Source organism: Pseudomonas sp. FYR_7 (assembly GCF_043106155.1).
In the GTDB taxonomy this organism is placed as follows: Bacteria; Pseudomonadota; Gammaproteobacteria; order Pseudomonadales; family Pseudomonadaceae; genus Aquipseudomonas; species Aquipseudomonas parafulva_B.
In genome coordinates, this window is the sequence record NZ_JBICMI010000017.1 from 1 (window position 1) to 56481 (window position 56481).

Genomic DNA, 56481 nt, shown 5'->3' on the forward strand with positions numbered 1-56481 from the left:
ATCAAGATCAAGATCAAGAGCAAGATCAAGATCAAGAGCAAGAGCAAGAGCAAGAGCAAGAGCAAGATCAAGAGCAAGAGCAAGATCAAGATCAAGAGATGAGTAGGGTCGAGAGCTGAGAGTTGCTAACCTAATCGGGCTGCTTGACTCAATCCTATCCCTCGCCGCGCGCGTTGCTCCAGATACTCCCGCACATGCACAGCATCCCCAACAAACTCGATCCGCTCGGCCTTCGCCTCACGCTGATAGGCATACATCGGGTCGTAGTACTCGTTGAGCAACCCCTCGATCCAGCCTCGGTGCAGGTCCACGCAGCCACTACGCAATTGCTCTCCCAAGGCCTGCTCAAGCAGCGCCGTGAGCCGCTGATGGCGCTCACCGCCCAGGCGCTTGCGGATGTTGGCCATGCTCTGCAACATGCGCTGCGCGAACAATTGCTGCCCGGCTTGCTCGCCATGCAGGGCGATGAATTCGGCACTGAGGTCGATGACATAGTCACGCAGGATGCGCTCGACCCGGCCATCGAAACTGTCCTCCAGCCACACCAGCGGGTAGTGCTGCATGCCCTGATACAAAGACAAAGGCACCGTGCAGCTGCCAACGATGCGGCCTTCATCCTCTAGCACGAACTGGCCAATGCCTTGCGCGCGCTTTTTAAGCACATCGATGGCCAGCTGGTTCTCGAAGTCGATCTGAGCCGGTTGCCCGGTGGCGCGTTTGCCAAAGCTCGACCCGCGATGATTGGCATGGCCTTCAAGGTCCAGTACGTTGCCCAGCTGTTGCAGCACATCGGTCTTGCCAGTACCGGTCAAGCCGCCAACCAACACGAAATCGCACTCGCTTACGGCCTGCTCCGTGGTCTCGAGCAGGTAGTTGCGCATCGCTTTGTAGCCCCCGGTGATACGCGGGTAGCGAATACCGGCTTCATCGCGCAACCACCCTTGGACGATCTGCGAGCGCAGGCCGCCACGAAAGCAATACAGATAGCCGTCCGGATGAGCCTGAGTGAATGCCACCCACGCCTCCAGACGAGCCTGCTTGGTGGCGCCGCCCACCAGTTGATGACCCAGGGCGATGGCGGCAGCCTGCCCCTGCTGCTTGTAACAGGTGCCAACCTTCTGCCGTTCCACATCGTTCATCAGGGGCAGATTGACCACGCCGGGAAAGGCGCCCTTGGCAAACTCGACGGGCGCACGCATGTCCATCATCGGCACGTCGTCGAGGAACAACTGGCGGAAATCAGTGCAGTCGGGCCGCATCAGACGACCTCGACTGCGTGGCGCTGTCGCTCCGCCAGGTAGCCGATAGGCGACAGCTGCAAGCCCAGGTCAGCAGCTGCCGCGAGAAATGCGTCCTCACCTTCCGGGGTTACGGCCACCAGCAGCCCGCCGCTGGTCTGCGGGTCGCACAGCAAGTGCTTCTGATCGTCACTGAGCGCGCCTAGCTTGTGCCCGTAGCTCTCGAAGTTGCGCAGCGTCCCCCCTGGAATGCAGCCGGCGGCGAGGTAGTGCTCGACACTCGGCAGGCGGGGCACCTTGGCGTAGTCCAGGTGTGCGGTCAGGCCGCTGCCTTCTGCAAGCTCAACCAGATGGCCTAGCAGGCCGAACCCGGTGACGTCCGTCATGGCCTTGACCCCGTCGAGCTTGCCAAAGCGGCTGCCTGGTGTGTTCAGGGTACACATCCAGTCGCGCGCCACGTCTCGATCCTGCTCGCGCAGCACGGCTTTCTTCTCGGCGGTGGTGAGGATGCCGATGCCCAGGGGCTTGGTCAGATACAGGCGGCAGCCCGCCGTGGCGGTGTCGTTACGCTTGAGATGACGCTTGCTGACAACGCCAGTCACCGCCAGGCCGAAAATCGGCTCGGGTGCATCGATGGAATGACCACCGGCAAGCGGGATACCGGCTTCGGCGCATACCGCCCGGCCACCGCGGATCACCTCACGGGCAACCTCTGGTGCCAGGACGTTGACGGGCCAGCCCAGGATGGCAATGGCCATCAGGGGATCACCGCCCATGGCGTAGATATCGCTGATGGCGTTGGTTGCCGCGATGCGGCCGAAATCGTAGGGGTCATCGACGATGGGCATGAAGAAGTCGGTGGTCGACACCACACCGCGCTCCTCGTCCAGGGCATACACGGCGGCATCGTCGCGCGACGCATTGCCGACCCAGAGCTTCGGATCCAGGGCCTGGGCACCGCTTTCGGCCAGGATGACGTCCAGCACCTTGGGGGATATCTTGCAGCCACAGCCGGCACCGTGGCTGTACTGGGTCAGGCGAATCGGATCGCTCATGTGTACCTCGGCAGGTCAATTTATCGCGCGATTGTAGCAAAGCTGGTCATTGGGACTGCGGCTCTTATAATCGTCGGGTCAATGACTCGCATCGAGCTGCAAACTGCACGTCGGCAAGGCAGCCCACCTGCACTGCCTGTTATTGCGCGCAGCCTCGAACTCACCCCATTCCCCGCTATTGAACCGGAGAAACCCATGCTCAAACGTCCCTTGGCGCTCGCCGCCAGCCTCGTGCTGTCCTGCTGTGCCCTGGCCGTCCAGGCCGCAGAGACACTGCGTGTCAGCGCCATTCCCGACGAAGCGCCCACCGAACTGCAACGCAAGTTCAAACCCTTGGGCGAATACTTGTCCAAGCAGTTGGGCATGCAGGTGAAGTTCGTGCCGGTGGCTGACTACCCGGCCGTGGTCGAGTCGCTGGCCTCCGACCGGCTGGACCTGGCGTGGCTGGGCGGGTTCACGTTCGTGCAGGTGCACCTGAAGGATCCGACTGCCACGCCGCTGGTGCAACGCGAGCAGGACGCCCAATTCACCTCCAAGTTCATCACTGCCAACCCTGCAGTAAAAAGCCTGGCGGACCTCAAGGGCAAGTCCTTCGCCTTCGGGTCCATTTCTTCCACGTCCGGTAGCTTGATGCCACGCTATTTCATGCTCAAGCAGGACAACATCAAACCTGAAGGGTACTTCAGCCGCGTAGCCTATTCCGGTGCCCACGACGCCACCGTGGCCTGGGTACAGGCTGGCAAGGTCGATGCCGGTGTGCTCAACGCCAGCGTTTGGCAGAAACTGGTGGACGCCGGCAAGGTCGATACCGCCAAGGTGCGCGTGTTCGCCACGACCCCGACCTATTTCGACTACAACTGGACGGTGCGTGGCAACATGGACCCGGCCCTCAAGGAGAAGATCAAACAGGCCTTCCTGAACCTTGACCCCGCCGATCCAGAGCAGAAAGCCATTCTCGACCTGCAGGCAGCCAGCCGCTTCATCGAAACCAAGCCGGAAAACTACGCGGGCACCGAGCAAGCCGCCCGCGAGGCTGGCTTGCTCAAGTGACGTCTGCCGTGCCTTCTGAAGCAGTCATCGCGCTGCAAGGCGCAAGCTTGCGGCATGGCGCGGTGCGCGCCCTGGAGGGCGTGACCTTGCGCATCGCGCAGGCTGAGCGCGTCGCCATCATCGGCCCGTCGGGGGCGGGCAAGTCCAGCTTGCTGCACCTGATGGCCACGGCGACCAGGCCGAGCAGCGGCCGTCTGGAGGTGCTCGGGCAGCAACCATGGGCGTTGTCGGCAGGGGCCCGGCAGCGCCTGCGGGCCCAGGTAGGTCTGGTTCACCAGGCGCCGCCACTGCCGCCGCGCCAGCGGGTGGTCACTGCCGTGCTGGCGGGCCGTCTGGGCCAGTGGGGGCTTGGTCGCAGCCTGCTCAACCTGTTGTATCCCTGCGATGTGCCTGGTGCGCGCCAGGTCTTGGCCGAACTGGGGCTAGCAGACAAGCTGTTCGTGCAGTGCGGTCAACTGTCAGGCGGCCAGCTTCAGCGGGTGGGTATTGCGCGGGTGCTGTATCAGCAGCCTCGTATCATGCTCGCCGACGAGCCGGTGTCGGCGATGGACCCGGTATTGGCCGATCACAGCCTGGCGCTGCTCAACCGGCATGCCCAGGCCACTGGCGTGGCGCTGGTAGCCAGCCTGCATGCGGTCGAATTGGCTCTGGCCCACTTTCCCCGGGTGATCGGCATACGCGAAGGGCAGGTGCTGTTTGATTGCCCAGCCGAGGCTGTGACCGATGAGCTGCTGCAAGCGCTGTACGCCAACGAGCAGCTGGTGGCCAAGCACGGCCTTAATGCGAGCCCCCACGTGCAGTTGCCCAGATGCTGAACGCCAGTCAACGTGATCCGGCAATGGCGCCAAGAATACTGATCGGGTTGCTGGCCATCGCGGTCCTGTGGCCGGGTATCCAGTTGAGCGAGTTGAACCCGGCCGTGCTTTTACAGGCCGAAAACCGCGAGCAGATGGCGAGTTTCACGGGGGCATTCTGGCCACCTGCACATGAGCGCGACTTTCTCGAGCTATTACTTGAGGCCACCCTGCAGACCTTGGCTGTGGCCACCGCCGGTATGGCGCTAGCCTGGCTGCTGGCCGTGCCGGCAGGGTTGCTGGCCAGCCGCGCCTTGTCCCTGAACGCTGCCTCGCGTGGCGGGCGCCCGGGTGCCTGGTCGCGCCTGGTGCGGCTGCCCGTACGGGGCGTGCTGATCTTCCTGCGCAGCGTGCCTGAGATCGTCTGGGCACTGTTGTTCGTGCGCGCTGTAGGCCTCGGGCCCACGGCCGGGGTGCTGGCAATCGCCATTACCTACAGCGGCATGCTGGGCAAGGTGTATGCGGAAATCTTCGAATCGGTGGACCAGCGGCCCGCCCACGCCTTGTTGCAGGCGGGCAGTGGACGGCTGGCCGCCTTTTTCTACGGCATCTTGCCCAATGCCGTCAGCGAAGCGGTGTCCTACACAGTATACCGGTGGGAATGTGCAGTACGGGCATCGGTGGTGATGGGGTTCGTGGGGGCCGGCGGGCTGGGTCAGCAGATCGACCTGTCCATGCGCATGTTCGCTGGCGCCGAGGTAGCCAGCATGTTGTTGACGTTCCTGGCCCTGGTGATGCTTGCCGATGGGCTCAGCCGCCTATTGCGCGGGAGGCTGGCATGAATCGGCTGATCAACTTGGCCCTGTTGGCCGCGCTGCTGGCAGCCATCGTCGGTTCGTTCGCCTATTTGGGGTTGGATTTCGGGGCGTTGATCGGCAATGGTGGGCTGGCCCAAATGGGTGAGTATGCCGGACGGTTCCTGACCCCGGACCTGTCCAGCGAGCATCTGCGTGCGGTGGCGCATGGCGCATTGGAAACCCTGGCCATGTCCGGTATCGGCACGTTGCTGGCCGTCGTCATGGGCCTGTTGCTGGCGCTGCCGGCGGCGGGCCGGTTTGGCTGGCCGTTGCAGGGGCTGGCCCGGTTGCTGCTCAATGCGCTGCGCGCCATTCCGGAGCTGGTGTGGGCCGCGCTGACCGTGCTGGCAGCTGGACTTGGGCCAAACGCTGGCACCCTGGCGTTGGCGCTGCACACCGCCGGCGTACTGGGGCGTCTGTTTGCCGAGGCGCTGGAAAACGCCTCGCCTGAGCCTGCCGCAGCCATTCGCCTGCAAGGGGCGGGGCAGGTAGCAGCCTTCTGGTACGGCACCTTGCCTAACCTGTGGCCGCAGTTGCTGGCCTACAGCTTGTACCGTTGGGAAAACAATATACGCATGGCCAGTGTGCTGGGCTTTGTGGGTGCTGGAGGCTTGGGGCAGATGCTCTACACCACCTTGAGTCTGTTTCAGGAAGCCCAGGCCAGTACGGTGATCATCGGGATGCTGGTGCTGGTGTTCCTGGTCGATGCGCTCAGTGATGTACTGCGCCAGCGTTTCGTAAGGGCCTGATCAGGCCAGCGGCCCTGCGGCCGCTGCCTGTTCTCAAGCGCTCACGGCCTCGGCCGATTGCGCCCCGCGCTGCATCGATTCCAGGTTGCGCTCGATCGTCTCGCAGATGGTATCCATCTGGATCTGGTGTTCGCTGAAGCGGAATGGGCTCTGCAAGTCGGTACCGATGCGCTCGATCGCCAGCAGCATGAAGCCTACAACCGTGGAGGCCAGGGGCGTGAACCACTCCAGCGACTCCACCAGGCCGACCGGTACGATCAAGCAGAACAGCGTGATGAACAACCGGGGGAAATAAACATAAGGGTAGGGCAGTGGCGTATTGGCGATTCGCTCCATGCCCCCTTGTGCATTGGACAAGTCCACCAGCGTGGACTCAAGGCGAGCCAAGCGGATGCTGTCCAGCCGGCCCTCCTGATATTCCCTGGCCAGTAACGCGGCCGAACCACTCAAGATGTCATTGGCAAAATTGTTGGAGCCGTGGTGCCGCTCGAATTCTGCCTCAGGGATAAACGCCACCAGCTCCTGCGGGCATTTCTCCCCTTTCAGGTGCGCTGCCAGGCAGTTGATGTAGGCGATGTGCCGACGCAGCAGGGTCGCCTTGACCGGATTGAGCCCCTCGTCGGGGTCATCGATCAGGGTCAGCGTCTGGCGGGCAAAGCTGCGGGAACTGTTGACCAGGGCACCCCACAAAGTACGTGCCTCCCACCAGCGGTTGTAGGCGCTGCTGTTACGAAAGCTTACCAGCACAACCAGCGCCGAACCCATCAGCGAAAGCGGTATCAGGGGCAGAGTGAACTTGCTGTTGAGAAAGAGCATGAAATCAATAGTGACCAGTACGTCCCAGATCAGCAGCCAGAACAGTGACCAACCGATGTAGCCGAAGGTTTTCACGACCAAGCGGTATTTGCGGATGATGACGTCTTTCAAATGGCGCACCTTAAAGGGTTCAGGACCTTGGATGGGACGTCGGCTCGCGCCGAAGGTTCTGCAGGAGGTTGTTGCAACGCATGTGGGGCTGACAGGTGCTGGCGTGACATCCGAATGGGGAGTGCATTTCATCCAGACGCGTTTGCCGGCCTGATTTGGATGGTGGCACAATGCCTTGCCTCAGCATGCACATGCTTCGCAGTTGTACCGTGCACCTTCAGCCTTATCTTCTCGGTATCCCACCATGATCGAGCGCACCGGCACGGGCCTTTCCTTCGCCAAACGCATGTATGCCCCACGCGCCATCGGAACTGGCCTAGGCTTCTTTTGTGTGATGATCGGAATCGCGCCATTGCAGCCAGGGGGATGGGTGTGGGCGCTGTTACTGGCACACGGTTTTGTCTGGCCGCACCTGGCGTTTCAGATTGCTCGGGTATCCGCCCAGCCCTACAAGGCCGAGCAGCGCAACTTGGTGGTCGATGGCTTCGCCGGGGGTTGCTGGGCGGGTGTCATGGGGCTCAACCCACTGCCCAGCGTGATCATCCTGTCGATGATCGCCATGGACAAGATTGCGGCCGGTGGCTGGCCCCTATTCATGAAAACGGTACTTGCCCAGGGTGTCGGCATCGCCCTGGGCCTATGGCTGTTCGCGCCGCCGCTTTTTCCGGCCACCACGCAGGCGCAGATGCTGGCGTGCCTGCCGATCCTGCTGATCTACCCCATGGCCATCGGCATGATCTGCTATCAGGTGACCGTCCAGTTGGGCCAGCATAAACGTGCACTGGCCCGCCTGAGCCAGACCGACAGCCTCACGGGCTTGCGCAATCACGGGGCGTGGCAGGAACTGCTGCTGCGCGAATTTGCACGTTGCCGAGCTAGCACAGGGAGCAGTTGCCTTGCCCTGATCGACGTCGACCACTTCAAGCAGATCAATGACCGTCATGGCCATCAGGTGGGTGACAATATCCTGCGGGTGATCAGTGCCACGCTTTCCTTGCACTTGCGCAAGCATGACCCTGCGGCGCGCTATGGCGGGGACGAATTCTGCGTGATGCTGCCTGACACGACGCCAGGGCAGGCAAGGGAAGTGCTTGAGCGGCTGCGCCTGGCCGTGGAGGCGTTCCGCGACCCAGCGCTGCCGCACCTTAACTTGAGCCTGAGCATCGGTATCGCCCCTTACCATGCAGGTATTACCGATGCCCAAGCCTGGCTGCATGCCGCCGATATGGCGTTGTATGCCGCCAAGCGCGCCGGGCGAAATTGCATCGTCCTGGCGCCCCAGGCCTCTGAACCCGCCTGATCAGGGTTTTGCAGCCACAGCCACAAAGCCTTTGACCGACGTTGGGGCCTGAGGCTTGGACTTGCGCGCCAGCATGTACTGGTAGCGCCGCCACTCCTTGTCGATCTCGCTGAAGGACATGAACACACTGACCCGGTCCTTGCCCACCAGATCCGGTCGCCTGACGGCATCAATGCCGCTGGTGGGGATGATGGCGATGTTGATGCCTACCACGTTACCGTCATCGGCGAATACCGGGCCGCCAGACATCCCCTTGGTGATCGGCCCGTCGTGCACCGAATAGAACACGCTGCCAGGGGTGCCATCGAGCCGGACCAGTGACGAGAGCGCGTGGCCCTTGCCCTGCACGGGCATCATCAAGCTGTTGTAACCCACCGCCGTCACCGCTTCTCCAGGCACATATTGACGCCAACGCGGTATTTCACTGGCCTTGTGCTTGAAGAACACCACATCGCCCAGGCCTTCATGGACCACGTTGCGCAGGAAAGGGGTGTGTTTGGCGGTGACTGCATAATCCGCATTCCACTGGATGGCGCTTGCCATCAGCAGCATGGGCAGCGGCGCTCCGGACGTCACCACGAAAGCTTGACTGTAGACCGGGTCTGAAACGTAGGACGTTGGCACTCCATTGCACCCACTCAGCAGCATCATTGCCGCCATACAGGGCGCGGTTGTTTTCATTGATCACACAAGAGGAGGGGGTTGAGGGGAGCCGCACTATGGCTAAATGCCATCAGTTAGGCAATGCGTTCGGCTTTTATCCGACGAAGTGAGGGTAGGCGGCGGGTATGGCCACTGGCCAATAGCATTGCTGCATGGTCAGGCACCAGCGAATCAATGGGCTGACGCCAGGCAAATGTGATGCACTGAGCGGTTTTCACGGCGCAAAAAAAAGCCGACCATTTAAGGTCGGCTTTTCGGATTTGGTGCCCCGAGGGAGACTCGAACTCCCACTCCTTTCGAAAACGGATTTTGAATCCGCCGCGTCTACCAATTCCGCCATCAGGGCGTGGCGCGCAGTATAGAGAGGTGCCGTCGGTCGGTCAATCGTCTTTCATGGTCAATTTTCATTCCTTGGGCTAAACTTCCCAGCCCTGCCGAACCGAACATCATCATGCGCGTTGCCGATTTCTCCTTCGAACTTCCCGATTCCCTGATCGCCCGCCATCCATTGGCCGAGCGCCATGGCAGCCGCCTGCTGGTGCTCGATGGGCCAAGCGGTGCACTCGAGCACCGACAATTCCCCGATCTGCTCGGCTACCTGCGCCCTGGCGACCTGATGGTGTTCAACAACACCCGGGTCATTCCGGCACGGCTGTTCGGCCAGAAGGCGTCCGGGGGCAAGCTTGAAATGCTGGTCGAGCGCGTGCTCGACAGCCATCGCGTGCTGGCTCACGTGCGGGCGAGCAAGGCGCCCAAAGTGGGCGCGGTCATTCTGGTGGACGGCGGTGGTGAAGCTGAAATGGTCGCGCGCCATGACACCTTGTTCGAGCTGCGTTTTACCGAAGAGGTGTTGCCGCTGCTCGACCGGGTTGGTCACATGCCGCTGCCGCCCTACATCGATCGCCCTGACGAAGGCGCCGACCGGGAGCGCTACCAGACGGTCTACGCCGAAAAGGCAGGTGCTGTCGCCGCCCCCACGGCGGGCCTGCATTTCGACGAAGCACTGCTCGAGCAGATCGCCGCCAAGGGGGTAGAGCAGGCGTTCGTTACCCTCCACGTGGGGGCCGGCACATTCCAGCCAGTGCGGGTCGACAAGATCGAAGACCACCACATGCATAAGGAATGGCTCGAAGTGAGCCAGGCTGTGGTCGATGCCATCGAGGCCTGCCGCGCCCGTGGCGGGCGTGTGATCGCCGTGGGCACCACCAGTGTGCGGTCGCTCGAAAGCGCCGCCCGTGATGGCCAGCTCAAGCCCTTCAGCGGTGACACCGATATCTTCATCTACCCCGGTCGCCCGTTCCACGTGGTCGATGCGCTGGTCACCAACTTCCACCTGCCCGAGTCCACGCTGCTGATGCTGGTCTCGGCCTTCGCCGGTTACCCCGAGACCATGGCTGCCTACGCGGCGGCGGTCGAGCAGGGGTACCGCTTCTTCAGTTACGGTGATGCCATGTTCATCACCCGCAATCCGGCGCCTCGCGGCCCCGAGGAGCAAGCATGAGTCGCACCTGCCGAATGTCCTTCGAACTGCTGGCCACCGACGGCAAGGCCCGTCGTGGCCGCATCACCTTCCCCCGTGGCACGGTCGAAACCCCGGCGTTCATGCCGGTGGGCACCTATGGCACGGTCAAGGGCATGCTGCCCCGTGACATCGAGGCCATTGGCGCCGAGATGATCCTGGGCAATACCTTCCACCTGTGGCTGCGCCCAGGCACCGAGGTAATCAAGAAGCACAACGGCCTGCACGATTTCATGCAGTGGAAAGGCCCGATTCTTACCGATTCCGGTGGCTTCCAGGTCTTCAGCCTGGGCGCCATGCGCAAGATCAAGGAAGAAGGCGTGACCTTCGCCTCTCCCGTGGACGGCTCCAAGGTGTTCATGGGCCCGGAGGAATCCATGCAGGTGCAACGCGACCTGGGCTCGGACGTGGTGATGATCTTCGACGAGTGCACCCCGTACCCTGCCGAGCACGACATCGCTCGTACCTCCATGGAGCTGTCGCTGCGCTGGGCCCAGCGCTCGAAGAACGCCCATGCCGACAACACCGCCGCGCTGTTCGGCATCGTTCAGGGCGGCATGTACCAGGACCTGCGCATGCGCTCGCTGGAGGGGCTCGAGAACATCGGCTTCGACGGCCTGGCCATTGGCGGCCTGTCGGTGGGTGAGCCCAAGCACGAGATGATCAAGGTGCTGGACTACTTGCCAGGGCAAATGCCGGCTGACAAACCTCGTTACCTTATGGGGGTAGGCAAACCGGAGGATCTCGTTGAGGGTGTGCGCCGCGGCGTCGACATGTTCGACTGCGTGATGCCTACGCGCAATGCGCGCAACGGCCACCTGTTCGTCGACACGGGGGTGATCAAGATCCGCAACGCGTTCCATCGCCATGATGAATCGCCACTGGATCCGACCTGTGACTGCTACACCTGCAGCAACTTCTCCCGCGCCTATCTGCATCACCTGGACAAGTGCGGCGAAATGCTCAGCAGCATGTTGAATACCATCCATAACTTGCGCCATTACCAGCGCTTGATGGCCGGTTTACGCGAGGCTATTCAACAAGGTAAATTGGCCGCCTTCGTCGACGCCTTCTACGCCAAGCGCGGGCTTGTTGTACCGCCCTTGGACTGACTGTCTGCATCCATTATTAAAATATTTGCATTAGGAGTGCACCCATGAGCTTCTTGATCCCCGCCGCATACGCGGACGCTGCAGCCCCTGCCGCCGGCCCCGCCGGTACTGGTTTCGAGTGGATTTTCCTGGTTGGTTTCCTGGTCATCTTCTACCTGATGATCTGGCGTCCACAGGCCAAGCGCGCCAAAGAGCAGAAGAACCTGCTGGGCAACTTGCAAAAAGGTGACGAAGTTGTCACCAACGGCGGTATCGCCGGCAAGATCGTCAAAGTGGCCGATGATTTCGTGGTGCTGGAAGTGTCCGACACTGTCGAGCTGAAGTTCCAGAAGGGCGCCATTGCCGCGACCCTGCCAAAAGGTACGCTCAAGGCTATCTGAGTTACCGGTTTCATTTTTCCAGTCGGGGCGCGCAACGCGCCCCGCGTCTTGAACGGGCGGCGTGATGCTGAACAAATACCCTCTGTGGAAATACGCACTGATCCTGCTGGTGCTGGCGATCGGTTTCATTTATTCCGCTCCCAACCTCTACCCGGATGACCCGGCCGTGCAGATCAGCGGTGCCAGCTCGGCGCTGCAGGTCAACCAGGCCGATCTCGATCGCGTCAGCAAGGCGCTGGTCGAGGCGAACATCGCAGTCAAAGGCGTGAGCCTGGGTGAGAAGGGCAGTGGCCTGATTCGTCTGACCAATCAGGAAGACCAGCTGCCCGCCAAGGATGTGGTGCGCAAGGCGCTGGGCGATGACTATGTCGTGGCGCTGAACCTGGCACAAACCACCCCGCAGTGGTTGCGCAACCTGGGTGCCAGCCCCATGAAGCTGGGCCTGGACCTGTCCGGTGGCGTGCACTTCCTGCTTGAAGTGGACATGGACAAGGCCATGAGCGCCCGCATGAAAGTCTACGAAGGCGAGGTCAAGACCTTGCTGCGCAAGGAGCGGGTCCGCTACCGCAGCCTGCCGCAGCAGGACGGCGGCATCATGCTCGGCTTTGCTGACAATGCTACACGCGAACAGGCACGCGCCCTGATCCGCAAGAATTTCAACGATTTCGACCTGACCACCACCGAGCGCAACGACCTCGCCGTGCTGCGTCTGGCGCTGTCTCAGGCGAAAGTGGCCGAGATTCGCGAATACTCGATCAAGCAGAACCTCACCACCGTGCGCAACCGTGTCAACGAGCTGGGCGTCGCCGAGCCACTGGTGCAGCGCCAGGGCGCCAACCGCATCGTGGTCGAGCTGCCGGGTGTGCAGGACACTGCCGAAGCCAAGCGTATCCTGGGCAAGACGGCGAACCTGGAGTTCCGTTTCGGTGCCGAGCCGGGCGCGTCCAAAGCCACCACCGAAGTGTTCGAGTTCCGTGAAGGGGGGCGTTCGGCGCCCGTCGAGCGTGGCCTGATCATCACCGGTGACCAGGTGACCGACGCCCAGGCCAGCTTCGATGAGCATGGCCGCCCGCAGGTGAACATTCGTTTGGACGGGCATGGCGGCGAACTGATGAGCCGCGCTACCCGCAGCAACGTCGGTCGCAGCATGGCGGTGATCTTCATCGAGCAGAAGCCTGTCACGCGCTACGTGAAGCAGACGGTCGACGGTGTCGAGAAGGACGTTGCGGTCCAGAGCTTCCAGGAAGAGAAGAAGATCATCAGCCTGGCGACCATCCAGTCGCCGCTGGGTAGCCAGTTCCGTATCACGGGGCTGAACGGCCAGGGCGAATCGTCCGAGCTGGCTTTGCTGCTGCGTGCTGGTGGCCTGGCCGCACCGATGTACTTTGCCGAAGAGCGTACCATCGGCCCAAGCCTGGGTGCCGACAACATCACCAAGGGCATCGACGCCTCGCTGTGGGGTATGCTGTTCGTCTCGTTGTTCATCATTGCCATCTACCGCGGCTTCGGTGTCATAGCCACCATCGCCCTGGCGGGTAACATGGTGCTGCTGCTGGCCCTGATGTCGTTGCTTGGCGCCACCCTTACCCTGCCGGGTATTGCCGGTATCGTGCTGACCATGGGTATGGCGGTGGACGCCAACGTACTGATCTTCTCGCGTATCCGCGAAGAGCTCAAAGCCGGCATGTCGGTGCAGCGCGCCATCCATGAAGGTTTCAACCGCGCCTATACCGCGATCATCGACGCCAACCTGACCAGCCTGCTGGTCGGCGGTATCCTGTTCGCCATGGGTACCGGCCCGGTCAAGGGCTTTGCGGTCACCATGTCCCTCGGGATTTTCACCTCGATGTTCACCGCCGTCATGGTGACCCGCGCAATGGTCAACCTGACCTGTGGCGGGCGTGACATCAAGAAGCTGTGGGTTTGAGGGAGCTGCGATGAAAACCATCAATTTCATGGGCGTACGCAATGTCGCCTTCGGCGTCACCGTACTGCTCACCGTGCTGGCCCTGTTCAGCTGGTGGCAAAAGGGCCTGAACTTTGGCCTGGACTTCACCGGCGGCACATTGATCGAGCTGACCTACGAGCGCCCGGCCGATCTCAAGGCGGTGCGGGCCGAGCTGGTCGAGTCGGGTTTTCACGAAGCAGTGGTGCAGAGCTTCGGTGCCACCACCGACCTGCTCGTGCGCATGCCGGGTGACGACCCGCAGCTGGGCAACAAGGTAGCCGCGGCCCTGCAGAAGGCAGGCGGTGACAACCCTGCCACCGTCAAGCGTGTCGAGTTCGTCGGCCCGCAGGTGGGTGAAGAGCTGCGTGACCAGGGCGGCATGGGCATGCTCCTGGCGCTGGGTGGCATCCTTATCTACCTGGCGTTCCGCTTCCAGTGGAAATTCGCTGTGGGGGCCATCATCTCGCTGATCCACGACGTGATCGTGACCCTGGGCATTCTGTCGTTCTTCCAGATCACCTTCGACCTGACGGTGCTGGCGGCGGTGCTGGCCATTATCGGCTACTCGCTCAACGACACCATTGTCGTGTTCGACCGGGTGCGCGAGAACTTCCGGGTCATGCGCAAGGCGTCTCTGATCGAAAACATCAACGTCTCCACCACCCAGACGTTGCTGCGTACCGTGGCGACTTCGGTGTCCACTTTGCTGGCCATTGCTGCCTTGCTGTTCTTCGGCGGTGACAACCTGTTTGGCTTCTCGCTGGCACTGTTCATCGGCGTCATGGCCGGTACCTACTCGTCGATCTATATCGCCAACGTGGTGCTGATCTGGCTCAACCTGAACAGTGAAGACCTGATTCCGCCGGCCAAGACCGAGGGTGTGGACGACCGTCCATGACCCACTGACGCTCCGCTTGGCGGACGAAAGGGCGCGAGTGTTGAACTCGCGCCCTTTTTTTTGCTCCAAGGCAAGGAGAAAGCGGGCCAAGTCCCGTATGTACGATCAGGAGGTTCACGTGAATAAATCAATGCTGGTGGGTGCGGTGCTAGGTGCTGTCGGTGTCACTGCCGGAGGTGCTGTGGCGACCTACAGCTTGGTGAACAAAGGGCCTGAGTATGCTCAGGTCACCGACGTGCAGCCGATCAAGCAGCAGGTCAAGATCCCGCGCGAAGTGTGCAAGGACGTGACCGTTACTCGCCAAGCGCCAGTCAAGGATCAGCATCAAATCGCCGGCACCGTGGTCGGCGCGCTGGCCGGTGGCCTGTTGGGCAACCAGATCGGCGGCGGCACCGGCAAGAAAATCGCGACCGTGGCCGGTGCGGTGGGTGGTGGTTATGCGGGCAACAAGGTGCAGGAGGGCATGCAGCAGCGTGACACCTATACCACGACCCAAACCCGCTGCAACACGGTCAATGACGTCAGTGAAAAAGTGGTGGGCTACAACGTCAAGTACACCATCGGCGATCAGGTCGGCCAGGTGAAAATGAATCGTGAGCCAGGGCCCACCATTCCGGTGGACAAGAACGGCAAGTTGATTCTCAGCGACGCGGGTCAGTGATCTTGCTGCCGGCGTTGGCCCTGTGCCGGCGCCACTGATGCATGGCTTGCAGGCATGAAAAAAGCACCCCGAGGGGTGCTTTTGTTTTCCTGCGTCAAATGTTCAACGCTTCATGCTTTCTGGCAGGTGCGGTTGGATGGCAGTCAGTACTGCCTTGAAGCACTTGATGTTGCCGGCGACGATGTGACCTTTGTCGAGGAAGTCATGGCCGCCATTGAAGTCGCTCACCAGGCCGCCCGCTTCCTGAATCAGGAGCACGCCTGCGGCCATGTCCCATTCGGAAAGGCCCGACTCCCAGAATGCATCGAAACGGCCTGCGGCAACATAGGCCAGGTCCAGGCTCGCTGAGCCAGCGCGGCGGATGCCGGCGGTCTGGCCGATCAGGCTACGGAACATGCCCAGGTAGTTGTCCAGGTCGGCCATCTGATTGTCCCGGAACGGGAAGCCGGTGCCCAGCAGGGCGCCGTCCAGGCTGGTACGCGAGCTGACGCGCAGGCGGCGACCATTGAGCTGGGCGCCACGGCCACGGCTGGCGGTGAATTCTTCCTGGCGAACCGGGTCGACGATCACGGCGTGTTCGAGGCGGCCACGGTACTTGCAGGCGATGCTGACGGCGAAGTGCGGGATGCCGCGCAGGAAGTTGGTGGTGCCGTCCAGCGGGTCGATGACCCACAGGTAGTCCTTGCCTTCTTCGCCGGAGCCGGCGTGCAGGCCGGTTTCCTCGCCCAGGATGGAGTGGTTCGGGTAGGCCTTGCGCAGAGCATTGACGATGCTCTGTTCGGCGGCACGATCGACTTCGGAAACGTAGTCCTTGGCCTCTTTCTCATCGACCTTGATGCTATCCAGGCGTTCGATGGAGCGGAAGATCAGTTCACTGGCGCTGCGAGCGGCGCGCAGGGCGATATTCAGCATAGGCTGCATGGGCGGGTCACCTGGAGATGTTAAAGAAGAAAGCCGAACATTCTATCAGAAAAATAGGGCGGCAGAAGTGCGCATTCGCGTGCGTGGCGTTACGCCTGTCGGTTCTGTAAGATTCCAGGCCCTGATTTCCGCCACTGTGAGCACGAGACCTTGCTGCAGAATATTCGTGTCGTGCTGGTCAATACCAGCCACCCCGGCAATATCGGCGGCGCTGCGCGCGCCATGAAGAACATGGGCTTGTCGCGTCTGGTGCTGGTGCAGCCCAGGCAGTTTCCTGCCGAAGAGGCCAGTGCTCGCGCCTCCGGCGCGGACGATGTGCTCAATGACGCCGTCGTTGTCGACAGCCTGGAGCAGGCGCTGGTCGGCTGCAACCTGGTGATGGGCACCAGCGCACGCGAGCGCAGCATCCCATGGCCGCTCATCGGCCCTCGTGAGTGCGGCGACAAGGCAGTGCAGCACGCCGCCGGGGGCGAGCAGATCGCCCTGGTGTTCGGGCGCGAGCATGCCGGGCTGACCAACGAAGAGCTACAGCGATGTCACTTCCATGTGCATATTCCGTCCAACCCGGAATTCAGTTCGCTGAACCTGGCCGCCGCCGTTCAGGTGCTTGCCTATGAAGTGCGCCTGGCCAGCCTTGCGACCGACCGCTCGCCGGCCCAGGTCGAGAAGCCCGACGCCGATGCCTTGGCGACCATGGATGAGATGGAGCTGTTCTACGACCACCTGGAGAAAACCCTGGTTGGCATTGGCTTCCTTGACCCCGACAAGCCCAAGCACCTGATGCCGCGTCTTCGCCGGCTATACGGTCGGGTGGCAGTGGAGCGCACGGAAATGAGCATTTTGCGCGGCATTCTTACCGAGACCCAGAAGGTGGTCCGGGGTGAGCCGCATAAACGGAAGGACTGACAGATGCTGGAACGTCTGCGTGAAGATATTCAAAGTGTATTCCACCGTGACCCGGCGGCGCGCAACGCTTTCGAGGTGCTGACCTGCTACCCCGGCATGCATGCCATCTGGCTGCACCGGTTGGGCAATGCCCTGTGGCGGCGGGATTTCAAGTGGCTGGCACGCTTGGTGTCCAACTTCGGTCGCTGGTTGACCGGTATCGAGATTCACCCGGGCGCCACCATCGGTCGGCGGTTCTTCATCGACCACGGCATGGGCATCGTCATTGGCGAAACCGCCGAGATTGGTGACGACGTCACGCTCTACCAAGGCGTAACGCTGGGCGGCACCAGCTGGAATAAAGGCAAGCGCCATCCAACGCTCGAAGATGGCGTGGTGGTCGGGGCAGGGGCGAAGGTGCTGGGGCCATTCACCGTGGGTGCTGGGGCCAAGATCGGTTCCAACGCGGTCGTGACCAAGGCCGTGCCCGCCGGTGCGACGGCTGTCGGCATCCCCGGGCGCATCATCGTCAAGGACGAGCAGGGCGATGTCGAGGCACGGCGCAAGGCCATGGCCGAGAAGATCGGTTTCGATGCCTATGGGGTCAGTGGCGATATGCCTGACCCGGTCGCCCGCGCCATTGGCCAGATGCTCGATCATCTGCAGGCCGTCGATGAGCGCCTGGAGGGTATGTGCGGGGCGCTCACGCGAATGGGCAGCGATTACTGTGCCAAGGAGCTTCCTGCGCTGCCAGAAGATGACTTCACCGAACAGGCGCAGTTGGCCAAGCGCGACATCCAGCCGCATTGATCCCGCCGCGCCAGGCGCGGTGTCTGGCACAGGGGCGTGTGTTATCGCCCCCGTGTCTGCTACAATCGCGGCCGCCTCCCCTCATGCAAACCCGACTAAGGCACTAGGTCTAATAGTTGACTTAAATGCTCGGGAATCGCATACTTGCACACATCCCGTAACTCCCGTGGTACCCAATAGCCATGCGACTGACTACCAAAGGCCGATACGCCGTGACTGCCATGCTCGACCTGGCGTTGCACGCGCAGCATGGGCCGGTGTCTTTGGCCGACATCTCCGAGCGCCAGGGCATATCCCTTTCCTATCTGGAACAGCTGTTCGCCAAGCTGCGCCGCAGCAGCCTGGTTTCCAGTGTTCGCGGCCCCGGTGGCGGCTATCAGCTGTCGCGCGGCATGGAAACCATCCAGGTCGCCCAGGTCATCGACGCGGTCAACGAATCGGTCGATGCCACCCGCTGCCAAGGGCTCGGGGACTGCCATGCCGGTGATACCTGCCTGACCCACCACCTGTGGTGCGACCTCAGTCAGCAGATCCACGAGTTCCTCAGTGGCATCAGTCTGGCCGACCTCGTCATGCGCCGCGAGGTGCAGGAAGTCGCCCAGCGCCAGGACCTGCGTCGCGTCGCCGGTCTGTCTGCCCCGCTGGACAAGATTGAGACGTCCGCCGTCGATTGATCCTTCGGGACGACGAGCGACGCCACCGCCTGATAGGAGAGAAAAATGAAGTTGCCGATCTACCTCGATTACTCCGCGACCACCCCGGTCGATCCACGCGTAGCCCAGAAGATGGCCGAGTGCCTGACGGCCGACGGTAACTTCGGTAACCCGGCTTCGCGTTCCCATGTGTTTGGCTGGAAGGCCGAGGAAGCGGTCGAGAACGGTCGCCGTCAGGTCGCTGAGCTGATCAATGCCGATCCGCGCGAAATCGTCTGGACCAGCGGTGCCACCGAGTCCGACAACCTGGCCCTGAAGGGTGTTGCGCACTTCTATCAGACCAAGGGCAAGCACATCATCACCTCCAAGATCGAGCACAAGGCGGTACTCGATACCGCTCGCCAGCTCGAGCGTGAGGGGTTCGAGGTCACCTACCTGGAGCCGGGCGAAGATGGCATCGTCACCCCGGCCATGGTCGAGGCGGTCCTGCGTGACGACACTATCCTGGTGTCGCTGATGCACGTGAACAACGAAGTCGGCTCGATCAACGACATCGCCGCCATCGGTGAACTGACCCGTTCGCGCGGCGTGCTGTTCCATGTCGATGCCGCTCAGTCTGCCGGCAAGGTCGAAATCGACCTGCAGAAGCTCAAGGTCGACCTGATGTCGTTCTCCGCGCACAAGGTCTACGGCCCCAAGGGGATCGGCGCGCTCTATGTCAGCCGCAAGCCGCGGGTACGCCTTGAGGCAGCCATGCACGGCGGCGGTCATGAGCGCGGCATGCGTTCGGGTACGCTGCCGACTCACCAGATTGTCGGCATGGGCGAGGCATTCGCCATTGCCAAGCAGGACATGGCGGCTGAAAACGCACGCATCAAGGCCTTGAGCGACCGCTTCTTCAAGCAGGTCTCCAGCCTCGAAGAGCTGTACGTCAACGGCAGCCTGACTGCTCGCGTGCCGCACAACCTGAACCTGAGCTTCAACTATGTCGAGGGCGAATCGCTGCTGATGTCGCTCAAGGACATCGCCGTCTCGTCCGGCTCGGCGTGCACCTCCGCCTCGCTCGAGCCGTCCTACGTGCTGCGTGCACTGGGCCGTAACGACGAGCTGGCACACAGCTCCATCCGCTTCTCCTTCGGCCGTTTCACCACCGAAGAAGAAGTTGACTACGCCGCGCAGAAAGTCTGCGAGGCCGTGAACAAGCTGCGTGAACTGTCCCCACTCTGGGACATGTACAAAGACGGCGTCGACATCTCCAAGATCGAGTGGGCCGCCCACTAAGCAGTCGCCGGCAAGAGCGGCTCCCTGATGAGGAAGGAATTGCACCATGGCATACAGTGAAAAGGTCATCGACCACTACGAAAACCCGCGCAACGTCGGCAAGATGAATGCAGAGGACCCGGATGTCGGCACCGGCATGGTCGGCGCACCGGCGTGTGGCGACGTGATGCGCCTGCAGATCAAGGTCAACGAGCAGGGCGTGATCGAAGACGCCAAGTTCAAGACCTACGGCTGCGGTTCGGCCATCGCTTCCAGCTCCCTGGCCACCGAGTGGATGAAGGGCAAGACTCTGGACGAAGCCGAGACCATCAAGAACACGCAGCTGGCTGAAGAACTGGCGTTGCCGCCGGTCAAGATCCACTGCTCGGTACTCGCCGAAGATGCCATCAAGGCTGCTGTTCGCGATTACAAGCAGAAGAAAGGCTTGATCTAACGTCGCCCGTTGCAAGGTAAGGAGTTCTCATGGCTATCAGCATGACAGAAGCCGCCGCCAACCATGTGCGGCGTTCCCTGGAAGGGCGTGGCAAGGGTGAAGGCATTCGCCTTGGCGTACGCACCACCGGTTGCTCGGGCCTGGCCTACGTGCTGGAGTTCGTCGACGAGCTGGCTGGCGAGGACCAGGTGTTCGAGAACCATGGCGTCAAGGTGATCATCGATCCCAAGAGCCTGGTTTATCTTGACGGCACCGAGCTGGACTTCGTCAAGGAAGGGTTGAACGAAGGGTTCAAGTTCAACAACCCCAACGTGCGCGGTGAGTGTGGCTGCGGCGAAAGCTTCAACGTCTGAGGCCGGCCGTGGGTACTCCTTGTCACTTTGCACTGTTTGACTTGCAGCCGAGTTTTCGACTGGACCTGGAGATGCTGGCCACTCGCTACCGCGAGCTGGCCCGCGAAGTCCATCCTGATCGGTTTGCCGACGCCTCCGAGCGCGAGCAACGCTCCGCGCTGGAGAAATCCGCTGCCCTCAACGACGCCTACCAGACGCTGCGCAGTGCGCCACGCCGTGCGCGCTACCTGTTGGCGATCGGTGGCCACGAAGTGCCGCAGGAGGTCACGGTCCATGATCCGGATTTCCTGTTGCAACAGATGCAGTGGCGTGAAGAGCTCGAAGACCTCCAGGACGAAGCCGACCTCGATGGCGTGGCCGTGTTCAAGAAGCGCCTGAAGGCTGCTCAGGACACGCTCAACGAGGATTTCGCCGCCTGCTGGGATGTTGCCGACGCGCGTGAACAGGCCGAACGCCTGATGCGCCGCATGCAATTCCTCGACAAGCTCGCCCAAGAAGTGCGCCAACTGGAAGAGCGCCTCGACGATTAACCCGGTGCTGCCCGTGATGGCACCTAAGGTATTCAGATAAGCATGGCCCTATTGCAGATTGCCGAACCCGGTCAAACGCCCCAGCCCCATGAGCGCCGCCTGGCGGTAGGGATTGACCTGGGCACCACCAATTCTCTGGTTGCTGCATTGCGCAGTGGCGTCAGCGAGCCCCTGCCCGATGCGCAAGGTAATGTGATTCTGCCTTCGGCGGTGCGTTACCTCGAAGCTGGCGGCAGCGACGTCGGGCAAGCAGCGCGTGACGCCGCCTCCAGCGATCCACTGAACACCGTGCTGTCGGTCAAGCGCCTGATGGGTCGCGGCCTGGCCGACGTCAAGCAGTTGGGCGAGCAGTTGCCCTACCGCTTCGTCGGTGGCGAATCGCACATGCCCTTCATCGACACGGTACAGGGCCCCAAGAGCCCGGTGCAGGTGTCGGCAGACATCCTCAAGGTGCTGCGCGAGCGTGCCGAGGCGACGTTGGGAGGTGAACTGGTAGGTGCGGTGATCACCGTTCCAGCCTATTTCGACGACGCCCAGCGCCAAGCCACCAAGGATGCGGCACGCCTGGCTGGCCTGAACGTACTGCGTCTGCTCAACGAGCCCACTGCTGCCGCCGTGGCCTATGGCCTTGACCAGAACGCCGAGGGCGTGGTCGCCATCTACGACCTGGGTGGCGGTACCTTCGATATCTCCATCCTGCGCCTGACGGCGGGGGTGTTCGAGGTGCTGGCCACCGGCGGCGATACCGCCCTGGGTGGCGATGACTTCGACCACGCCATTGCAGGCTGGATCATCGAGCAGGCGGGCCTGTCCTCCGACCTTGATCCGGCTACCCAGCGTGCGCTGCTGCAGACCGCTTGCGCCGCCAAGGAAGCGTTGACCGATGCCGAGGTGGTGAGCGTCACCCATGGCGCCTGGCAGGGTGAGCTCACCCGTGCCGGTTTCGATGCGATGATCGAGCCGCTGGTGGCGCGCAGCCTTAAGGCCTGCCGCCGTGCCGTGCGTGACAGCGGTGTCGAGCTCGAGGACGTGAGCGCCGTGGTCATGGTTGGTGGCTCCACGCGCGTGCCTCGTGTTCGCGATGCCGTCGGTGGCCTGTTCGGTCGTAGCCCGCTGACCTCCATCGACCCCGATCAGGTCGTGGCCATCGGTGCCGCGATCCAGGCCGATACCCTGGCCGGCAATCGTCGCGAAGGCGGCGAGCTGTTGCTACTCGATGTGATTCCACTGTCGCTGGGCCTTGAGACCATGGGCGGGCTCATGGAGAAAGTGATCCCGCGCAACACCACCATCCCGGTGGCGCGCGCTCAGGAATTCACCACCTACAAAGACGGCCAGTCGGCCATGATGATCCATGTGCTGCAGGGCGAGCGCGAACTGATCAGCGATTGCCGGTCACTGGCGCGCTTTGAACTGCGCGGCATCCCGGCCATGGTGGCAGGGGCGGCGAAAATTCGCGTCACCTTCCAGGTCGATGCCGACGGCCTGCTCAGCGTCGCTGCCCGCGAACTGGCATCGGGCGTGGAAGCCAGCATTCAGGTCAAGCCGTCCTACGGCCTGACCGATGGCGAAATCGCGCGCATGCTCAAGGACTCTTTCGAGCATGCCGGTATCGACAAGCAGGCCCGCCAGTTGCGTGAGCACCAGGTGGACGCCGAGCGGCTGCTCGAAGCGGTGCAGGGCGCCCTGGACGCCGATGGTCAGCGCTTGCTCAGCGAAGAAGAGCGCCATGCCATTGAATTCCAGATGCAAGAACTACGTGATTTGCTGGCGGGCACCGATGGCGCTGCCATCGAGCAACAGACCAAGCGTCTGTCGCAGGTGACCGACGCATTTGCCGCCCGACGCCTTGATTCGACGGTCAAAGCCGCACTGGCCGGGCGCAACCTGAATGAGATCGAGGAGTAACCGATGCCGCTGGTGACATTCCTGCCGCATGAGAAGTTCTGCCCGGAAGGGCTGACCGTTGATGTGCCTGCCGGCACCAACATCCTGGAGCTGGCCCACGACCATCACATCGAGATGGAGAGCGCCTGCGGCGGTGTGAAGGCTTGCACTACGTGCCACTGCATCGTGCGCAAGGGCTTCGATTCCCTCGAAGAAGCCGACGAGCTCGAAGAAGACATGCTGGACAAGGCGTGGGGCCTGGAAGCGCAGTCGCGCCTGGGTTGCCAGGTGGTGGTAGCCGATCAGGACCTCACCATCGAGATCCCCAAGTATTCGCTCAACCACGCTGCCGAAGCGCCGCACTGAGGTCCTGGACATGAGTCTGAAATGGATTGATGTACTTGATATCGCCATCGAGCTTGCAGAAAGCAAGCCGGACGTCGATCCTCGGTATGTGAATTTCGTCGATTTGCACCGCTGGGTGGTGGCATTGCCTGGCTTCAGCGACGATCCTTCGCGCGCCGGCGAGAAGGTACTCGAGGCCATCCAGGCCGCCTGGATCGACGAAGCCGACTGAACACGTACCGCAGGTTAGGCAATCCCCTGGAACCCGCGTATAATTCGCGGGTTTAATTTTTCGTAACACTCATATTCTGGAGTTTTCCATGGCTGTTCAACGTACTTTCTCCATCATCAAGCCTGACGCCGTTGCCAAGAACGTCATCGGCAAGATCACCACTCGCTTCGAAGAAGCCGGCCTGAAAATCGTTGCCTCGAAAATCAAGCAACTGTCCAAGGCCGAGGCCGAAGGCTTCTACGCCGAGCACCGCGAGCGCGGCTTCTTCGGTGACCTGGTTGCCTTCATGACTTCCGGTCCGGTTGTCGTTCAGGTTCTGGAAGGCGAGAACGCCATTGCCAAGAACCGTGAGCTGATGGGCGCTACCAACCCTAAAGAAGCAGCTGCCGGCACCATCCGCGCCGACTTCGCCGAGTCCATCGACGCCAACGCCGTTCACGGTTCGGACTCCGAAGCTGCTGCCGCTCGCGAAATCGCTTACTTCTTCGCTGCTACCGAGGTAACCACTCGCTAAGCGAAAGCTTACGGGTGAGGGTGAATCCATGACGACATCGACTGACAAAATCAACCTGCTGGGTTTGACCCTGCAGGAAATGGAACAATTCTTCGATTCCATCGGAGAGAAGCGCTTCCGCGCCGGTCAGGTGATGAAATGGATTCACCACTTTGGCGTCGATGATTTCGCCGCCATGACGAACGTCGGCAAGGTCTTGCGTGAAAAGCTCGAGGCCGTTGCCGAAATTCGCCCGCCGGAAGTGGTCAGCGAAGACATTTCCGCAGACGGCACCCGCAAGTGGGTGATCCGCGTTGCCTCTGGCAGCTGCGTCGAAACCGTCTACATTCCCACCGACGATCGCGGCACCCTGTGCGTGTCGTCGCAAGCCGGTTGTGCCCTGGACTGCAGCTTCTGCTCCACCGGTAAACAAGGCTTCAACAGCAACCTCACCGCCGCCGAAGTGATCGGCCAGGTGTGGCTTGCGAACAAATCCTTCGGGACCGTGCCTGCCAAGATCGACCGCGCTATCACCAACGTGGTCATGATGGGCATGGGCGAACCCCTGCTCAATTTCGACAATGTCATCGCCGCCATGAAGATCATGATGGAAGATCTGGGCTATGGCATCTCCAAGCGTCGCGTCACCCTGTCCACCTCGGGTGTCGTGCCGATGATCGACGAGCTGGCCAAGCACATCGATGTGTCCCTGGCCTTGTCGTTGCATGCGCCCAATGACGAGCTGCGCAACAAGCTGGTACCGATCAACAAGAAGTATCCGCTCAAGATGCTGCTCGACTCGTGCATGGGTTACATGGCGACCCTGGGTGGCAAGCGTGTGCTCACCATCGAGTACACCCTGCTCAAGGACGTCAACGACCAGCCCGAGCATGCGGCGCAGATGATCGAACTGCTGCGCGACGTGCCGTGCAAGATCAACCTGATTCCATTCAACCCGTTCCCGCACTCCGGTTACGAGCGCCCCAGCAACAACGCCATTCGTCGTTTCCAGGACCTGCTGCACCACGGCGGCTACAACGTGACGACGCGCACCACCCGCGGTGATGACATCGATGCAGCCTGCGGTCAGCTGGTGGGGCAGGTCAATGACCGCACCCGGCGCAGCGAACGTTACATCGCCGTCCGGCAGCTGTCGGCAGACGCCGAGCGGTCGGACAGCCCGGCCGCCCACTGACCGGAGCTGGCCTATGAACCTGCGCGCTGCGCTGCCGATCCTTGCGCTTTCGCTGCTCGCCGGCTGCATGTCGGGTGGAGGGAGCGATGCGCAGGTGGCTGAACAGCGCAGGGTCGAGGCCGGGCGCGCTTATGTGCAACTGGGGCTGGGCTACCTGCAACAGGGGATGCTAGGCCAGGCCAAGGCGCCCTTGGCAAAGGCATTGGCGCTGGATGGCAACGATGCCGACGCGCATGCAGCCTTGGCATTGGTCTATCAGGCCGAAGACGAGCCTTTGTTGGCGGAGCGTCATTTCAAGCAAGCGCTCGCGGCGGGTGCCGGCACCACGCGAATTCGCAACAATTACGGCAGTTTCCTTTATGCTCAAGGGCGGTTTGCCGAAGCGCAGCAGATGTTTCGCCTTGCCAGCGCCGATACCCTGTATCCTGAGCGTTCACGGGTTTATGAAAACCTTGGCCTGACAGCCTTGAGGCTCGGCCAGCGCGATCAGGCCCACGCCTATTTGCAAAAAGCATTGCAGCTTAACCAGCGACAACCACAAGCGTTGCTGGAAATGGCTGAGTTGTCCTACGAAAACAGGCATTATGTGCCGGCCCGGGATTACTACGATCGTTTCAGCCGGTTGAGTGGCCACGATGCCCGGAGCCTGCTGCTGGGCAGCCGCCTTGCCAAGGTGTTCGACGAACAAGGCACGGTGGCCGAGTTGGGGCAGCAATTACAACGACTTTATCCCGGTACGCCGGAATATCAGCAATACCTGTCGGAGCAACGATGAACGCCGCGCATCCCGAAGTAGCTGTAGCGCCTGGCCAGAACCCTGGTGAGCTGTTGCGCCTGGCCCGTGAGAAACGGGGCTGGTCCCAAGCCGAGGTGGCCCGCAAGCTCAATCTTACTGTCAGCTCGCTCAACCATGTGGAAACCGGCGCCTTCGACAAGCTGCCCGGGCATACCTTCGCCCGAGGCTACATTCGCGCCTATGCCAAGTTGATGGAGCTGGACCAGGCCGCCTTGGTCGAAGCCTTCGATCGCTACACCGGCACTCACGCCAAAGGCAGCGACGTCCATTCGCTGGGGCGTATCGAAGAGCCTTCACGGTTGTCCCACAATATCCTGCGCGGGGTCAGCCTGTTGTTGCTGCTGGCTGTGGTGGGTGGCGGTTTCGTCTGGTGGCAGGACCAGGGCAGCATGCGCGGCAAGGACCTCTCTAGCGTTGCCCTTGAGCATGTTGAGGTCGAAAGCGCCGACGGCACCACCCAGATTCACCCGCTTGACGAACCCGAAGACCAAGCCGTCTCTGCCGCCCAGCAACCTGAAAGCGCCCCCCTGCCGCTGGCTCAGAGCACCGACGAGCAGCAGGCTGCAAGTACCAGTCAGGCACCGGCGGCCGACACGCCAGCCGCTGGGTCGGCTCCGGTAACTGGCACCGCAACGCCTCAGCCGGCTCCGGTGCCGGCCACTGCTACCCCTGTTGTCAGCGCGCCGACGGCAGCCACACCTGCGACAAGTGCAGACGCAGCCGAGCCCGCAGCTGCGCCAGCGGGCAGCGGCAAGGTCGCGATTGAGTTCGTCGCCGATTGCTGGACCCAGGTTTCCGATGGCAACGGCAAGGTGCTGTTCAGCGGCATCAAGCGCAAGGGGGACAACCTCGAGCTGACTGGCAAGGCGCCCTTTGCGCTCCGCCTGGGCTTTGCCCGTGGCGCCAAGGTCAGCTACAACGGCCAGTCCGTCGACGTTGCCCCGTTCACCAGTGGCGAAACCGCTCGCCTGAAGTTGGGACAGTAATTCATGCACGGCCAATCCCCGATCAAACGTCGCGAATCCCGCAAGATATGGGTCGGCAATGTGCCGGTGGGTGGTGATGCGCCCATTGCAGTGCAGAGCATGACCAACACCGATACCAATGATGTCGCCGCCACGGTGGGGCAGATCCAACGTCTGGTCGATGCCGGTGTGGACATCGTTCGCGTCTCGGTACCTGACATGGACGCAGCCGAAGCCTTCGGCCGCATCAAGCAGCAGGTCAGTGTGCCGCTGGTCGCCGACATTCACTTCGACTACAAGATCGCTTTGCGCGTGGCCGAGCTGGGTGTGGACTGCCTGCGCATCAACCCCGGCAACATCGGTCGTGAAGACCGGGTCAGGGCCGTCGTGGACGCCGCCCGCGACCGCGGTATCCCGATCCGTATCGGGGTCAACGCAGGCTCACTGGAAAAGGACCTGCAGAAAAAGTACGGCGAGCCTACGCCCGCTGCCCTGGTCGAATCGGCGCTGCGTCATGTGGAGCACCTTGATCGCCTCGACTTCCAGGATTTCAAGGTGAGCGTCAAGGCGTCGGACGTGTTCATGGCCGTCGAAGCCTATCGCCTGCTGGCGCGGCAAATCGTGCAACCCCTGCACCTGGGGATCACCGAAGCCGGTGGCCTGCGTTCGGGTACGGTGAAATCTGCCGTTGGCCTAGGTATGCTGCTGGCCGAAGGCATTGGCGATACCATCCGCATTTCGCTGGCGGCAGACCCGGTGGAGGAGGTCAAGGTAGGCTATGACATCCTCAAGTCCCTGCATTTGCGTTCACGAGGCATCAACTTCATCGCCTGCCCGAGCTGCTCGCGGCAGAATTTCGATGTGGTAAAAACCATGAACGAGCTCGAAGGGCGCCTCGAGGACCTGCTGGTACCGTTGGACGTGGCCGTCATCGGCTGTGTGGTCAATGGCCCGGGGGAGGCCAAGGAAGCGCATGTCGGCCTCACCGGTGGTACGCCCAACCTGGTCTACATCGATGGTAAACCTGCGCAGAAACTGACCAACGACAACCTGGTCGATGATCTCGAAAGGCTCATCCGACAGAAAGCGGCCGAGAAGGTCGAAGCCGACGCGGCACTGATCGTCCGTGGCTGATACACAGAATTCGTAAGGATCATTCGTGAGCAAATCGCTGCAAGCCATCCGTGGCATGAACGACATCCTGCCTGAGCAGTCGCCGTTGTGGCGCTATTTCGAAGGTACCGTTGCCGGCCTGCTGGACACCTACGGGTACAGCCAGATCCGCACGCCCATCGTGGAATTCACCGAGCTGTTCAAGCGCTCGATCGGTGAAGTGACCGATATTGTCGAAAAGGAGATGTACACCTTCGAGGACCGCAACGGCGACTCGCTCACGTTGCGTCCGGAAGGGACGGCGGCCTGCGTCCGCGCGGTGCTGGAGCATGGCATCACCGGTAATGGCCAGGTGCAGAAGCTGTGGTACATCGGGCAAATGTTCCGCCACGAGCGCCCCCAGAAGGGCCGCTACCGGCAGTTCCACCAGATCGGTGTGGAGGTGTTCAACCTCGATGGCCCGGACATCGATGCCGAGTTGATCATGCTGACCTGGCGCCTGTGGGGCTTGCTGGGTATTCAGGATGCGGTCAAGCTCGAACTCAACAGCCTTGGCACCAGCCAAGCGCGCGCCCGCTACCGCGACGCGTTGGTAGAGTTCCTGTCCGCGCGCCTGGAGCAACTGGACGAAGACAGCCAGCGCCGCCTCAAGAGCAATCCGCTGCGCATCCTCGACAGCAAGGACACCAATACCCAGGCGGTGCTGGTCGATGCGCCGAAGCTCGAAGATTACCTGGACGAAGAATCCCGTGCGCACTTCGTAGGCCTGAAGGCCCGCCTGGACGCTGCCGGCATTCCATTCGTGCTCAACACCAAGCTGGTGCGGGGGCTGGATTACTACAGCAAGACCGTCTTCGAATGGGTCACTGACAAGCTTGGCGCCCAGGGCACCGTATGTGCCGGCGGCCGCTACGATGGGCTGGTGGAGCAAATGGGCGGCAAGCCTACCCCTGGCGTTGGCTTTGCCATGGGTATCGAGCGTCTGATTCTGCTGCTCGAAACCCTGGGCAAGGTACCGGACTCCATCAGCCGTCAGGTCGATGTCTACCTCTGCGCGTTTGGCGAGCAGGCCGAGTTGGCGGGCCTGCGACTGTCCGAAGCGGTGCGTGACCGTCTGCCCGGCCTGCGTCTGGCCGTGAATGCGGGCGGGGGCAGTTTCAAGAGCCAGTTCAAGAAAGCCGACAAGAGCGGCGCGCTGTTCGCCTTGATTCTTGGCGATGACGAGTTGGCCAAACAGGAAGTCGGCTTCAAACCCCTGCGTGGTCAGGGCGAACAACAGAACATTGCCTGGGATGCCCTTGCAGGGCACCTGGAAACCGCGATCGCACACGCGTAACGCGGTTCAACGAGCGAATAGGCGAAAAGGAGTATTGGGGTGTCGAGTACCGATGATGATGACCTGGCAGGGGTCAAGGACTGGTGGAACCGTAACGGCAAGCCGCTGCTGACCGGCGCGCTGCTCGCCGGCGTGGTGGTGCTGGGGTGGAACACCTGGCACAAGTACCAGAACAACCAGTCGCAAGGTGCCTCGCAGCTGTATCAGGCGCTGTTGGAAACCAGCCTCACGCCTACGGGTCAGCCGGACGCCACCCGGGTTGCGGAACTGGCCGGCAAGCTCAAGAGCGAGTTCGGCGGCACGACCTATGCCCAGTACGGCAGCCTGTTCGTGGCCAAGGTAGCGGTCGAGAGCGGCAAGCTCGACGATGCCGCTGGCGAGCTCAAGGCTATTGTGGACAAGCCAGCAGACGCCACCCTTGGCGAGATCGCACGCCAGCGTCTGGCCCGTGTGCTGGCTGCCCAGAACAAGGCCGAGGATGCCCTCAAGTTGCTGGATGGGGATGCCGAGAAAGCCTTCCTCGCCAGTCGCGAGGAGTTGAAAGGGGACCTGCTGGTACAGCTGGGCCGCGCTGCTGACGCGCACGGTGCCTACGAAAAGGCCAAGGCTGCGTTGTCCGACGAGGCGGCAGTGGGTGGCTTGCAGTTGAAGCTCGATGATCTGGCCAGAGGGGACGCGTAAGTGATCGGTTGGAAACAAGCAGCAGTGCTGACCTTGGCGGTATTGGCCGCAGGGTGCAGCAGCAACAGCAAGAAGGAACTGCCTCCTGCCGAGCTGACCAAGTTCACCGAGGAAGTGGTGCTCAAGAAGCAGTGGAGCCGCTCCATCGGTGATGGCCAGGGTGAAACCTACAATACCCTCGTGCCGGCCATCGAGAATGACCGGATCTATGCCTCCGACGTCACTGGGGATGTCTATGCCCTGGACCGCATCACGGGCAACGTGGTGTGGAACAAGGACCTTGACCTGCCGGTTTCCGGTGCGGTTGGCGTAGGCTATGGCCTGGTGATGCTCGGCACCCTCAAGGGTGAAGTGATCGCCCTGGATTCGAGCACCGGTGAGGAGCGCTGGCGCGCCCGCGTGACCAGCGAAGTGCTGGCGCCTCCGGCCAACAACGGTGATGTAGTGGTGGTGCAGACCCAGGACGATCGCCTGATCGGGCTGGATGCCGCCACTGGTGACCGTCGCTGGATCTATGAAAGCACCCCGGCGGTACTGACCCTTCGCGGCACCGGCGCGCCCGTCGTGACCAACCGCCTGGCAGTCGCGGGCCTTTCCACCGGCAAGGTCGTGGCAGTCGACATCAGCAATGGCGTACCTGTATGGGAAAGCCGTGTGGCGATCCCGCAGGGCCGTTCGGAGCTTGAGCGTGTCGTCGACATCGACGGCGGCCTGCTGCTTTCTGGTGGTACCCTGTACGTCAGCACGTACCAGGGGCGCGTTGCGGGCCTGGACTTGGAAAGCGGCCGCGTGCTCTGGCAGCGTGATGCCTCCAGCTACGTAGGGGTCGCCCAAGGCTTTGGCAACGTCTACGTGAGCGAAGCCTCGGGTACCGTGGAAAGCGTCGATGAGCGATCCTCTAGCGCCTTGTGGTCCAACGATGCCATGGCCCGTCGCCAGCTGACCGCCCCCGAGGTGTACAGCAGCTACGTGGCAGTAGGCGACTTCGAAGGCTACCTGCACCTGCTCAGCCAGGTCGACGGTCGCTTCGTTGGCCGTGAGCGTGTCGACAGCAGTGGCCTGCGCGCACGGCCACTGGTGGTTGGGGATACCATCTATGTCTTCGGCAACAGCGGCAAGCTCGAGGCACTGACCATCCGCTGAAGCTATGCTTGAAGCCGTGCGGCTTCAGGCTGCGGCGTAGGACACGCCGCCCGAACTCCGGCCGCTGCCTTGCAGCGGCCTTTGTATTTTCAAGAATTCAAGAGTGGAGAGCCGAATGGTTCCCGTAATCGCCCTGGTGGGCCGCCCGAACGTCGGCAAATCCACCATGTTCAACCGCCTGACCAAGACCCGCGATGCCATCGTGGGTGACCTGTCGGGCCTGACCCGTGATCGCCAGTACGGCGATGCCAGCTGGCAGGGTCGCTCCTTCATCCTCATCGACACCGGTGGCATCACCGGTGATGAAGTGGGCATGGACGAAAAAATGGCCGAGCAGTCGCTCATGGCCATCGAAGAAGCCGACTATGTGCTGTTCCTGGTCGATGCCCGTGCAGGCATGACGGCGGCAGACCAGATGATTGCCGAGCACCTGCGCAAGCGCAACAAGGCGGCGATCCTGGTCGCCAACAAGATCGACAATATCGACGCTGACGTCGCCCGCGCCGAGTTCTCGCCGATGGGCATGGGCAATGCCATTCCGGTAGCAGGCTCCCAGGGTCGAGGTATCAATGCGTTGATGGAGGCCGTACTCGGCCACTTGCCGCGCGATGCCGAAGAAGAAGCCTTGGACCAGGATGTCGCCGAAGGCGAAGAGGCCGTGCGCATCCCTGGCCCAAGCGAAAAGGATGGCATCAAGATCGCCATCATTGGTCGCCCCAACGTCGGCAAGTCGACCCTGGTCAACCGCATGCTCGGTGAAGAGCGTGTGGTGGTCTACGACGAGCCGGGTACCACCCGCGACAGTATCTACATTCCGTTCGAGCGTGATGGTGACAAGTACACCTTCATCGACACCGCCGGTGTGCGCAAGCGCGGCAAGATCCACGAGGAAGTCGAAAAGTTCTCGGTGGTCAAGACGCTGCAGGCGATCAAGGACGCCAACGTGGTGATCTTCGTCATGGATGCTCGCGAAGGTGTGGTCGATCATGACCTGAACCTGCTGGGCTTTGCCCTGGAAGCTGGCCGCGCCATCGTCATCGCCCTGAACAAGTGGGATGGCATGGAGCCGGGTGAGCGTGCCTATGTGAAGACCGAACTGGAGCGCCGGCTGTTCTTCGTTGACTTCGCCGATATCCACTTCATTTCGGCCCTGCACGGCACCGGCGTGGGCAACCTGTACAAGTCGGTGCAGGCCGCATTCACCTCGGCTGTGACCCGCTGGCCGACCAGCCGTCTGACGCAGATCCTCGAAGACGCCGTCAGCGAGCACCAGCCGCCGCTGGTCAACGGCCGTCGCATCAAACTGCGTTATGCGCACCTGGGTGGGGCCAACCCGCCGCTGATCGTGATCCATGGCAACCAAACCGACAGCATTCCCAAGTCGTACTCGCGTTACCTGGAAAACACCTACCGTCGCGTGCTCAAGCTGGTCGGCACGCCGATTCGCATCGAGTACAAGGGCGGTGAGAACCCGTACGAGGGCAAGAAGAACACCCTCACAGACCGCCAGGTCAACAAGAAGCGTCGCTTGATGTCGCACCACAAGAAGGCTGAGAAGAAACGTCGCGATAAGCGATAGGCGCCTGCTGGGCGCGTCACGCTGCCCGTTCCATGCTTCGCCCCCCGTGCCGCGCGTCTCCAGCGCCGCACCCTGTTTCCTGTTTCCTCACGAGTACGGCCATGCCGCCAAGCTCGGGAGGAAACATTGATCTATGCCGCCTTCCACTTTGCACCGGTAGTTTGTGTGCGGGTAGTGCACGAGGCGCTGAGTCTGTGCTCCTCATTGGTGGCTCATTGGCTATTCACGTACCTGTGAATGCTGTGCTGGATCAATCAAAGGGAACATCATGAACGATATCTTTTTACAAAAAGCCAAGGGTAAGCTCTATCTGCTCAAGGATGGCGAACGTCACGCAATTATCGTCAATCATTTGAATGAACTGCAGGTAGCCGGAACGCTTGATACGCCCGAGTGCTTCGACATCGGAATGCTCGCTCACCCATCGCTCGAGGGGGGTATGGCGTTTGAATTTCGAACGTCAGCAGGCAAGCAGGTTACTGGACGTGGTGGGCGTGTCCTTCATGCATCGGACACAGAGCTGGGCACGCCCGGTCCTGCCCTGCAAATTATCCACCTGGCCGGGAACATTGACGGCGAGCCCAATGTGAATCAGGTTCAATTGCAAACCCTCGATGCCCGCCATGTCTCGGCCCACGATCGCGTGTTAGTCGGCTACAAAAAAGTCCCAGTTGGCTGGACCTGGTTCAGCATCAAGCCTAATGATACGAAAAACATACCTGTCTGGGAGAGCCAGCCAAGCGACAGGTTGCGTTTCCATACTACGGATGTGGCGCCCGCAGCGACTTTCATACTGGAGTTCGTCACCCAGGCATAGGGTGGAGCTAGCCCCGACAGTGATCGTCGGGAAAGCTTGTGACGTGCGACTCACGCTCTGACCGGCTTCTTACCGACGAAACGATCCGCTATGCTCGTGCTTTCTTCCCGTGCCGGCTGCACCAGGAGCGAGGGCGCCATGATCCCCAGCAAATTGCCGAACGTCGGCACGACCATCTTTACCACCATGTCAGAGCTCGCCGCCCAGACCGGGGCGCTGAACCTTTCGCAGGGCTTCCCGGATTTCAACGGGCCCCAGGCCCTGCTCGAGTCGGTGGGCCGACATGTCATGGCGGGTCACAATCAATACGCGCCAATGTCGGGCCTTGCAGCCTTACGCCAGCAGGTGGCCTTGAAGGTCAAGCGCCTCTATGGTGCGACGGTAGACCCCGACCATGAAGTGACGATTACGCCCGGCGCGACGGAGGCGATCTTCTGCGCTATCCAGGCTGTTGTGCGGCCAGGGGACGAGGTCATCATCTTCGACCCCTGTTACGACAGCTACGCGCCCTCGGTGGCACTGGCCGGGGGCCGTTGCGTGCATCTGCAGCTGGACCCCAGCGACTTTGCCATCGATTGGCAGCAGTTCGCGGACGCACTTACGCCACGCACACGTCTGGTCGTGCTCAACTCGCCCCATAACCCAAGCGGTGCCTTGCTGTCCCGGAAGGATCTGGACCAGCTGGCGCAGCTGATCGCCAATCGAGACATCTACGTACTGAGCGATGAAGTCTACGAGCACCTGGTCTATGACGACGTGCAGCATGCTTGCGTACTGGCTCACGAGCAGCTCTACAGACGTGCGTTCGTGGTCAGTTCCTTTGGCAAGACATATCACGTCACCGGCTGGAAGACGGGCTATGTCATCGCACCGCCGGCCCTCACCACCGAACTGCGCAAGGTGCATCAATACGTCAACTTTTGTGGCGTGACTCCTTTGCAGTACGCCCTGGCTGACTTCATGGCCGAGCATCCCGAACATGTCGATGCGTTACCGGCTTTCTATCAAGCCAAGCGCGACCTGTGCTGCGGCTTGTTGCAAGATTCGCGATTCAGGTTCACCCCCACGGCCGGCACTTATTTTCAGCTGGTTGATTATTCGCATATTCGTCCGGACCTCGATGACGTGCAGATGGCGACGTGGTTGACCCGCGAGCATGGTGTGGCCACCATCCCGATCTCGGTGTTCTATCAGCAAGCTATTCCCGGTCAACGGCTGCTGCGCCTGTGCTTTGCCAAACGAGAGGAGACGCTGCGTCAGGCAGCGGAGAAACTATGCGCGATCTAAGTACGCTGCCAGACCTCAGGCTGGCTCTGGTGCAGACCACCCTGGCCTGGCACGACCGGGAAGCCAATTTCGCCCATTTCGACGTGCTGCTTGAGCAGGTGGGCGAGGTGGACCTGGTGATCTTGCCGGAAATGTTCACCACCGGGTTTTCCATGCAGTCCGAAAGCCTCGCCGAGCCGGAGAATGGCCCCACGTACAAGTGGCTCAAGGCTCAAGCGCAGAAGTGCAACGCCGTGGTCACGGGCAGCGTGATCATTCAGGCAGCCGATGGCAGCCACCGTAACCGCCTGCTCTGGGCACGGCCTGATGGCGAGATCCTGCACTACGACAAGCGTCACCTGTTCCGCATGGCCGGTGAGCACGAGCACTACACGCCGGGCGAGCGGCAGGTGCAGTTCGAGCTCAAGGGCTGGCGCATTCGCCCGCTCATCTGCTACGACCTGCGCTTCCCGGTCTGGAGCCGGGATGCCACCGACACCGACCTGCTGTTGTACACAGCCAACTGGCCGGCGGCGCGGCGCCTGCACTGGAACCGCCTGTTGCCGGCGCGAGGGATCGAAAACCTGTGCTATGTGGCGGCGGTGAACCGGGTGGGCATTGACGGCAAGAGCTTCGCGTACAGCGGTGACAGCCAGGTGCTGGATTTTCAGGGCGAGAGCTTGCTCAGTGCTGGAGAGGCCGATGGCGTGTTCACCGTGGTATTGAGTGCCTCGGAACTGGCCGCTTACAGAGCCAAGTTCCCGGCCAACCTGGATGCCGATACCTTCGAGCTGCACTGATCGCAGCGCCGGCATCCTGGAGGATTACTGCCAGGACGCCGGCTTTGCCTGTTGCCGATCAGTACACATCCCGCCGGTATCGCCCCTCCTCGATCAGCCGTTGCACGGCAGCATCTCCAAGCAGGCCTGCAAGTGCCGCATCGACGCCAGCGGCCATGCCCTGCAGGCTGCCGCAGACGTATACGCAGGCACCTTCATTCATCCAGCGTTCAAACAGCGCGGCCTGTTGCAACAACACATCCTGCACGTAGATTTTTTCGGCTTGGTCGCGAGAGAACGCCAGGTCCAGCCGTGCCAGATCCCCAGCGGCGAGCAACCCTTGCAGCTCCTTGCCACACAGAAAATCATGGGCGCGATTGCGTTCGCCGTACAGCAGCCAGTTACGCCGCTCGCCCGCAGCGACGCGGGCCCTTAGCAGACTGCGCAGGCCCGCAAGGCCAGTACCGTTGCCGATCAGGATCATCGGTACATTGCCCTGGGGCATATGGAAGCCACTGTTGCGCTTTAGCCTCAGGCTCAGTGTGCCATCGAGCGGCAGGTATTCGGTCAGCCAACCAGAGCCTACGCCCAAGTCGCCACTTGGGTGTCGCTCCTGGCGCACGATCAGCTCCAGCACCCCGTCACTGGCAATCGAGGCGATGGAATAGTCGCGGCTGCCGAGCGGCACCAGTGCGTCCACCACCGCTTGGGCATGAAGCCCGACCAGATGCCCACCGACGGCAGGTAACTGACGGTCTGCGAGTGCCTGAGCAAGCCTGACTACCACCCCCTCGACCTGCACGTGCGTGTCGGCGTCCAGCCCCAGGTCTCTGACGAAGGCATCGACCCTTGGCCGACCGTTGAGCGGCATAATCTCCACCAGGTCGCCGGCTTCCCACACGGCAGGCTTCTGCGCCTGCAGGCCGAGCAGATACACCGGCTGGCCCTGGCTGCCAGGGTTGAGCAGTTCACGGCGGGTCAGCGACCAGTTGCCGAAACGGGGGGCTTGCCAAGCGGATACCGGCGCGGTGCCGGTCAGCAGTGCCAGCGCCTGATGCCACTGCTGAAGGGCCGCCTGATCGGCGTTGTCGACCTCCACGGGGCTAAATGCACAGTGAGCACCACGCTCGGTCAACCACGCCTGAAGCCGGCGGGCGAACCCGCAGAACTGTGGGTATTGACGATCACCCAGCGCCAGCAGGGCATAGCTGAGTGTTTGCAAGGGCAAAGGCTGACCCAGCACGTTGCGCTCAAAGCCTCGCGCGTTGTCAGGGGCTTCTGCATCCCCGAAGGTGCTGACGACGAACAACGCACGGCGTGCCGCACGCAGATCCTCTTCACACAACGTACCCAACGCCCTGACCTGCGCCGGCAAGCCTGCCGCCTGTAGTTGCCCGGCGCTTTGCCAGGCCAGCTGCTCGGCCATACCACTCTGGCTGGCGTAGCCGATCAGCCAGCTCTCGCTGTTGACTTCATCGGGGGTCACGTGGCGGCGGGCAGCCCTAACCTGACGTTTCTTGCGCCGTCGATCCAGGTAGAGCAGCCAGCCTGTGACGAAGAAGACCGGCATGGCCAGGCTGGCCAAGGTCAGGACGATGCGCCCAACCAGGCCGAAGTATTCCCCGACATGCAGTGCGTACACGCTCTGGAGCAATTGGGCCTTGAATGATTTATCACTGTAGCGTTCGTGAAGGCTGACCTTGCCACTGGCAGGGTCCAGGACCAAGGTGTCGAAGGCCCTGGGATGGTCGGCGTTATCCAGCAGATAGAACAGATTGGCAGGTTGACCGCCGACTGGGGGCAGGCGCAGGTTGTAACTGGCAAGGCGTGGACCTGCGGCGTTGCGCAGGCTGGCCCAGATGGCGTCGTAGTCGACGTTCAGCGCCGGTGCCTTTGGGTCGATAGACGCAGCTCCGGAGCGCCGGTCTTTTTTCAGTTGCGGCTGCGGCTGCCCGGCGACCGGCGGATCGGCCAGTAGCCGGTTCAGACCCTCCCGGTACCATTCGTAGGACCAGAACAGGCCCGTCAGGGCGAACAACAGGTAGAAGAGCAGGCACCAGGTGCCTGCTACGGCGTGCAGGTCCCAGTTGAACGCACGGCCTTTTTTGGCCCAATCCAGCGTCAGCCAGGTTCGCCAGTTTGTGGCATGGCGCGGCCACCGCAGGTACAGGCCCGACAGGCAGAAGAACACCAGCAGCAGCGTCGAGGCACCGGTGATCTGCCTGCCCGTGTCGCCCATGGCCAGAAAGCGGTGAAGCGTAAGCATGAGGGTGAAGAAGCCTTGCCCCGACACCTCGCTCAGCAGCTGGCCCGTATACGGGTCTGCGTAGCGCAACGGACCGCGCCGCTCGCCCGGTGCAGGGGTGAAAAAGATCCTCGCGGCTTCGCCTTCACGAACGTCGACCCACAGCATGGCGACCTTGTCGTGTTGCTGGGATTCGACACGTTGCACCAACTCAGCAGGCGGCAGCACGCCGTCAGGCCGTACCTCTACGCGCAGCACATCGGTATTGAGCGCGCTCAGCAGTTCGTCCTGAAACGAATAGAGCGCCCCAGTGATACCCATTACTGCAAGTACCAGCCCGGCCGTGATGCCGAATAACCAATGCAGCTGGAACAGCGTCTTCTTCAGCACCTTCGTTCACCTTGTATCGCCGCCGCACCCTGCGTAGCGCTGGCGGATGTTAATGGAAGCTCCTGCACGCGGCAATTGAGATTCGTTCACATTCACAAGGTGATTAGCTGCTGGTGTGACGCCGGGGATCGAGGTGCGGTCGGCTTTATTGCGCAGGCATGAAAACGGGGCCTTTGGGCCCCGTCATGGATTACAGATAGTAGGCTTTGAGCGGCGGGAACCCATTGAACTCCACCGCGCTGTAGCTGGTGGTGTAGGCACCGGTCGACAGCCAGTACAGGCGATCGCCGATTGCCAGGTTCAGCGGCAGACCATACTTGTAGTGCTCGTACATGATGTCGGCGCTGTCACAGGTAGGGCCGGCGATGACCACTTCCTCGGTTTCGCCCTTTTTCTCGGTCCAGATCGGGAACTTGATGGACTCGTCCATGGTTTCGATCAGGCCCGAGAATTTGCCGACGTCGGTGTAGATCCAGCGCTCGACGGCCGTGCGCGACTTGCGTGCTACCAGCACCACTTCGCTGACCAGGATGCCGGCGTTGGCAATCAGCGAACGGCCCGGCTCCAGGATGATTTCCGGCAAGTCGTCGCCGAAGTCTTCCTTGAGGAAGCGAATGATCTCCTCGGCGTAGGTTTCCAGGCTGTTGGTACGGGTGATGTAGTTGGCCGGGAAGCCGCCGCCCATGTTGATCAGCTTCAGTTCGATGCCGTCTTCTTCCTTGAGCCGCTCGAAGATCACCTTCACCTTGGCGATAGCGGCGTCCCACACGCTGATGTCGCGCTGTTGCGAGCCCACATGGAAGGAGATGCCATAGGGCACCAGGCCCAGGTCACGGGCGAGGATCAACAGGTCCATGGCCATGTCGGTCTGGCAACCGAACTTGCGCGACAGCGGCCAGTCGGCAGTGGTGGAGCCTTCGGTCAGGATACGCACATACACCTTCGAGCCCGGCGCGGCCTTGGCGATGTTGCGCAGGTCGGCCTCGGAGTCGGTGGCGTACAGGCGCACACCCTTCTCGAAGAAGTAACGAATGTCCTTGGATTTCTTGATGGTGTTGCCGTAGCTGATGCGATCGGCGCTGACACCCTGGTTCATCACCTTGTCCAGCTCGTAGATGGAGGCGATGTCGAAGTTCGAGCCCTTGTCCTTGAGCAGGTCGATGATCTCGACGGCTGGATTGGCCTTGACGGCGTAGTACACCTTGGCGAATTCGAACCCCGCGCGCAGGTCGTCATAAGCCTTGCTGATCATCTGGGTATCGATGAGTACGAACGGCGTTTCCTGTTTGTCGGCAAACGCCTTCATCTTCTGGAAGGTGTCGCGTGCGAAATAGTCTTCGACCTGGATCGACATGCTCAGGGACTCCATGGGCAAACTGAAAATTTAAGTGGCTGCAAACTGAACGCCCTCCGTATCCCCACTTTGGTTCGCCTACTCAGTACTTGAGCCGGATGGATCGTTTCCAGCATGGACGTTCGGCGCGCACTTTAGGGCGTGAACTCGGCAGAATCAACAGGCAATCCCTGGCGAATCGGCGATGTTCGAGTTGCCACGCCTGGGATTAACGACCCATGTGAACGGCTGGTGTTCCCCAGTGCGCGTCAGACGTAAAGAATTGTGGAATAGCCCTGGGTAGGGTGCGTAAACCCAAGCCCCTCCGCTTGGGCACGAGGCGCATTTGGAGATGATCGAGCGGTGCGGCAGGTAGGCTCGGGTGTTCATATTTATGGCCACCCGAGCCTGGTACTGGCGTTCAGAAAACGGTCCATGAATTTTTTATTCCGTCCGCCCTCGTCACGCCTTTTTTGCGATGAAAGGCTTTTAGGACGTCACCATCTCGGCGGGCGAGACAATGGTGGATTTCGCCCCGCGTGAGCGGCCCGAGCTCAGGTAGGCCGCAATCGACTCCTGGGTGACCTCGCCCAGGAACACCTGCTCGGCGTCCAGTACCGGCAGCCAGGCGCGGTTGAACTCGTACATGCGCGACAACAGGATACGCAGGTTTTCATCGTGTGCCGCCGTGGCGTTGAATGGCCGCAGGAAGTCGGCGCACGTGCCTTGCTGGCGGTGCATGTCGCGTCGGCGCACATAGCCGAGCGCCTTGTTCGTGGCGTCGGTCACCACCACGTAGCGGCGATCATGTTCGTCCAGCAGTTCCAGCGCATCAGCCACTGGGGTCTGCGGGCTCACCGCCGGGGCATTGTCAGCCGCATCTTCGGCACGTACCAGCAGTAGCCGCTTGAGGGTGCTGTCCTGGCCGACGAAGTTGCTCACGAAGTCATCGGCCGGGTGCGCCAGCAAGGTGTCTGGGTGATCCAGCTGCAACAGCTTGCCCGCCCGGAAGATGGCAATCTTGTCGCCCAGCTTGATGGCTTCGTCGATGTCATGGCTGACCATGATCACGGTCTTGTTCAAGGCCCGCTGCATCTCGAAGAATTCGTTCTGGATCATCTCCCGGTTGATGGGGTCCACGGCGCCGAACGGCTCGTCCATCAACAGCACCGGGGCGTCGGCTGCAAGGGCGCGGATCACCCCGATCCGCTGCTGCTGGCCACCGGAGAGTTCGCGGGGGTAGCGCTGCAGGTACTGCTTGGGCTCGAGCTTGATCATGTGCATCAGCTCGCGGGCGCGCTCGGCGCAGCGCTGCTTGTCCCACCCGAGCAGGCGCGGCACGACGGTAATGTTCTCCTCGATGGTCATGTTCGGAAACAGGCCGATCTGCTGGATCACATAGCCGATGTGACGACGCAGGCTGACTTCGTCCAGGCCGCTGGTGTCTTCGCCATTGATGAACACCTGCCCCGAGGTGGGGGTAATCAGGCGGTTGATCATCTTCAGGGTGGTGCTCTTGCCGCACCCTGACGGGCCCAGGAACACGCAGATTTCGCCTTCGTTGACCGTGAGGCTGACCGCGTCCACGGCCTTGACGTCCTTGCCGTTGACGTTGAAGGTCTTGCTGAGGTTCTTCAGTTCGATCATGAGCGCATTCCTTCTGGAGTCAGGGCACGTTGCAGGGTTTGCAGGAGCAGGTCGGCGATGATCGCCAGCAGGCTGACCAGTACTGCGCCGACCAGCAGCATCGACATGTCGCTGCGGCTGATGGAGGTGAGGATGAGTACGCCCAGGCCACCGGCCCCAATGGTGGCGGCGATGGTCATCACGCCGATGTTCATCACCACGGCAGTACGCACGCCGGCGAGGATCACCGGTACTGCGATGGGCAACTCGACCATGCGCAGGCGTTGACCGAAGGTCATGCCGATGCCCCGGGCAGCCTCGCGAATACCGGGCTCGACGTTGGTCAGCGCCAGGTAGGTGTTACGCAAGATTGGTAGCAGGGAATAGAGGAACACCGCCGTGATGGCAGGCAGCGGGCCCAGGCCCTGGCCGAAGGTGGAGTAGAACGGCAACAGCAGCCCGAACAGGGCGATCGACGGGATGGTCAGCAGCACCGTGGCGCTGGCCTGCACGGGGCCGGCCAGGAAGGGGAAGCGGGTCATGACGATGCCCAGCGGCACGCCGATCAGGATGGCCAGGCCCACGGCCACGCCCACCAACATGATGTGCTGCCAGGTCAGCTGCAACACCAGGGCCCAGTCCAGGTGCGCGAAGGTATCGAACAATGTCATGGCGTCACCTCCTTCAGGGGATGTTCTCGCAGGAAGGCGGCTGCGACCGAGGAGGGGCTTTGGTGCTGCACATCGACCTTGGCGTTGAGTTGGCGCATGGTCTCGTCGTCCAATTGTTCGGCAAGGGGGGCGAGCAGGCTGGCCAACTGCGGATGAGCGTCGAGCACGGCCTTGCGCACCACCGGGCCTGCCGTGTAATCCGGGAAGTAGTGCTTGTCGTCTTCAAGCAGCTTGAGCTTGAACGCGTTGAGTCGGCCATCGGTGGTGTACACCAGGCCTGCGAACACCTGGGCATTGCGCAGCGCGGTGTAGACCAGGCCTGCGTCCATCTGACGGATGTTGGCGCGCTCCAGGTGCATGCCATATCGCGCCTGCAGGCCATCCAGGCCGTCGGGCCGGTTGGCGAACTCGGTGTCCAGCGCAACCACATGCTTGCGCGCCTGCTCGTCCATCAACACCTGGTTCAACTGGCTGATGGTGTTGACCTGCGGGTAGGCCTTGGCCACTTCGCTGGGCAATGCCAATGCATAGGTGTTGCTGAACTTGGAAGGCTTAAGCCAGACCAGTCCCTTTTCGGCATCCAGAGCCTTGACTCGGGCATAGGTGGCCGCCGCGCTGGGCATGCGTTCTTCCACATGGTTGTAGGACACCAGCGAGACCCCGGTGTATTCCCACATCAGGTCAAGCTGCCCGGTTTCCTGCGCCTGACGGGCCAGGCTGCTGCCCAGGCCGCCAGTGACGCGCACCTCGAAGCCATTGGCGCGCAGGTATTGAGCAGTGATTTCGGCCAGCACGGTCTGTTCGGTGAACACCCGGGCGCCGATACGGATCAACGGTTTGTCTGCCGCCTGGGCAAAACCCGCCGACAGCAGGACCGCGCCCAGGAGCAAGGCGATTGCGTTCTTCATGGTTTTCCTCGGGTTATTGGGCCAGGCCACGTTCCAGCCAGCGCTTGCTGGCGAACGTCACCAGTGCGTCCAGCAGCAATGCCAGCAGTGCCGTACAAGCGGCGCCCAGCAAGAGCTGGGGCTGGTTGTTAAGGGCAATGCCGGGGAAAATCAGGCTGCCCAGGCTGTTGGCACCGATCAGGAAGGCGAGCGGGGCGGTGCCCACGTTCAGCGCCAGTGCTACACGCACGCCACCGACGATGATGGGCACGGCATTGGGCAGCTCCACCTGCCACAACTGCTGGCGCGGCGTCATGCCGATACCGGTAGCGGCTTCCTTGAGCGAGGCGGGAACGTTTTTAAGCCCTTCGTAGGTATTGCGCACGATGGGCAGGAGGGAGGCGAGAAACAGGGCGAAAATGGCAGGGCCTGCGCCGATACCTAGTACGCTCAGGGCGATGGCCAGTACAGCCAGGGGGGGGATGGTGTTGCCAATGTTGAAGAACTGCATGAACCGCTCGGCTTTGTCGACCCTATGCGGTCGACTCAAGGCAATGCCGGCGGGGATGCCCACGGCCAATGCCGCCGCCATCGAAGCCAGCACCAGAACCAGGTGCGCTTGCAGGTAGAACGTCAGATCATCGCGGTAGCGCGCGATCGTGTCGAGGCCGATCCAGTGGACCAGCAGGGCCAGGATGACGAGCACGGCGGCCCATCCCAACAGCCCTTTTCCGTAGCGTGTCGCCACAGGTGGACTCCTTCTTGTCGTCGGCGAGCACACTTCTTCTTGGCCAGCCCCGAGAGGCAGCGGTGGTGTGTTCGCGATTAGCAGCCCGATGCGAGCCATAGGCGCCGATCAGGCCATGAGCCAAACCCCGTCGGGTTCGAAAACGCTGGTGAAACCGTTCCCCAACCGAAGCGGTTTACAGGGGAGTGGACGTCTCCTCGGGCGCAAAGGTTCCCATCTCAGGGGGCGTTTGGCCAGCACTAATCACTGGTTAACAGCGATCTAGCAAGTGAAAAGAATCGATAAATGCAGCTGTAGACGTTGAAAGCACTGGTCTTGCACGTATTCGCGTTCTGCCTGTGCAGCGCCAGTTCCCATCCCCGCACGGCAGGCGTTTGCGCACCTCAGGTAGGCGCTGACTTGCCAGCGAGGGACGGGGCGGTACCCGACCGTCCGCCACTGGCCGATTTTCGCCGAGTCGAATTTCAGGTATGATGCTGCCCCTTTTTGATCCCCCAGTCAGGCGATTTCCCATGACCAACCAGGCCGCCGAAGTCGCGAAGCGCCGCACTTTCGCAATCATTTCCCACCCCGACGCCGGTAAGACCACCATCACCGAGAAGCTGTTGCTGATGGGCAAGGCCATCTCCGTCGCCGGCACCGTGAAGTCGCGCAAGTCCGACCGCCACGCCACCTCCGACTGGATGGAAATGGAAAAGCAGCGCGGCATCTCCATCACCACCTCGGTGATGCAGTTCCCGTACCGCGAGCACATGATCAACCTGCTCGACACCCCCGGCCACGAAGACTTCTCCGAAGACACCTATCGCACCTTGACGGCCGTGGACTCGGCGCTGATGGTGCTCGACGGCGGTAAAGGTGTAGAGCCGCGTACCATTGCCCTGATGGACGTGTGTCGCCTGCGCGATACGCCCATCGTCAGCTTCATCAACAAGCTCGACCGTGACATCCGCGACCCGATCGAACTGCTCGACGAAATCGAAGCCGTTCTGAAGATCAAGGCCGCGCCGATTACCTGGCCTATCGGCTGCTACCGTGACTTCAAGGGTGTGTACCACCTGACCGGTGACTACATCATCGTCTACACGCCGGGCCATGGCCACGAGCGTACCGAAGCCAGGATCATTCGCAAGCTGGACTCGGACGAAGCCCGCGCTCACCTGGGCGACCAGTACGACGCGTTCGTCGAGCAGCTGGAGCTGGTGCAGGGCGCTTGCCACGCGTTCGACCAGGACGAATTCATCAACGGTCAACTGACCCCTGTGTTCTTCGGTACCGCACTGGGTAACTTCGGTGTCGACCACGTGCTCGATGCCGTCGTCGACTGGGCGCCGCGCCCGCTGGGCCGTGTTGCCCACGAGCGTACCGTCGAGCCCGTGGAAGAGAAATTCACCGGCTTCGTGTTCAAGATCCAGGCGAACATGGACCCGAAACACCGCGACCGTATCGCCTTCATGCGCATTTGCTCGGGCAAGTACGAAAAGGGCATGAAAATGCGCCACGTGCGGCTGAACAAGGACCTGCGCATCGGTGATGCGCTGACCTTCTTCTCTTCCGAGCGTGAGCAGCTCGAAGAAGCCTACGCCGGCGACATCATCGGTTTGCACAACCACGGCACCATTCAGATCGGTGACACCTTCACCGAAGGCGAGGCGCTGGGCTTTACCGGTATCCCGCACTTCGCTCCGGAACTGTTCCGCCGCGTGCGCCTGAAAGACCCGCTGAAATCCAAGCAGTTGCGTCAGGGCCTGCAGCAGCTGGCCGAAGAAGGTGCTACCCAGGTGTTCTTCCCCGAGCGCAGCAACGACATCATCCTCGGTGCGGTCGGTGTGCTGCAGTTCGACGTGGTGGCCAGTCGCCTGAAGGAAGAGTACAAGGTCGAGTGCGCCTATGAGCCCATCACCGTATGGTCGGCGCGCTGGATCGCCTGCGATGACAAGAAGAAGTTGGAGGAATTCCAGAACAAGGCCATGGAGAACCTGGCCATCGATGGTGGCGGGCACCTGACTTACCTGGCACCTACCCGGGTCAACCTGTCGCTGATGGAAGAGCGCTGGCCTGACGTCAAGTTCCGCGCCACGCGCGAGCACCACTGAGCGTAAAAGGCCTGGCCACTTCGGTGGCCAGGCCGTTGGGCGAAGAGGGCGGCTCGACGCCCGTCTCGCTCATCTCAACCGTTTGACGCCGCCCCCGCAAGGGCAGGCATCAGTTGCCCGCCTTCACACTGGTCCAGATACGTGTCCTGATACGGTCAATCTTGGCTGGCATCGCTTCAAGCGCGTACAACTTGCCCATCACCGCTTCGCTCGGATAGATCATGGTGTTGGCCTTGAGCGCCGGGTCAACCAGCGCATCGGCTTGCAGGTTGGCGTTGGCGTATTGCACGTGGTTGCTGATGGCGGCCATCACCTGCGGCTCCAGCAGGTAGTTCATGTAGGCATACCCGGCCTTTTCGTCCGGCGCATCGGCGGGCATGGCCACCATGTCGAACCACATCGGCGCCCCCTCCTTGGGTATCGAGTAGCCGACCTTGACCCCGTTGTGGGCCTCCTCGGCGCGATTTTTTGCCTGGAGCACATCCCCCGAGAACCCGACCACGACGCAGACGTCGCCATTGGCCAGGTCCGCCGTGTACTTGGATGAGTGGAAATAGCTGATGTACGGCCGCACCTGCATCAGCAGCGCCTTGGCCTTGTCATAGTCGGCCGGGTTCTGGCTGTGGTGGGGCAGTCCCAGGTAGTGCAGGGCGATGGGCAGCAACTCGGGGCCATTGTCCAGTACCGCCACGCCACACCCTTTGAGCTTGCTCATGTACTGCGGCTTGAAGATCAGGTCCCAGGAATCGACCGGCGCGTCGTCGCCCAATACGGCTTTGACCTTGTCGATGTTGTAGCCGATGCCCGTGCTGCCCCAGAGGTACGGGAACCCGTACTGGTTGCCCGGATCATTGCCTTCCAGTGCCTTGAGTAGCACCGGGTTGAGGTTCTTCCAGTTGGGCAACTGCGACTTGTCCAGCCGCTTGAGGGCTTTGCCCTGGATTTGCCTGGCCATGAAATGGTTGGAGGGAAACACCACGTCGTAGCCGGAATTGCCGGTCATCAACTTGCCATCGAGGGTCTCGTTGCTGTCGTAGACGTCGTAGGTGGGCACGATGCCGGTGGCTTGCTGGAACTGCTTCAAAGTGTCGGGCGCTATATAACTGGACCAGTTGTAGATCTTGACGGTTTCTGCCGCGCTGGCCACGCTGGCGGCCAGCATCAAGGGGGCGATGATTAGCGTGCGCATGTCGGGTTACCTTGCTTTGTGTGTTGTTATCGAAGGCAGGCGATCAGCGGATCAGAAGATGAGTACGTAGGTCTTGCGCACGGTTTCCTGGATATCCCAGGTGCCGGTGCTGTTGGCCGGTAGCATCAATGCGTCTCCGGCTTCTATGACCAAGGGTTCGCCATCGTCAGGGGTGAAGGTGCAGCGGCCCTTGATGAAATGGCAGAACTCCTGTTGCGTGATTTGCCGTCGCCAGCGTCCTGGGGTGCATTCCCAGATGCCCGTTTCCACGCCATCGCTGCGTTGCACGCACGTGATCGATGTCACCGCCACGGGCTGGCCGAGGGGTACGGCAACAGGGCTGCTGGACTGTAAAACGGCGCTGTCTGCCCGTTTGAACTGAGTGATGCTCATGACAGGTCGATCCTGTTTGGGTGAAGAATCAGTGCATGAAGCCTTCCATGAAATCTGCCAGCTTGGTGGCCAGTTGCCGTCTCCATGGCGGTGTCGCGGGGTTGGCCAGGGTGCGATCCTCGTGGACGAAGCTCTGGATGATGGCGTTGTACCCCAGCCAGCGGCTGGGCTCCGCAGGCCAGCTGGCCAAGCTCGATAGCGGCCTGTTGTCGTGTACCCAGGGCTGTCCGGTAAGCGCGTTCTGCTGATTCAGGATAAGTGCGGCCAGGGTGCGACCGCCCAGGTTGGTCGCGCCTACGCCTTCGCCACCATATCCACCGGCCAACGCGATACCCCGCTGGCGGTCGCACAGCATGTGCGGCCGGAAGCGCCGCGCCATGCCCAGGTTGCCGCCCCACGAATGGGTGATGCGCACATGGCGCAGTTGTGGAAACAGCTCGCTGAACAGGTAGCGACGCAGCTCGATCTCATGGGCCTGGAGGTTGAAGTCCTCGCGTAACCTGCCACCGAAGCGGTAGCCACCTCGGGCACCGAACACCAGGCGATCGTCGGCGGTGCGCTGACCATAGGTCACTTGCCGGCTGCCCTCGCTGAAGGCTTGCCCCTGGTCAAGGCCGATCTGCGCCCACGTGGCTTGCGGCAAGGGTTCGGTGGCCACCATCAGGCTCTGAACCGGCAACTGGTGTTTGCCCAACGGCGGCAAGCTGGCGGCGTAGCCTTCCACCGCCGGGACGATCCAGTTGCACCGCAGGCGTGCCAACGGGGTGGTCACTTCGCCAGGCTGCCAGTCCAGCGCCGGTGTGTTCTCGTAAATTGGCACCCCCATGGCCTCGACCACGCTGGCCAGGCCACGGACGAGCTTGGCCGGCTGTATCGTGGCCGTGTGCGGACTGTAGATGGCGCCATAGGCGTTGCTCACGCGCAACTGGCCCTCCAGCTGTGCTGGGCGCAGCCAGCGGTAATCGTCCTCGGTCATGCCCAGGTTGTACAAGTGGTCCAGGTAGGCACGCAGGCTTCGCTCCTGCTCGGGATACCGCGCCGCGCAGTACAACACGCCGCCCTTGCGGTAGTCGCAATCGAGCTGTTCGCGGTGCAAGACACGCTGTACTTCGTCCGGAATGTCATGCAGCAGGTCGATGCTGGCGCGGCGCTGCAGCGGCGACAGGCTGGCCAGCAGGCGATCTTCACCCAGCAAATTGCCCATCAGCCATCCGCCGTTGCGCCCCGAGGCACCGAACCCGGCGATGTTGGCCTCGATCACCACGATGTTGAGGTGCGGCGCCTGGCGCTTGAGGTAGTAAGCGGTCCACAGGCCTGTGTAGCCAGCGCCGATGATGCAGACGTCTGCCTCGACGTTTTCACGCAGGGCAGGTCGCGCACGCAGCGGCTCTTGCAGCTGGTCCATCCACAAGCTGAGGGTACGCAGGGGCTGCATGGGCCGGGCTCCACAAGCGATCAGGTGATGGAGCGATGCTAGTGGGCAACGGCAGCGCTTGTCTTACGTGCGTGCACGCGAGGAAATCTGTTTGAGGTAGGCCTTGGGCGTCAGCCCGGTGTGCTCGCGAAAGCACTTGTAGAACGCGGACAGCGAGTTGAAACCGGCGTTGAACGCCAGGTCATCGATGGACGACTGGCCGTTGTCAGTTGCCAGGATCGTCATCAGGTGCTGCAGGCGCGCCTGGTTGACGTAGCGATAAAAGCTCTGGCCCAGCACCTGGTTCAACAGGTAGGAAATCTGATTGCGGCTGTAACCGCTGGCCTGAGCGACCTGTTGCAGGCTCAGCTCAGGATCCAGGTACGGGCGTTGTCGCTGAAAGTAGTGTTCAAGGTCTTGCGCCATGGTCGACAACTGACGCGGGGACAGACCTAGCCGGCTGGTGGCGGGCCGTGAAGTGCAACGGGTGCTGCCGGCACTTTGCTGACGCACGAGTGTGGCGTACTCATTGACCTGCCAGATCAGGCCGTCCTTTACCGTGATCGCCTCGCTGGACTGGAACGCCACCAGGCCGTCCCCGCCCTGCACGGTGACCTGGTACTGAATGTACGCCGTACAGCCATCGACGCGGATACGGTCGCTGTGCACGATGTCCTCGCCGGCGGCATGGGGCAGGCAGGCGCTCACGTACGCACGCAGCTCGGCATGGCTCAGCACGCGATTCTGGAAGAAGTCGTGGTATTGAATGTCGGGGTGGTACAGCGCCATCACGCCATCGAGATCGCGATACTTCCAGCACAGGTGGTAGCGCATCACGGTGTCGGCGGTGATCGGCGTCTGGGACGGGCCATCGGGCAGGGTCATGGCAGGATCATGCCTGTTCCCTGGCGTGGCGACAAGAATTGCAGAACACCTGATGCTAGAGGCCGATTCGCGCATTTTGCACGATCAATAATTAACCTGTTTTTGTAACTCATTGATTTAAAAGGGCGGGATTTTTTATGGCAACTGGCACAGCGGCTGCAACGTTTAATGCGCGAATGGACTTCTCGCTAACAACACAGGCGACCACATCATGATCTCATCTGCCGACTATCCCGTTGTCGATACTCAAAGCCGCTCAGGTGTTTCCTGGGCAGCGATCTTCGCTGGCGCAGCCGGTGCTGCTGCCATCTCTCTCCTTCTGGTAGTGCTCGGTGCAGGGCTCGGCTTTGCCGCGACCTCGCCGTGGGCAGATGAAGGGGCCAGTGCCAAAGCCCTGGGTATTTCCACCATTGTCTGGTTGCTGCTGACCCAGATCATCGCTTCGGGCATGGGCGGCTACATTGCCGGCCGTCTGCGCGTGAAATGGGCCAATCTGCACGGTGACGAAGTGTATTTCCGCGACACTGCACACGGCTTCCTGTCGTGGGCCGTGGCTACCTTGGTGACGGCCATGCTGGTACTGGGTACCGCCGGCAACATCGTCGGTGCAGGTGCCAGTGCAGCGACTCAAGCGGCCGGCATGACCGCCGCTGCCGGTGGTGCTGCCGCCTCCAATGCCTCGGACGAGTCCCTGGACTACTTCGTCGACGGCCTGTTCCGTGGCGAGGGCCCAGCGCCTGTCAGCGATGATGCGGCCAATGGTGTTGCCGCTCGCATCTTGGCCAAAGGTCTCGCCGGGGACGGCGCCCTGGCACCTGAAGACCGTGCCTACCTGGCGCAGCTGGTTGCCCAGCGCACCCGCCTGTCCCAGCCGGAAGCTGAAGCGCGCGTCGACCAAGTCATGGCTCAAGTTCAACAACTGAAGACCGATGCCAAGCAGGCTGCAGACACCGCCGCCAAAGTGGCTGCCTGGACTGCCCTGTGGACCTTCGTGGCCCTTCTGTGCGGCGCCTTCTTCGCCAGCCTCGCCGCGCTGTACGGTGGTCGTCGTCGCGACCAGGTTCAGTGGCTTGAAGGCGACTACGTCGCTCACCGCACTATTCAACGCTAAGTAAGGAGAACGAACATGCGCTCGATATTGCTATGGCTGCTGGGTGTACCGATTCCAATCATCATTCTGATTGCACTGTTCATGCACTGACGAAAAGGGCCGCTTAGCGGCCCTTTTCGTTTATGTCTTACTTGTCGATCTGTCGTCTTGCACCGGTTCTGAAAGCCAGTGAATTGGCAGCGGTCTTGCCGGCCCGCCGGACCGGCCGATCCATACCTTCCTTAGAGAAACTGCTCCGCATAGTGACAAGCCACCTGCCGGGTCTCCACCTGCCTGAACGCCGGTACTTCATTGGCGCAGCGATCGGTCGCGTAGGGGCAGCGTTTGTGAAAAGCGCAGCCATCCGGCGGGTTGAGCGGGTTGGGCAGCTCGCCGGCAATGCGGATACGCGGTTTGGACGGATCTGGATGAATAGCGGGTGTGGCAGACAGCAGGGCCTGGGTATACGGATGCAGCGGCTTTTCGTAGATATCGGCTTTGGGCCCCATCTCCGCCGGCCTGCCCAGGTACATGACCAGTACATCGTCGGCCACGTGCCGTACTACCGCCAGGTTGTGAGAGATGAACACGTAACCGGTACCGTACTGCTGTTGCATGTCCATGAACAAATTCAGCACTTGGGCCTGGATCGACACATCCAGCGCAGACGTCGGTTCGTCGGCCACCAACACCTTGGGCTGCAACATCATGGCCCGTGCCAGCGCGATACGCTGGCGTTGTCCACCCGAGAACATGTGCGGATAGCGCTGGTAATGCTCCGGGCGCAGCCCCACCTGCTCCATCATCTTCTGCACCCTGTCACGCCGCTGCGCCTTGCTCAGCGTGGTGTTGATCAGCAACGGCTCGGCCAGTTGGTCACCGATCTTCTGCCGCGGGTTGAGCGAGGCGTAAGGGCTTTGGAAGACCATTTGTACGTCCCGGCGCAGTTGCTTGCGCTCGACCTTGCTGGCACCGGTTACCTCGGTACCTGCGATCTGCAGCGAGCCTGAGGTGGGCTGCTCGATCAGGGTCAGGGCGCGGGCCAGGGTCGACTTGCCGCAACCGGACTCACCGACCACCGCCAACGTCTTGCCCGCCTCCAGCTCGAACGAAACGCCATTGAGCGCGCGTACCAGCGCATGGCCCTTGAACAACCCGCGGGAGACTTCGTAATGCCGGGTCAGGTCCCGGGCCGATAGAACGACGGCCATCACGCCACCTCCTGGTTCAGTGGGTAGAAACAGCGGGCCAGGCTCTGGGCTTTGGGGTCCAGGGCCGGGCGCTGGTGTCGACAGTTGTCCTGCACATACGGGCAGCGTGGCGACAGCAGGCAACCCGTGGGGCGGTCATAGCGGCCCGGAACGATGCCGGGCAGGGTGGCCAATCGCTCGGCACCCAGGCTGTGCTCGGGAATCGCCGCCAGCAGGGCTTCGGTATAGGGGTGGGCAGGGATGTCGAACAGCTCTGGCACCTGGCCCACCTCCACAGCCTGGCCTGCATACATCACGCACACCCGGCGCGCGGTCTCGGCCACGACCGCCAGGTCATGGGTGATCAGGATCAGGGCCATGTTGCGCTCCTGCTGCAGGTTGACCAGCAGCTCCATGATCTGCGCCTGGATGGTCACGTCCAGCGCCGTGGTCGGCTCGTCGGCGATCAGCAGCTTGGGCTCGCCGGCAATGGCCATGGCGATGGCCACCCGTTGGCTCATGCCGCCGGACAGTTGATGCGGATAGGCGTCCAGGCGACTCTCGGCGGCCGGGATCTCGACCTTCTGCAGCAGTTCCAGGGCCCGTTGCCGCGCCGCCTTGCCCTTGAGGCCCAAGTGTTGGCGCAGCACTTCTTCGATCTGATAGCCCACGGTGTAGCTGGGGTTCAGGGCCGTCATCGGGTCCTGAAAGACCATGGCGATATCCTTGCCCACCACCTTGCGCCGTTGCCGGCCGCTGAGGGTGAGCATGTCGGTACCGTCGAAGGTCATGGCATCGGCGGTGATCCGACCCGGGGCCTCGATCAGGCCCATCAGGGCCATCATGGTCACCGATTTGCCCGAGCCGGACTCGCCGACGATGGCCAGGATTTCGCCGGATTGAACCTGCAAGTCCAGCCCGTCCACCACCGGCACGGCGTCCGCGTCGCCAAAACGCACGTTGAGGTTGTTGATCTGCAACAAAGACATGGCTGTGCTCCTCAGGCGGCGTTCTTGAGTTTGGGGTCGAGCGCATCGCGCAGGCCATCACCCATCAGGTTGATCGCCAGTACGCTGAGCAGGATGGTCAGGCCCGGCAGGCTCACCACCCACCAGGCGCGCTCGATGTAATCCCTGGCCGAGGCCAGCATGGTGCCCCACTCCGGCGTCGGGGGTTGCACGCCAAGGCCCAGGAAGCCCAGGGCGGCGGCATCGAGAATGGCCGAGGAAAAGCTCAAGGTGGCCTGCACGATCAGCGGCGCCATGCAGTTGGGCAGCACGGTCACGAACATCAGGCGCCACAGCCCAGCACCTGCCAGCCGGGCGGCGGTGACGTAGTCGCGGTTAAGCTCGCCCATCACGGCGGCGCGGGTCAGGCGCACGTACGAGGGCAGCGAGACGATGGCAATGGCGATCACGGTGTTGATCAGGCCAGGGCCGAGGATGGCGACGATGGCGACGGCCAGTAGCAGCGAGGGCAGGGCCAGCATTACGTCCATCAGGCGCATGATCGAAGGGCCGACGAAGTGCGGGAAGAAGCCTGCCAGCAACCCGAGCAGAATGCCGGGGATCAGCGATATCACCACCGATGACAAGCCGATCAGCAAGGACAGGCGCGCCCCCTGGATCAAGCGCGAGAGCAGGTCGCGGCCAAGCTCATCGGTGCCCAGGATGAACTGCCAGGTGCCGCCCTCCAGCCACACCGGGGGAGTCAGTAGAAAATCGCGGTACTGCTCGCTGGGGTCGTGGGGTGCGACCCAGGGCGCAAACAGCGCGCAGAACACCACCACGCACATGAACGCCAGGCCCATCACCGCGCCCTTGTTGCGCGCGAATGCCTGCCAGAATTCCTTGTAGGGCGAGGGGTAGAGAAGGCTCTGGTCCACCGGGCTGACCGGGGACAGGTTTTTTGCAGTCGGGTTGGTCATAACGGGGCCTCAGCGCTGATGACGGATGCGTGGGTTGGCCAAGCCGTAGAGAATGTCCACGACGAAGTTGACCAGGATCACCAGGCAGGCAATCAACAGAATGCCGTTCTGGACCACGGGGTAGTCACGGGCACCGATGGCTTCGATCAGCCATTTGCCGATGCCCGGCCAGGAGAAGATGGTTTCGGTCAACACTGCACCGGCCAGCAAGGTGCCGACCTGCAGGCCGAACACGGTCAAGACGGGAATCAGGGCGTTGCGCAAGCCGTGCATGAACACGACCCGGGCCGGGGAAAGCCCTTTGGCGCGCGCCGTGCGGATGTAGTCCTCGCGCAGCACTTCGAGCATGGAGGAGCGCGTCATGCGCGCGATCACGGCTAGCGGGATGGTACCGAGGACGATGGCCGGCAGAATCAGGTGCATCACCGCATCCTTGAACGAGCCTTCTTCATCGCTGAGCAGGGTGTCGATGAGCATGAAGCCGGTCTTGGGTTCGATGTCATAGAGCAGGTCGATGCGCCCGGATACCGGGGTCCAGCCCAGGCTCACTGAGAAGAACATGATCAGGATCAGGCCCCACCAGAAGATCGGCATCGAGTAGCCGGCCAGCGAAATCCCCATCACCCCATGGTCGAACAGCGAGCCGCGCTTGAGCGCGGCGATCACCCCGGCCAGCAAGCCGACCACGCCGGCGAACAGCAAGGCGGCCATGGCCAGTTCGAGGGTGGCCGGGAACAAGGTGGTGAACTCGCTCCACACGCTCTCGCGCGTGCGCAGCGACTCGCCCAGGTCGCCCTGGGCCAGCTTGCCGATGTAGTCCAGGTACTGGGCTGGCAACGGTTTGTTCAGGCCTAGCCGTTCCATGGCCTCGGCATGCATTTGCGGGTCGACCCTGCGTTCGCCCATCATCACTTCCACCGGGTCACCGGGGATCAGGCGTATCAGCGCGAAGGTCAGCAAGGTGATGCCGAAAAAGGTCGGGATCAACAGGCCGAGGCGCCGGGCAATAAAACTCAACATGGTCGCAGTTACCTCATCAGGCCGCATGGCAGGTACCTGCCACGGCAGAGCCGCCATTGCCCACAGGGCAACGGCGGTCGTTGTTGTTCTACTTCACTCGGGTGGTAGCGAAGTTGTTGCTGGTCAGGGGGCTGATCACGTAGCCCTCCACGTTGTCACGCATGGCCGTGAACACCTTGGGGTGGGCCATGCTGATCCAGGGCTGGTCCTCATCGTACACCGTCAATGCCTCGCTATAGAGCCTGGCACGCTCGTCGTTGTCGCTCACCTCGCGGGCGCGGGTGATCAGTGCCTGGAATTTCGAGTTGCACCAGCGTGCATAGTTCTCGCCATTGCTGGCCGCCTCGCAGCTAAGCAAGGGGGTGAGGAAGTTGTCCGGGTCGCCGTTGTCGCCGGCCCAGCCACTGGACACCAGGTCCGCCTCGCCTTTCTTGGCACGGCGCAGCATTTCGGCCCATTCCATGACACGGATATCCAGCTTAAGGCCGATCTGCGCCAGGTCGGACTGAAGCATCTCGGCGGACAGTCGCGGATTTGGGTTGGTCGGGCCGCCGCCATTGCGGGTGAACAGGGTGATGACCGTGCCCTGGGGCACACCGGCTTGTTTAAGCAGCGCACGCGCCTGGTCCAGATCGCGTGGCGGGTTCTGGTTGGCGGTGTTGTAGCCGATCATCGAAGGGGGATACGGGTTGATGCCGACCAGCGCATTGCCTTTGCCGAACAGCTGGTCGACGTGGGTCTGGCGGTCGAATGCCATGTTGATCGCCTTGCGCACGCGTACATCACTCAGGTACGGATGCTGGGTGTTCATGGCAATGTAGCCGGTCACCAGCGCTTCGGTCTGCGCGACCTTCAGGCGCGGATCCGCCATGATCGACGGCACATCGTCCGGTTTGGGATACAGCGCAACCTGGCACTCGTTGGCGCGCAACTTCTGCAGGCGCACGTTACTGTCGGTGGCGATGGCGAAAACCAGGGCATCGGCGGGCGGCTTGCCACGGAAGTAGTCCGGGTTGGGCTTGAAGCGGACCTGGGCATCTTTGTTGTAGCGCTGGAAAATGAACGGCCCGGTGCCGATTGGCTTGCTGTTGAGCTCTGCCGTTTTGCCGGCTGCCAGCAACTGATCGCCGTACTCGGCGGAATAGATGGATGTGAAGCCCATGGCCATGTCGCGCAGGAAAGGCGCCTCGGGCCGGGTCAGGGTGATCACCACGGTGTAGTCGTCGGTCTTGTCCACCGACTTGAGCAACGATTTGAAGGCCATGCTCTCGAAGTAGGGGTAGCCGATGCTGGTCTTGTCGTGCCAGGGGTGGTTCGGGTCAAGCTGGCGGCGCAAGCTCCAAAGCACATCGTCGGCGTTCAGATCGCGGCTGGGCTTGAAATAGTCGGTGGTGTGGAACTTGACCCCACGGCGAAGGTGGAAGGTATAGGTCAGGCCGTCGGCAGAAATGTCCCAGCGCTCGGCCAGGGCTGGTTGTACATCCGTGGTGCCGGGCTTGAAGTCCACCAGGCGGTTGAAGAGGGTTTCAGCTGCAGCGTCGAACGTCACCGCCGTGGTGTATTGCACCACGTCGAACCCTTCGGGGCTGGCCTCGGTGCACACCACCAGCGGCTTGGCGGCCAGCTGAGACGTACTGCCCAGGATCAGCGTTGCCAGCAACAGGCGCAGTGCCGATGTCTTCTTGGTCACAGCTTGCATGGATCAATTCTCCCTGCGTTGTGCTCCAGCCTGA

The 56481-nt window shown here is 61.9% G+C and carries 55 protein-coding genes and 1 tRNA gene; 35 read left to right on the top strand and 21 right to left on the bottom strand.

Going from position 1 to position 56481, the window contains the following annotated elements; translation table 11 throughout:
- Positions 1-125: 125 nt before the first annotated feature.
- A complete protein-coding gene (mnmH, locus tag ACF8R3_RS03705; RefSeq protein WP_392515000.1) occupies positions 126-1259 on the bottom strand; it encodes a tRNA 2-selenouridine(34) synthase MnmH in 1134 nt (377 codons plus the stop codon).
- Positions 1259-2293 (bottom strand): selenide, water dikinase SelD, encoded by a 1035-nt coding sequence (gene selD / locus ACF8R3_RS03710; RefSeq protein ID WP_392515001.1) that lies wholly within the window; start codon positions 2291-2293, stop codon positions 1259-1261. Before selD ends, mnmH begins: the two co-directional genes overlap by 1 nt.
- Before the next feature lie 195 nt (positions 2294-2488).
- Here selD and ACF8R3_RS03715 point away from each other — a divergent pair, with 195 nt between their 5' ends.
- From ACF8R3_RS03715 to phnE, 4 genes are read left to right on the top strand one after another with little or no spacing between them, the layout of a single operon-like run.
- On the top strand, positions 2489-3343 hold the full coding sequence (locus ACF8R3_RS03715; protein WP_058604349.1) for a putative selenate ABC transporter substrate-binding protein: 855 nt from the start codon (positions 2489-2491) through the stop codon (positions 3341-3343).
- A gap of 8 nt (positions 3344-3351) precedes the next feature.
- The gene (locus tag ACF8R3_RS03720) at positions 3352-4158 is read left to right on the top strand and encodes a phosphonate ABC transporter ATP-binding protein (RefSeq protein ID WP_078479450.1); all 807 of its coding nucleotides are present in this window, start codon (positions 3352-3354) and stop codon (positions 4156-4158) included.
- Positions 4152-4979, top strand: a complete 828-nt coding sequence (locus tag ACF8R3_RS03725; RefSeq protein ID WP_078479082.1) for an ABC transporter permease — start codon at positions 4152-4154, stop codon at positions 4977-4979. The genes ACF8R3_RS03720 and ACF8R3_RS03725 overlap by 7 nt, the downstream gene beginning before the upstream one ends.
- Positions 4976-5743, top strand: a complete 768-nt coding sequence (gene phnE, locus ACF8R3_RS03730) for a phosphonate ABC transporter, permease protein PhnE (protein ID WP_392515003.1) — start codon at positions 4976-4978, stop codon at positions 5741-5743. Before ACF8R3_RS03725 ends, phnE begins: the two co-directional genes overlap by 4 nt.
- 33 nt (positions 5744-5776) lie before the next feature.
- Here the strand turns inward: phnE and ACF8R3_RS03735 are convergent, their stop codons facing one another.
- Positions 5777-6670: a bestrophin family protein gene (locus tag ACF8R3_RS03735; protein ID WP_392515005.1), complete on the bottom strand. Its 894-nt coding sequence runs from the start codon at positions 6668-6670 to the stop codon at positions 5777-5779.
- A 244-nt stretch (positions 6671-6914) separates the two neighbouring features.
- Here ACF8R3_RS03735 and ACF8R3_RS03740 point away from each other — a divergent pair, with 244 nt between their 5' ends.
- The gene (locus tag ACF8R3_RS03740; protein ID WP_145255818.1) at positions 6915-7970 is read left to right on the top strand and encodes a diguanylate cyclase; all 1056 of its coding nucleotides are present in this window, start codon (positions 6915-6917) and stop codon (positions 7968-7970) included.
- On the opposite strand, the gene ACF8R3_RS03745 is transcribed toward ACF8R3_RS03740, so the two are convergent.
- Positions 7971-8618, bottom strand: a complete 648-nt coding sequence (locus ACF8R3_RS03745) for a trypsin-like peptidase domain-containing protein (protein WP_058604354.1) — start codon at positions 8616-8618, stop codon at positions 7971-7973.
- 276 nt (positions 8619-8894) lie between these two features.
- Positions 8895-8979: transfer RNA gene (locus tag ACF8R3_RS03750), tRNA-Leu, on the bottom strand.
- Between the two features lie 105 nt (positions 8980-9084).
- Here ACF8R3_RS03750 and queA point away from each other — a divergent pair.
- The 6 genes from queA (at position 9085) to ACF8R3_RS03780 (ending at position 15151) form a co-directional block, all read left to right on the top strand.
- Positions 9085-10134, top strand: coding sequence for a tRNA preQ1(34) S-adenosylmethionine ribosyltransferase-isomerase QueA (queA, locus tag ACF8R3_RS03755; RefSeq protein WP_078479081.1), 1050 nt, complete (start codon positions 9085-9087; stop codon positions 10132-10134).
- 14 nt (positions 10135-10148) lie between these two features.
- The gene (gene tgt, locus ACF8R3_RS03760; RefSeq protein WP_178091268.1) at positions 10149-11264 is read left to right on the top strand and encodes a tRNA guanosine(34) transglycosylase Tgt; all 1116 of its coding nucleotides are present in this window, start codon (positions 10149-10151) and stop codon (positions 11262-11264) included.
- 44 nt (positions 11265-11308) lie between these two features.
- A complete protein-coding gene (gene yajC, locus ACF8R3_RS03765) occupies positions 11309-11644 on the top strand; it encodes a preprotein translocase subunit YajC (RefSeq protein ID WP_023533309.1) in 336 nt (111 codons plus the stop codon).
- Between the two features lie 64 nt (positions 11645-11708).
- Positions 11709-13571 (top strand): protein translocase subunit SecD, encoded by a 1863-nt coding sequence (secD, locus tag ACF8R3_RS03770; RefSeq protein ID WP_392474864.1) that lies wholly within the window; start codon positions 11709-11711, stop codon positions 13569-13571.
- Between the two features lie 10 nt (positions 13572-13581).
- The gene (gene secF / locus ACF8R3_RS03775; protein ID WP_058637451.1) at positions 13582-14490 is read left to right on the top strand and encodes a protein translocase subunit SecF; all 909 of its coding nucleotides are present in this window, start codon (positions 13582-13584) and stop codon (positions 14488-14490) included.
- A 118-nt stretch (positions 14491-14608) separates the two neighbouring features.
- Complete coding sequence (locus ACF8R3_RS03780; RefSeq protein WP_392474865.1) at positions 14609-15151, top strand: glycine zipper 2TM domain-containing protein; 543 nt, start codon at positions 14609-14611, stop codon at positions 15149-15151.
- A gap of 102 nt (positions 15152-15253) precedes the next feature.
- On the opposite strand, the gene suhB is transcribed toward ACF8R3_RS03780, so the two are convergent.
- On the bottom strand, positions 15254-16072 hold the full coding sequence (suhB, locus tag ACF8R3_RS03785; RefSeq protein WP_058604358.1) for an inositol-phosphate phosphatase: 819 nt from the start codon (positions 16070-16072) through the stop codon (positions 15254-15256).
- A 150-nt stretch (positions 16073-16222) separates the two neighbouring features.
- On the opposite strand from suhB, the gene trmJ reads away from it, so the two are divergent.
- From trmJ to ACF8R3_RS03895, 22 genes are all read left to right on the top strand, one after another.
- On the top strand, positions 16223-16978 hold the full coding sequence (gene trmJ, locus ACF8R3_RS03790; protein WP_145255812.1) for a tRNA (cytosine(32)/uridine(32)-2'-O)-methyltransferase TrmJ: 756 nt from the start codon (positions 16223-16225) through the stop codon (positions 16976-16978).
- Between the two features lie 3 nt (positions 16979-16981).
- Positions 16982-17767, top strand: a complete 786-nt coding sequence (gene cysE, locus ACF8R3_RS03795; RefSeq protein ID WP_023533458.1) for a serine O-acetyltransferase — start codon at positions 16982-16984, stop codon at positions 17765-17767.
- A 182-nt stretch (positions 17768-17949) separates the two neighbouring features.
- Positions 17950-18441, top strand: a complete 492-nt coding sequence (iscR, locus tag ACF8R3_RS03800; protein ID WP_023533322.1) for a Fe-S cluster assembly transcriptional regulator IscR — start codon at positions 17950-17952, stop codon at positions 18439-18441.
- A 45-nt stretch (positions 18442-18486) separates the two neighbouring features.
- A complete protein-coding gene (locus ACF8R3_RS03805; RefSeq protein WP_058637453.1) occupies positions 18487-19701 on the top strand; it encodes an IscS subfamily cysteine desulfurase in 1215 nt (404 codons plus the stop codon).
- Positions 19702-19747: 46 nt separating this feature from the next.
- Positions 19748-20134 (top strand): Fe-S cluster assembly scaffold IscU, encoded by a 387-nt coding sequence (gene iscU, locus ACF8R3_RS03810; protein ID WP_003248539.1) that lies wholly within the window; start codon positions 19748-19750, stop codon positions 20132-20134.
- Positions 20135-20163: 29 nt separating this feature from the next.
- Positions 20164-20487, top strand: coding sequence for an iron-sulfur cluster assembly protein IscA (gene iscA, locus ACF8R3_RS03815; protein WP_023533425.1), 324 nt, complete (start codon positions 20164-20166; stop codon positions 20485-20487).
- Positions 20488-20495: 8 nt separating this feature from the next.
- A complete protein-coding gene (gene hscB / locus ACF8R3_RS03820) occupies positions 20496-21017 on the top strand; it encodes a co-chaperone HscB (RefSeq protein ID WP_027913687.1) in 522 nt (173 codons plus the stop codon).
- Positions 21018-21059: 42 nt separating this feature from the next.
- Entirely contained in the window at positions 21060-22925 is a 1866-nt protein-coding gene (gene hscA / locus ACF8R3_RS03825) for a Fe-S protein assembly chaperone HscA (RefSeq protein WP_196142572.1), read from the top strand.
- A 3-nt stretch (positions 22926-22928) separates the two neighbouring features.
- On the top strand, positions 22929-23270 hold the full coding sequence (gene fdx, locus ACF8R3_RS03830; protein WP_023533300.1) for an ISC system 2Fe-2S type ferredoxin: 342 nt from the start codon (positions 22929-22931) through the stop codon (positions 23268-23270).
- Positions 23271-23280: 10 nt separating this feature from the next.
- Entirely contained in the window at positions 23281-23481 is a 201-nt protein-coding gene (iscX, locus tag ACF8R3_RS03835; RefSeq protein WP_023533289.1) for a Fe-S cluster assembly protein IscX, read from the top strand.
- Positions 23482-23569: 88 nt separating this feature from the next.
- Positions 23570-23995 (top strand): nucleoside-diphosphate kinase, encoded by a 426-nt coding sequence (ndk, locus tag ACF8R3_RS03840; protein ID WP_058637456.1) that lies wholly within the window; start codon positions 23570-23572, stop codon positions 23993-23995.
- Positions 23996-24023: 28 nt separating this feature from the next.
- Positions 24024-25169, top strand: coding sequence for a 23S rRNA (adenine(2503)-C(2))-methyltransferase RlmN (gene rlmN, locus ACF8R3_RS03845; RefSeq protein WP_078479078.1), 1146 nt, complete (start codon positions 24024-24026; stop codon positions 25167-25169).
- Between the two features lie 13 nt (positions 25170-25182).
- Entirely contained in the window at positions 25183-25944 is a 762-nt protein-coding gene (gene pilW, locus ACF8R3_RS03850; protein ID WP_058637458.1) for a type IV pilus biogenesis/stability protein PilW, read from the top strand.
- The gene (locus ACF8R3_RS03855; protein WP_078479077.1) at positions 25941-26951 is read left to right on the top strand and encodes a RodZ family helix-turn-helix domain-containing protein; all 1011 of its coding nucleotides are present in this window, start codon (positions 25941-25943) and stop codon (positions 26949-26951) included. The genes pilW and ACF8R3_RS03855 overlap by 4 nt, the downstream gene beginning before the upstream one ends.
- Before the next feature lie 3 nt (positions 26952-26954).
- Positions 26955-28064 (top strand): flavodoxin-dependent (E)-4-hydroxy-3-methylbut-2-enyl-diphosphate synthase, encoded by a 1110-nt coding sequence (gene ispG / locus ACF8R3_RS03860; protein ID WP_058637460.1) that lies wholly within the window; start codon positions 26955-26957, stop codon positions 28062-28064.
- 25 nt (positions 28065-28089) lie between these two features.
- On the top strand, positions 28090-29379 hold the full coding sequence (hisS, locus tag ACF8R3_RS03865) for a histidine--tRNA ligase (protein WP_058637461.1): 1290 nt from the start codon (positions 28090-28092) through the stop codon (positions 29377-29379).
- A 39-nt stretch (positions 29380-29418) separates the two neighbouring features.
- Positions 29419-30060 carry a tetratricopeptide repeat protein gene (locus ACF8R3_RS03870; RefSeq protein WP_058637462.1) on the top strand — a complete coding sequence of 214 codons (642 nt, stop codon included), beginning with the start codon at positions 29419-29421 and terminating at the stop codon, positions 30058-30060.
- Complete coding sequence (gene bamB / locus ACF8R3_RS03875; protein ID WP_058637463.1) at positions 30061-31203, top strand: outer membrane protein assembly factor BamB; 1143 nt, start codon at positions 30061-30063, stop codon at positions 31201-31203.
- Positions 31204-31318: 115 nt separating this feature from the next.
- Positions 31319-32782: a ribosome biogenesis GTPase Der gene (gene der, locus ACF8R3_RS03880; RefSeq protein ID WP_023533412.1), complete on the top strand. Its 1464-nt coding sequence runs from the start codon at positions 31319-31321 to the stop codon at positions 32780-32782.
- A 268-nt stretch (positions 32783-33050) separates the two neighbouring features.
- The gene (locus tag ACF8R3_RS03885) at positions 33051-33599 is read left to right on the top strand and encodes a hypothetical protein (RefSeq protein WP_058637464.1); all 549 of its coding nucleotides are present in this window, start codon (positions 33051-33053) and stop codon (positions 33597-33599) included.
- Between the two features lie 138 nt (positions 33600-33737).
- On the top strand, positions 33738-34886 hold the full coding sequence (locus ACF8R3_RS03890) for a pyridoxal phosphate-dependent aminotransferase (protein ID WP_392515009.1): 1149 nt from the start codon (positions 33738-33740) through the stop codon (positions 34884-34886).
- Positions 34874-35665, top strand: a complete 792-nt coding sequence (locus ACF8R3_RS03895) for an amidohydrolase (protein ID WP_058604374.1) — start codon at positions 34874-34876, stop codon at positions 35663-35665. Before ACF8R3_RS03890 ends, ACF8R3_RS03895 begins: the two co-directional genes overlap by 13 nt.
- 58 nt (positions 35666-35723) lie before the next feature.
- Here the strand turns inward: ACF8R3_RS03895 and ACF8R3_RS03900 are convergent, their stop codons facing one another.
- The 6 genes from ACF8R3_RS03900 to ACF8R3_RS03925 all read right to left on the bottom strand — a co-directional run bounded on the left by ACF8R3_RS03900 (position 35724) and on the right by ACF8R3_RS03925 (position 43544).
- Positions 35724-38279 carry a PepSY domain-containing protein gene (locus tag ACF8R3_RS03900; protein WP_392515011.1) on the bottom strand — a complete coding sequence of 852 codons (2556 nt, stop codon included), beginning with the start codon at positions 38277-38279 and terminating at the stop codon, positions 35724-35726.
- 190 nt (positions 38280-38469) lie between these two features.
- Positions 38470-39633 carry a type III PLP-dependent enzyme gene (locus tag ACF8R3_RS03905; protein ID WP_058637467.1) on the bottom strand — a complete coding sequence of 388 codons (1164 nt, stop codon included), beginning with the start codon at positions 39631-39633 and terminating at the stop codon, positions 38470-38472.
- Between the two features lie 468 nt (positions 39634-40101).
- Positions 40102-41259 carry a betaine/proline/choline family ABC transporter ATP-binding protein gene (locus ACF8R3_RS03910; RefSeq protein ID WP_058637468.1) on the bottom strand — a complete coding sequence of 386 codons (1158 nt, stop codon included), beginning with the start codon at positions 41257-41259 and terminating at the stop codon, positions 40102-40104.
- A complete protein-coding gene (locus ACF8R3_RS03915; RefSeq protein WP_023533317.1) occupies positions 41256-41909 on the bottom strand; it encodes an ABC transporter permease in 654 nt (217 codons plus the stop codon). Before ACF8R3_RS03915 ends, ACF8R3_RS03910 begins: the two co-directional genes overlap by 4 nt.
- Positions 41906-42817, bottom strand: a complete 912-nt coding sequence (locus tag ACF8R3_RS03920) for a glycine betaine ABC transporter substrate-binding protein (protein ID WP_058637469.1) — start codon at positions 42815-42817, stop codon at positions 41906-41908. Before ACF8R3_RS03920 ends, ACF8R3_RS03915 begins: the two co-directional genes overlap by 4 nt.
- Before the next feature lie 13 nt (positions 42818-42830).
- The gene (locus ACF8R3_RS03925) at positions 42831-43544 is read right to left on the bottom strand and encodes an ABC transporter permease (protein WP_027913703.1); all 714 of its coding nucleotides are present in this window, start codon (positions 43542-43544) and stop codon (positions 42831-42833) included.
- Positions 43545-44056: 512 nt separating this feature from the next.
- Between ACF8R3_RS03925 and ACF8R3_RS03930 the strand changes: the two genes are divergently transcribed.
- Positions 44057-45640, top strand: a complete 1584-nt coding sequence (locus ACF8R3_RS03930) for a peptide chain release factor 3 (RefSeq protein ID WP_078479072.1) — start codon at positions 44057-44059, stop codon at positions 45638-45640.
- Positions 45641-45749: 109 nt separating this feature from the next.
- Here ACF8R3_RS03930 and ACF8R3_RS03935 read toward each other — a convergent pair whose 3' ends face one another.
- The 4 genes from ACF8R3_RS03935 to ACF8R3_RS03950 form a co-directional block, all read right to left on the bottom strand.
- Positions 45750-46829: a polyamine ABC transporter substrate-binding protein gene (locus ACF8R3_RS03935; protein ID WP_027913706.1), complete on the bottom strand. Its 1080-nt coding sequence runs from the start codon at positions 46827-46829 to the stop codon at positions 45750-45752.
- A gap of 51 nt (positions 46830-46880) precedes the next feature.
- A complete protein-coding gene (locus ACF8R3_RS03940; protein WP_058604382.1) occupies positions 46881-47222 on the bottom strand; it encodes a cupin domain-containing protein in 342 nt (113 codons plus the stop codon).
- Positions 47223-47250: 28 nt separating this feature from the next.
- Positions 47251-48657 carry an FAD-binding oxidoreductase gene (locus ACF8R3_RS03945; protein WP_196185420.1) on the bottom strand — a complete coding sequence of 469 codons (1407 nt, stop codon included), beginning with the start codon at positions 48655-48657 and terminating at the stop codon, positions 47251-47253.
- 63 nt (positions 48658-48720) lie between these two features.
- Positions 48721-49521 carry a helix-turn-helix domain-containing protein gene (locus tag ACF8R3_RS03950; RefSeq protein ID WP_392474869.1) on the bottom strand — a complete coding sequence of 267 codons (801 nt, stop codon included), beginning with the start codon at positions 49519-49521 and terminating at the stop codon, positions 48721-48723.
- A 211-nt stretch (positions 49522-49732) separates the two neighbouring features.
- Here ACF8R3_RS03950 and ACF8R3_RS03955 point away from each other — a divergent pair, with 211 nt between their 5' ends.
- Positions 49733-50632, top strand: coding sequence for a hypothetical protein (locus ACF8R3_RS03955; RefSeq protein WP_078479070.1), 900 nt, complete (start codon positions 49733-49735; stop codon positions 50630-50632).
- 221 nt (positions 50633-50853) lie between these two features.
- On the opposite strand, the gene ACF8R3_RS03960 is transcribed toward ACF8R3_RS03955, so the two are convergent.
- The 5 genes from ACF8R3_RS03960 to ACF8R3_RS03980 all read right to left on the bottom strand — a co-directional run bounded on the left by ACF8R3_RS03960 (position 50854) and on the right by ACF8R3_RS03980 (position 56447).
- The gene (locus ACF8R3_RS03960; RefSeq protein ID WP_058604386.1) at positions 50854-51822 is read right to left on the bottom strand and encodes a peptide ABC transporter ATP-binding protein; all 969 of its coding nucleotides are present in this window, start codon (positions 51820-51822) and stop codon (positions 50854-50856) included.
- Positions 51822-52790, bottom strand: a complete 969-nt coding sequence (locus tag ACF8R3_RS03965; protein ID WP_058637479.1) for an ABC transporter ATP-binding protein — start codon at positions 52788-52790, stop codon at positions 51822-51824. Before ACF8R3_RS03965 ends, ACF8R3_RS03960 begins: the two co-directional genes overlap by 1 nt.
- An 11-nt stretch (positions 52791-52801) precedes the next feature.
- Positions 52802-53728 carry an ABC transporter permease subunit gene (locus tag ACF8R3_RS03970; protein WP_144964415.1) on the bottom strand — a complete coding sequence of 309 codons (927 nt, stop codon included), beginning with the start codon at positions 53726-53728 and terminating at the stop codon, positions 52802-52804.
- A 9-nt stretch (positions 53729-53737) separates the two neighbouring features.
- Positions 53738-54748, bottom strand: a complete 1011-nt coding sequence (locus tag ACF8R3_RS03975; RefSeq protein ID WP_058637549.1) for an ABC transporter permease subunit — start codon at positions 54746-54748, stop codon at positions 53738-53740.
- 88 nt (positions 54749-54836) lie between these two features.
- Positions 54837-56447 carry an ABC transporter substrate-binding protein gene (locus ACF8R3_RS03980; RefSeq protein WP_058637481.1) on the bottom strand — a complete coding sequence of 537 codons (1611 nt, stop codon included), beginning with the start codon at positions 56445-56447 and terminating at the stop codon, positions 54837-54839.
- Positions 56448-56481: the final 34 nt, after the last annotated feature.

What these genes read in the sequence shown, in the direction of transcription:
- mnmH (WP_392515000.1), bottom strand. Translation starts at nt 1,259, where the DNA reads ATGCGGCCCGACTGCACTGATTTCCGCCAGTTGTTCCTCGACGACGTG.
- selD (WP_392515001.1), bottom strand. Translation starts at nt 2,293, where the DNA reads ATGAGCGATCCGATTCGCCTGACCCAGTACAGCCACGGTGCCGGCTGT.
- ACF8R3_RS03715 (WP_058604349.1), top strand. Translation starts at nt 2,489, where the DNA reads ATGCTCAAACGTCCCTTGGCGCTCGCCGCCAGCCTCGTGCTGTCCTGC.
- ACF8R3_RS03725 (WP_078479082.1), top strand. Translation starts at nt 4,152, where the DNA reads ATGCTGAACGCCAGTCAACGTGATCCGGCAATGGCGCCAAGAATACTG.
- phnE (WP_392515003.1), top strand. Translation starts at nt 4,976, where the DNA reads ATGAATCGGCTGATCAACTTGGCCCTGTTGGCCGCGCTGCTGGCAGCC.
- ACF8R3_RS03740 (WP_145255818.1), top strand. Translation starts at nt 6,915, where the DNA reads ATGATCGAGCGCACCGGCACGGGCCTTTCCTTCGCCAAACGCATGTAT.
- ACF8R3_RS03745 (WP_058604354.1), bottom strand. Translation starts at nt 8,618, where the DNA reads ATGCTGCTGAGTGGGTGCAATGGAGTGCCAACGTCCTACGTTTCAGAC.
- queA (WP_078479081.1), top strand. Translation starts at nt 9,085, where the DNA reads ATGCGCGTTGCCGATTTCTCCTTCGAACTTCCCGATTCCCTGATCGCC.
- tgt (WP_178091268.1), top strand. Translation starts at nt 10,149, where the DNA reads ATGTCCTTCGAACTGCTGGCCACCGACGGCAAGGCCCGTCGTGGCCGC.
- yajC (WP_023533309.1), top strand. Translation starts at nt 11,309, where the DNA reads ATGAGCTTCTTGATCCCCGCCGCATACGCGGACGCTGCAGCCCCTGCC.
- secD (WP_392474864.1), top strand. Translation starts at nt 11,709, where the DNA reads ATGCTGAACAAATACCCTCTGTGGAAATACGCACTGATCCTGCTGGTG.
- secF (WP_058637451.1), top strand. Translation starts at nt 13,582, where the DNA reads ATGAAAACCATCAATTTCATGGGCGTACGCAATGTCGCCTTCGGCGTC.
- suhB (WP_058604358.1), bottom strand. Translation starts at nt 16,072, where the DNA reads ATGCAGCCTATGCTGAATATCGCCCTGCGCGCCGCTCGCAGCGCCAGT.
- cysE (WP_023533458.1), top strand. Translation starts at nt 16,982, where the DNA reads ATGCTGGAACGTCTGCGTGAAGATATTCAAAGTGTATTCCACCGTGAC.
- iscR (WP_023533322.1), top strand. Translation starts at nt 17,950, where the DNA reads ATGCGACTGACTACCAAAGGCCGATACGCCGTGACTGCCATGCTCGAC.
- ACF8R3_RS03805 (WP_058637453.1), top strand. Translation starts at nt 18,487, where the DNA reads ATGAAGTTGCCGATCTACCTCGATTACTCCGCGACCACCCCGGTCGAT.
- iscU (WP_003248539.1), top strand. Translation starts at nt 19,748, where the DNA reads ATGGCATACAGTGAAAAGGTCATCGACCACTACGAAAACCCGCGCAAC.
- iscA (WP_023533425.1), top strand. Translation starts at nt 20,164, where the DNA reads ATGGCTATCAGCATGACAGAAGCCGCCGCCAACCATGTGCGGCGTTCC.
- hscA (WP_196142572.1), top strand. Translation starts at nt 21,060, where the DNA reads ATGGCCCTATTGCAGATTGCCGAACCCGGTCAAACGCCCCAGCCCCAT.
- fdx (WP_023533300.1), top strand. Translation starts at nt 22,929, where the DNA reads ATGCCGCTGGTGACATTCCTGCCGCATGAGAAGTTCTGCCCGGAAGGG.
- iscX (WP_023533289.1), top strand. Translation starts at nt 23,281, where the DNA reads ATGAGTCTGAAATGGATTGATGTACTTGATATCGCCATCGAGCTTGCA.
- ndk (WP_058637456.1), top strand. Translation starts at nt 23,570, where the DNA reads ATGGCTGTTCAACGTACTTTCTCCATCATCAAGCCTGACGCCGTTGCC.
- rlmN (WP_078479078.1), top strand. Translation starts at nt 24,024, where the DNA reads ATGACGACATCGACTGACAAAATCAACCTGCTGGGTTTGACCCTGCAG.
- pilW (WP_058637458.1), top strand. Translation starts at nt 25,183, where the DNA reads ATGAACCTGCGCGCTGCGCTGCCGATCCTTGCGCTTTCGCTGCTCGCC.
- ACF8R3_RS03855 (WP_078479077.1), top strand. Translation starts at nt 25,941, where the DNA reads ATGAACGCCGCGCATCCCGAAGTAGCTGTAGCGCCTGGCCAGAACCCT.
- ispG (WP_058637460.1), top strand. Translation starts at nt 26,955, where the DNA reads ATGCACGGCCAATCCCCGATCAAACGTCGCGAATCCCGCAAGATATGG.
- der (WP_023533412.1), top strand. Translation starts at nt 31,319, where the DNA reads ATGGTTCCCGTAATCGCCCTGGTGGGCCGCCCGAACGTCGGCAAATCC.
- ACF8R3_RS03885 (WP_058637464.1), top strand. Translation starts at nt 33,051, where the DNA reads ATGAACGATATCTTTTTACAAAAAGCCAAGGGTAAGCTCTATCTGCTC.
- ACF8R3_RS03890 (WP_392515009.1), top strand. Translation starts at nt 33,738, where the DNA reads ATGATCCCCAGCAAATTGCCGAACGTCGGCACGACCATCTTTACCACC.
- ACF8R3_RS03895 (WP_058604374.1), top strand. Translation starts at nt 34,874, where the DNA reads ATGCGCGATCTAAGTACGCTGCCAGACCTCAGGCTGGCTCTGGTGCAG.
- ACF8R3_RS03905 (WP_058637467.1), bottom strand. Translation starts at nt 39,633, where the DNA reads ATGTCGATCCAGGTCGAAGACTATTTCGCACGCGACACCTTCCAGAAG.
- ACF8R3_RS03910 (WP_058637468.1), bottom strand. Translation starts at nt 41,259, where the DNA reads ATGATCGAACTGAAGAACCTCAGCAAGACCTTCAACGTCAACGGCAAG.
- ACF8R3_RS03915 (WP_023533317.1), bottom strand. Translation starts at nt 41,909, where the DNA reads ATGACATTGTTCGATACCTTCGCGCACCTGGACTGGGCCCTGGTGTTG.
- ACF8R3_RS03920 (WP_058637469.1), bottom strand. Translation starts at nt 42,817, where the DNA reads ATGAAGAACGCAATCGCCTTGCTCCTGGGCGCGGTCCTGCTGTCGGCG.
- ACF8R3_RS03930 (WP_078479072.1), top strand. Translation starts at nt 44,057, where the DNA reads ATGACCAACCAGGCCGCCGAAGTCGCGAAGCGCCGCACTTTCGCAATC.
- ACF8R3_RS03935 (WP_027913706.1), bottom strand. Translation starts at nt 46,829, where the DNA reads ATGCGCACGCTAATCATCGCCCCCTTGATGCTGGCCGCCAGCGTGGCC.
- ACF8R3_RS03940 (WP_058604382.1), bottom strand. Translation starts at nt 47,222, where the DNA reads ATGAGCATCACTCAGTTCAAACGGGCAGACAGCGCCGTTTTACAGTCC.
- ACF8R3_RS03945 (WP_196185420.1), bottom strand. Translation starts at nt 48,657, where the DNA reads ATGCAGCCCCTGCGTACCCTCAGCTTGTGGATGGACCAGCTGCAAGAG.
- ACF8R3_RS03950 (WP_392474869.1), bottom strand. Translation starts at nt 49,521, where the DNA reads ATGACCCTGCCCGATGGCCCGTCCCAGACGCCGATCACCGCCGACACC.
- ACF8R3_RS03955 (WP_078479070.1), top strand. Translation starts at nt 49,733, where the DNA reads ATGATCTCATCTGCCGACTATCCCGTTGTCGATACTCAAAGCCGCTCA.
- ACF8R3_RS03960 (WP_058604386.1), bottom strand. Translation starts at nt 51,822, where the DNA reads ATGGCCGTCGTTCTATCGGCCCGGGACCTGACCCGGCATTACGAAGTC.
- ACF8R3_RS03965 (WP_058637479.1), bottom strand. Translation starts at nt 52,790, where the DNA reads ATGTCTTTGTTGCAGATCAACAACCTCAACGTGCGTTTTGGCGACGCG.
- ACF8R3_RS03970 (WP_144964415.1), bottom strand. Translation starts at nt 53,728, where the DNA reads ATGACCAACCCGACTGCAAAAAACCTGTCCCCGGTCAGCCCGGTGGAC.
- ACF8R3_RS03975 (WP_058637549.1), bottom strand. Translation starts at nt 54,748, where the DNA reads ATGTTGAGTTTTATTGCCCGGCGCCTCGGCCTGTTGATCCCGACCTTT.
- ACF8R3_RS03980 (WP_058637481.1), bottom strand. Translation starts at nt 56,447, where the DNA reads ATGCAAGCTGTGACCAAGAAGACATCGGCACTGCGCCTGTTGCTGGCA.